The sequence below is a fragment of the Nannocystis sp. genome, from assembly GCF_016714285.1.
Taxonomy (GTDB): domain Bacteria; phylum Myxococcota_A; class Polyangia; order Nannocystales; family Nannocystaceae; genus Nannocystis.
This window is the reverse complement of sequence record NZ_JADJNN010000002.1, coordinates 773516-829674: the sequence shown is the minus strand read 5'-3', so window position 1 is coordinate 829674 and position 56159 is coordinate 773516. Positions and strand designations below refer to the sequence as shown.

52 protein-coding genes and 7 pseudogenes (2 of these 59 running past the window's edge) are annotated in these 56159 nt (G+C 68.5%); 15 read left to right on the top strand and 44 right to left on the bottom strand.

Features of this window, described 5'->3' with window-relative positions; all coding sequences use genetic code 11:
- Positions 1-115 carry the end of a hypothetical protein gene (locus IPJ59_RS07660; protein ID WP_293270565.1) on the top strand. The gene continues 158 nt to the left of window position 1, outside the view, so the window shows 115 of its 273 coding nt (coding positions 159-273); its start codon lies beyond the left edge, outside the window; it ends in the stop codon at positions 113-115.
- Here the strand turns inward: IPJ59_RS07660 and IPJ59_RS07655 are convergent.
- The 3 genes and pseudogenes from IPJ59_RS07655 to IPJ59_RS07650 all read right to left on the bottom strand — a co-directional run bounded on the left by IPJ59_RS07655 (position 90) and on the right by IPJ59_RS07650 (position 1298).
- Positions 90-602, bottom strand: coding sequence for an RsmE family RNA methyltransferase (locus tag IPJ59_RS07655; protein WP_366524563.1), 513 nt, complete (start codon positions 600-602; stop codon positions 90-92). The genes IPJ59_RS07660 and IPJ59_RS07655 overlap by 26 nt on opposite strands.
- Positions 603-618: 16 nt before the next feature.
- Positions 619-825, bottom strand: a pseudogene (locus tag IPJ59_RS37630) (RNA methyltransferase PUA domain-containing protein); the annotation flags it as partial.
- Entirely contained in the window at positions 786-1298 is a 513-nt protein-coding gene (locus IPJ59_RS07650) for a 50S ribosomal protein L11 methyltransferase (RefSeq protein ID WP_293270562.1), read from the bottom strand. The pseudogene IPJ59_RS37630 and the gene IPJ59_RS07650, both read right to left, overlap by 40 nt.
- Positions 1299-1949: 651 nt before the next feature.
- Between IPJ59_RS07650 and IPJ59_RS07645 the strand changes: the two genes are divergently transcribed.
- On the top strand, positions 1950-2171 hold the full coding sequence (locus IPJ59_RS07645) for a hypothetical protein (RefSeq protein WP_366524553.1): 222 nt from the start codon (positions 1950-1952) through the stop codon (positions 2169-2171).
- Between the two features lie 49 nt (positions 2172-2220).
- Here IPJ59_RS07645 and IPJ59_RS07640 read toward each other — a convergent pair whose 3' ends face one another.
- Complete coding sequence (locus IPJ59_RS07640) at positions 2221-2745, bottom strand: hypothetical protein (RefSeq protein WP_293270558.1); 525 nt, start codon at positions 2743-2745, stop codon at positions 2221-2223.
- A gap of 134 nt (positions 2746-2879) precedes the next feature.
- Here IPJ59_RS07640 and IPJ59_RS07635 point away from each other — a divergent pair, with 134 nt between their 5' ends.
- From IPJ59_RS07635 to IPJ59_RS07620, 4 genes are all read left to right on the top strand, one after another.
- A complete protein-coding gene (locus IPJ59_RS07635; RefSeq protein WP_293270556.1) occupies positions 2880-3563 on the top strand; it encodes an FHA domain-containing protein in 684 nt (227 codons plus the stop codon).
- A 111-nt stretch (positions 3564-3674) separates the two neighbouring features.
- Positions 3675-4067, top strand: a complete 393-nt coding sequence (locus IPJ59_RS07630) for an ATP-binding cassette domain-containing protein (RefSeq protein WP_366524552.1) — start codon at positions 3675-3677, stop codon at positions 4065-4067.
- A 72-nt stretch (positions 4068-4139) separates the two neighbouring features.
- Positions 4140-5030, top strand: a complete 891-nt coding sequence (locus IPJ59_RS07625; RefSeq protein WP_293270554.1) for a hypothetical protein — start codon at positions 4140-4142, stop codon at positions 5028-5030.
- Positions 5031-5263: 233 nt separating this feature from the next.
- Positions 5264-5437, top strand: coding sequence for a hypothetical protein (locus IPJ59_RS07620; protein WP_293270552.1), 174 nt, complete (start codon positions 5264-5266; stop codon positions 5435-5437).
- Between the two features lie 288 nt (positions 5438-5725).
- Here the strand turns inward: IPJ59_RS07620 and IPJ59_RS37625 are convergent.
- The 5 genes and pseudogenes from IPJ59_RS37625 to IPJ59_RS07605 all read right to left on the bottom strand — a co-directional run.
- Positions 5726-5821 (bottom strand): annotated as a pseudogene (locus IPJ59_RS37625) (hypothetical protein); the annotation flags it as partial.
- A 109-nt stretch (positions 5822-5930) separates the two neighbouring features.
- Positions 5931-6734, bottom strand: a pseudogene (locus IPJ59_RS37620) (tetratricopeptide repeat protein); the annotation flags it as partial.
- Positions 6735-7161: 427 nt separating this feature from the next.
- On the bottom strand, positions 7162-8304 hold the full coding sequence (locus IPJ59_RS37615; RefSeq protein ID WP_366524551.1) for a serine/threonine-protein kinase: 1143 nt from the start codon (positions 8302-8304) through the stop codon (positions 7162-7164).
- Positions 8305-8598: 294 nt separating this feature from the next.
- Entirely contained in the window at positions 8599-9828 is a 1230-nt protein-coding gene (locus tag IPJ59_RS07610) for a sensor histidine kinase (RefSeq protein WP_293270548.1), read from the bottom strand.
- Between the two features lie 291 nt (positions 9829-10119).
- A complete protein-coding gene (locus IPJ59_RS07605) occupies positions 10120-11226 on the bottom strand; it encodes an FIST signal transduction protein (RefSeq protein ID WP_293270547.1) in 1107 nt (368 codons plus the stop codon).
- A gap of 688 nt (positions 11227-11914) precedes the next feature.
- Between IPJ59_RS07605 and IPJ59_RS07600 the strand changes: the two genes are divergently transcribed.
- From IPJ59_RS07600 to IPJ59_RS07580, 6 genes are all read left to right on the top strand, one after another.
- Complete coding sequence (locus tag IPJ59_RS07600; RefSeq protein WP_293270545.1) at positions 11915-12097, top strand: hypothetical protein; 183 nt, start codon at positions 11915-11917, stop codon at positions 12095-12097.
- Positions 12061-12258: a protein kinase family protein gene (locus tag IPJ59_RS07595; protein WP_293270543.1), complete on the top strand. Its 198-nt coding sequence runs from the start codon at positions 12061-12063 to the stop codon at positions 12256-12258. The genes IPJ59_RS07600 and IPJ59_RS07595 overlap by 37 nt, the downstream gene beginning before the upstream one ends.
- The gene (locus tag IPJ59_RS37610) at positions 12249-13118 is read left to right on the top strand and encodes a protein kinase domain-containing protein (protein ID WP_366524550.1); all 870 of its coding nucleotides are present in this window, start codon (positions 12249-12251) and stop codon (positions 13116-13118) included. The genes IPJ59_RS07595 and IPJ59_RS37610 overlap by 10 nt, the downstream gene beginning before the upstream one ends.
- Positions 13119-13395: 277 nt before the next feature.
- A complete protein-coding gene (locus tag IPJ59_RS07590; protein WP_293270541.1) occupies positions 13396-13797 on the top strand; it encodes a tetratricopeptide repeat protein in 402 nt (133 codons plus the stop codon).
- 83 nt (positions 13798-13880) lie between these two features.
- Positions 13881-14183 carry a hypothetical protein gene (locus tag IPJ59_RS07585; RefSeq protein ID WP_293270539.1) on the top strand — a complete coding sequence of 101 codons (303 nt, stop codon included), beginning with the start codon at positions 13881-13883 and terminating at the stop codon, positions 14181-14183.
- Positions 14144-14344 carry a hypothetical protein gene (locus IPJ59_RS07580; RefSeq protein ID WP_293270537.1) on the top strand — a complete coding sequence of 67 codons (201 nt, stop codon included), beginning with the start codon at positions 14144-14146 and terminating at the stop codon, positions 14342-14344. Before IPJ59_RS07585 ends, IPJ59_RS07580 begins: the two co-directional genes overlap by 40 nt.
- Positions 14345-14510: 166 nt before the next feature.
- Here the strand turns inward: IPJ59_RS07580 and IPJ59_RS07575 are convergent, their stop codons facing one another.
- The 12 genes and pseudogenes from IPJ59_RS07575 to IPJ59_RS37600 form a co-directional block, all read right to left on the bottom strand.
- On the bottom strand, positions 14511-14663 hold the full coding sequence (locus IPJ59_RS07575) for a hypothetical protein (protein ID WP_293270535.1): 153 nt from the start codon (positions 14661-14663) through the stop codon (positions 14511-14513).
- A 790-nt stretch (positions 14664-15453) separates the two neighbouring features.
- On the bottom strand, positions 15454-15834 hold the full coding sequence (locus tag IPJ59_RS07570; protein ID WP_293270532.1) for a hypothetical protein: 381 nt from the start codon (positions 15832-15834) through the stop codon (positions 15454-15456).
- Entirely contained in the window at positions 15824-16921 is a 1098-nt protein-coding gene (locus IPJ59_RS07565; protein ID WP_293270530.1) for a helix-turn-helix domain-containing protein, read from the bottom strand. Before IPJ59_RS07565 ends, IPJ59_RS07570 begins: the two co-directional genes overlap by 11 nt.
- Positions 16914-17246, bottom strand: coding sequence for a type II toxin-antitoxin system RelE/ParE family toxin (locus IPJ59_RS07560; RefSeq protein WP_293270529.1), 333 nt, complete (start codon positions 17244-17246; stop codon positions 16914-16916). The genes IPJ59_RS07565 and IPJ59_RS07560 overlap by 8 nt, the downstream gene beginning before the upstream one ends.
- Before the next feature lie 1010 nt (positions 17247-18256).
- Complete coding sequence (locus IPJ59_RS07555) at positions 18257-19801, bottom strand: hypothetical protein (protein WP_293270527.1); 1545 nt, start codon at positions 19799-19801, stop codon at positions 18257-18259.
- A complete protein-coding gene (locus IPJ59_RS07550; RefSeq protein ID WP_293270525.1) occupies positions 19798-20031 on the bottom strand; it encodes a hypothetical protein in 234 nt (77 codons plus the stop codon). The genes IPJ59_RS07555 and IPJ59_RS07550 overlap by 4 nt, the downstream gene beginning before the upstream one ends.
- Positions 20032-20330: 299 nt before the next feature.
- Positions 20331-20732, bottom strand: a pseudogene (locus IPJ59_RS37605) (AAA family ATPase); the annotation flags it as partial.
- Positions 20733-20740: 8 nt separating this feature from the next.
- A complete protein-coding gene (locus IPJ59_RS07545; protein ID WP_293270523.1) occupies positions 20741-22444 on the bottom strand; it encodes a coiled-coil domain-containing protein in 1704 nt (567 codons plus the stop codon).
- 20 nt (positions 22445-22464) lie between these two features.
- On the bottom strand, positions 22465-22857 hold the full coding sequence (locus IPJ59_RS07540; RefSeq protein ID WP_293270521.1) for a hypothetical protein: 393 nt from the start codon (positions 22855-22857) through the stop codon (positions 22465-22467).
- A gap of 180 nt (positions 22858-23037) precedes the next feature.
- Complete coding sequence (locus IPJ59_RS07535) at positions 23038-23907, bottom strand: hypothetical protein (RefSeq protein ID WP_293270519.1); 870 nt, start codon at positions 23905-23907, stop codon at positions 23038-23040.
- Positions 23891-24274, bottom strand: coding sequence for a C-terminal helicase domain-containing protein (locus tag IPJ59_RS07530; protein WP_293270518.1), 384 nt, complete (start codon positions 24272-24274; stop codon positions 23891-23893). Before IPJ59_RS07530 ends, IPJ59_RS07535 begins: the two co-directional genes overlap by 17 nt.
- A 127-nt stretch (positions 24275-24401) precedes the next feature.
- A pseudogene (locus IPJ59_RS37600) lies at positions 24402-25958 on the bottom strand (AAA domain-containing protein); the annotation flags it as partial.
- A gap of 177 nt (positions 25959-26135) precedes the next feature.
- Between IPJ59_RS37600 and IPJ59_RS07515 the strand changes: the two are divergent.
- Positions 26136-26558, top strand: a complete 423-nt coding sequence (locus IPJ59_RS07515) for a hypothetical protein (protein WP_293270512.1) — start codon at positions 26136-26138, stop codon at positions 26556-26558.
- Positions 26559-26684: 126 nt separating this feature from the next.
- Positions 26685-27080, top strand: a complete 396-nt coding sequence (locus IPJ59_RS07510) for a hypothetical protein (protein ID WP_293270511.1) — start codon at positions 26685-26687, stop codon at positions 27078-27080.
- A 107-nt stretch (positions 27081-27187) separates the two neighbouring features.
- Here IPJ59_RS07510 and IPJ59_RS07505 read toward each other — a convergent pair whose 3' ends face one another.
- The 9 genes and pseudogenes from IPJ59_RS07505 to IPJ59_RS07470 all read right to left on the bottom strand — a co-directional run bounded on the left by IPJ59_RS07505 (position 27188) and on the right by IPJ59_RS07470 (position 37491).
- On the bottom strand, positions 27188-27412 hold the full coding sequence (locus IPJ59_RS07505; RefSeq protein ID WP_293270509.1) for a hypothetical protein: 225 nt from the start codon (positions 27410-27412) through the stop codon (positions 27188-27190).
- A gap of 209 nt (positions 27413-27621) precedes the next feature.
- Positions 27622-28515, bottom strand: coding sequence for a protein kinase domain-containing protein (locus IPJ59_RS07500; protein WP_293270507.1), 894 nt, complete (start codon positions 28513-28515; stop codon positions 27622-27624).
- Positions 28488-29156, bottom strand: a pseudogene (locus IPJ59_RS37595) (protein phosphatase 2C domain-containing protein); the annotation flags it as partial. The pseudogene IPJ59_RS37595 and the gene IPJ59_RS07500, both read right to left, overlap by 28 nt.
- A gap of 38 nt (positions 29157-29194) precedes the next feature.
- Positions 29195-29840: pseudogene (locus tag IPJ59_RS37590) on the bottom strand (vWA domain-containing protein).
- A 92-nt stretch (positions 29841-29932) separates the two neighbouring features.
- Positions 29933-30226, bottom strand: a complete 294-nt coding sequence (locus IPJ59_RS07490) for a DUF4258 domain-containing protein (protein WP_293270503.1) — start codon at positions 30224-30226, stop codon at positions 29933-29935.
- A gap of 154 nt (positions 30227-30380) precedes the next feature.
- Positions 30381-31847, bottom strand: coding sequence for a sigma-54-dependent transcriptional regulator (locus IPJ59_RS07485; protein WP_293270501.1), 1467 nt, complete (start codon positions 31845-31847; stop codon positions 30381-30383).
- Between the two features lie 207 nt (positions 31848-32054).
- Positions 32055-34817: a DEAD/DEAH box helicase gene (locus tag IPJ59_RS07480; protein ID WP_293270500.1), complete on the bottom strand. Its 2763-nt coding sequence runs from the start codon at positions 34815-34817 to the stop codon at positions 32055-32057.
- Positions 34814-36127, bottom strand: coding sequence for an McrC family protein (locus tag IPJ59_RS07475; protein ID WP_293270498.1), 1314 nt, complete (start codon positions 36125-36127; stop codon positions 34814-34816). Before IPJ59_RS07475 ends, IPJ59_RS07480 begins: the two co-directional genes overlap by 4 nt.
- Positions 36124-37491 (bottom strand): AAA family ATPase, encoded by a 1368-nt coding sequence (locus tag IPJ59_RS07470; RefSeq protein ID WP_293270496.1) that lies wholly within the window; start codon positions 37489-37491, stop codon positions 36124-36126. Before IPJ59_RS07470 ends, IPJ59_RS07475 begins: the two co-directional genes overlap by 4 nt.
- A gap of 140 nt (positions 37492-37631) precedes the next feature.
- Between IPJ59_RS07470 and IPJ59_RS07465 the strand changes: the two genes are divergently transcribed.
- Positions 37632-37928, top strand: a complete 297-nt coding sequence (locus IPJ59_RS07465; RefSeq protein WP_293270494.1) for a hypothetical protein — start codon at positions 37632-37634, stop codon at positions 37926-37928.
- 14 nt (positions 37929-37942) lie between these two features.
- Here IPJ59_RS07465 and IPJ59_RS07460 read toward each other — a convergent pair whose 3' ends face one another.
- The 14 genes from IPJ59_RS07460 to IPJ59_RS07395 form a co-directional block, all read right to left on the bottom strand.
- Positions 37943-38128, bottom strand: coding sequence for a hypothetical protein (locus IPJ59_RS07460; protein WP_293270492.1), 186 nt, complete (start codon positions 38126-38128; stop codon positions 37943-37945).
- A complete protein-coding gene (locus IPJ59_RS07455) occupies positions 38125-39066 on the bottom strand; it encodes a phospholipase D family protein (protein ID WP_293270490.1) in 942 nt (313 codons plus the stop codon). Before IPJ59_RS07455 ends, IPJ59_RS07460 begins: the two co-directional genes overlap by 4 nt.
- Positions 39063-40388: a BREX system ATP-binding protein BrxD gene (gene brxD, locus IPJ59_RS07450; protein WP_293270488.1), complete on the bottom strand. Its 1326-nt coding sequence runs from the start codon at positions 40386-40388 to the stop codon at positions 39063-39065. The genes IPJ59_RS07455 and brxD overlap by 4 nt, the downstream gene beginning before the upstream one ends.
- Positions 40385-43348, bottom strand: a complete 2964-nt coding sequence (pglZ, locus tag IPJ59_RS07445; RefSeq protein ID WP_293270486.1) for a BREX-6 system phosphatase PglZ — start codon at positions 43346-43348, stop codon at positions 40385-40387. The genes brxD and pglZ overlap by 4 nt, the downstream gene beginning before the upstream one ends.
- On the bottom strand, positions 43345-45582 hold the full coding sequence (gene pglX, locus IPJ59_RS07440) for a BREX-6 system adenine-specific DNA-methyltransferase PglX (protein WP_293270484.1): 2238 nt from the start codon (positions 45580-45582) through the stop codon (positions 43345-43347). Before pglX ends, pglZ begins: the two co-directional genes overlap by 4 nt.
- 2 nt (positions 45583-45584) lie before the next feature.
- A complete protein-coding gene (locus IPJ59_RS07435) occupies positions 45585-46412 on the bottom strand; it encodes an Eco57I restriction-modification methylase domain-containing protein (RefSeq protein ID WP_293270482.1) in 828 nt (275 codons plus the stop codon).
- Positions 46328-47620: a DNA methyltransferase gene (locus IPJ59_RS07430; RefSeq protein WP_293270480.1), complete on the bottom strand. Its 1293-nt coding sequence runs from the start codon at positions 47618-47620 to the stop codon at positions 46328-46330. Before IPJ59_RS07430 ends, IPJ59_RS07435 begins: the two co-directional genes overlap by 85 nt.
- A 1755-nt stretch (positions 47621-49375) precedes the next feature.
- Complete coding sequence (gene brxC, locus IPJ59_RS07425) at positions 49376-51289, bottom strand: BREX system P-loop protein BrxC (protein ID WP_293270479.1); 1914 nt, start codon at positions 51287-51289, stop codon at positions 49376-49378.
- Positions 51286-51918, bottom strand: coding sequence for a BREX protein BrxB domain-containing protein (locus IPJ59_RS07420; RefSeq protein ID WP_293270477.1), 633 nt, complete (start codon positions 51916-51918; stop codon positions 51286-51288). The genes brxC and IPJ59_RS07420 overlap by 4 nt, the downstream gene beginning before the upstream one ends.
- 14 nt (positions 51919-51932) lie before the next feature.
- Entirely contained in the window at positions 51933-52727 is a 795-nt protein-coding gene (locus IPJ59_RS07415) for a hypothetical protein (RefSeq protein WP_293270475.1), read from the bottom strand.
- Entirely contained in the window at positions 52724-53335 is a 612-nt protein-coding gene (gene brxE, locus IPJ59_RS07410) for a BREX-6 system BrxE protein (protein ID WP_293270473.1), read from the bottom strand. The genes IPJ59_RS07415 and brxE overlap by 4 nt, the downstream gene beginning before the upstream one ends.
- A 230-nt stretch (positions 53336-53565) precedes the next feature.
- Positions 53566-54549 carry a hypothetical protein gene (locus tag IPJ59_RS07405; RefSeq protein WP_293270471.1) on the bottom strand — a complete coding sequence of 328 codons (984 nt, stop codon included), beginning with the start codon at positions 54547-54549 and terminating at the stop codon, positions 53566-53568.
- Positions 54550-54705: 156 nt separating this feature from the next.
- Positions 54706-55578, bottom strand: coding sequence for a DUF4215 domain-containing protein (locus IPJ59_RS07400; protein WP_293270469.1), 873 nt, complete (start codon positions 55576-55578; stop codon positions 54706-54708).
- A gap of 29 nt (positions 55579-55607) precedes the next feature.
- Positions 55608-56159, bottom strand: partial view of a hypothetical protein gene (locus tag IPJ59_RS07395; RefSeq protein WP_293270467.1) — the 3' portion only. It continues 327 nt past the right edge of the window; only the last 552 of its 879 coding nucleotides appear in the window; its start codon lies beyond the right edge, outside the window; its stop codon occupies positions 55608-55610.

Sequence of the window (56159 nt, the reverse complement as noted above, 5' to 3'; positions counted from 1 at the left end):
GGAGCCGAAGATCATGGGGCTCGCACAATATCACGGCGATCCCCGGCGGACGCTCGCCGCGATCGATGCAGATGCGACGGAACGCGGCGTCAGCGAGGTGATGGCGCGAACATGAGGCGCGCGAGGCCGACCAGGGCCGCAGTGCCGGTGCGCAAGGTGTAGGGGCCGAGGCCGAGCGGCTGCAGTCCTGTGGCGGCGAGGAGCTCCGCCTCGGCGGGGGTGAGGCCGCCCTCCGGGCCGACCAAAAGGCGGGCGCCGCCGGTCAGCGCGAGACTGTCCGCGAGGCCGCGGCGCTGCTCCCAGGCAAAGAATCCGGCGAGATCGGTGCGTACACTCGCGGCCGTCTCGAGCTCGTGGGGGCCGACGAAGTGCGGGGCGTTGGGGCGGCCGCACTGGCGCTGGGCGGCCCGGACGACGCGGTCCAGGCGGGCTTGGCCGGGCGGCGGGGATTGGCTGCGGGCGCAGCGGGTCCACACGATGGTGGTGACGCCGATCTCGATGAGGCCGGGGAGGATCTCGAGCACGGCGCTGGGTTCCGGGGAGGCCGAGTAAGAGCACGAGCTCGCGCGAGGGCGCGGGCACGACGAGCGGCGTGAGTAGATCGACCTCGCTGCGGCGGGCGTCGCCGCCGCGGACGCGGGCGGACCAGAGCGCGCCGCGATCGTCGATGAGCTCGAGGGCGGCGCCGTCGGGGGCGCGACGGACCCGGCGCAGGTAGTGGCTCTCGTCGGGATCGAGGACCGCGGGCTCGTCGGCGGGCGGCCGCGCGGCGAACACGCGGAGGCTCACGCGGGATCTCCCGCGCGCAGGTGCAGGGCGCACCATTCATTCAAGTCGGCGCGGGCGTGCAGATGCAGGCCCATCGCGCGGTACGCTGCCAGGACCTCGTCGGCCTCGTCGCCGAGGATGCCGCTGAGGACGACGAGGCCGCCGGGGGCCAGGTGGGCGGCGATCTGGCCGGCGATCGGGATCAGCACGGAGGGGCGGATGTTGGCGAGGATGAGGTCGTGCTGGCCGGTGAGTTCGGCGGCGGTGCCGGTGTGGATCTCGAGGCGATCGCCGAGGTGGTTGTGGTCGGCGTTCTCGCGGGTGGTGTCGGTGGCCTCGGGGTCGTTGTCGGCGGCGCTGATACGGGCGGCGGGGAACAGCCGGGCGGCGGCGAGGGCGAGGATGCCGGAGCCGCAGCCGAGATCGAGGACGCTGCTCGGGGGTGTCTTTTGGGACAGGTCGACGAGGGCGTCCATGCACAGGCGGGTGGTCTCGTGCTGGCCGGTGCCGAAGGCACGGCCGGGGATCAAGGATCAGCTCGAGCGGTGGGTCGCCGGGGCGGCGCTCGATCCAGCTGGGGCGCAGGAGCAGGGCGCCGTCGCCGTACACGATCGGGCTGTAGAACTGCTTCCAGGTGTCGCGCCAGTCGTCGTCGGTGCGCACGGTGGGGACCTGGACCAGGGCGAGGCGCAGCTGCTCGGCGAGGCGGGTGGCGAGCTCGCCCAGGCCCTCGAGCGCGTCGGGGCGGGTGTAGACGACGAGCTCCGGGGTGCAGGGTCTGCTGGCCGAGGGTGCTCATGTCGCGGGTCTCGACGCCGAGGGCCCGCTCGTCATCGGCGAGCAGGGCAGCGAGGGCCTCGAGGCGTTCACCGGCGGCGTTCAGTCGCCGTCGCCGGCGTCGTGCAAGCGGATCTCAGGGTTGCCCAGGGTTCGGCGTCGGCGGTCATGCGGCGCGCAGTGTAGCGGCACGCCATGCTCGTGGGGCCTCCAGGCGGAGTGGGTGATGGGCCGTTCAGTGCACAATGGGCGACGTGTTTGTGATGCGAATTACATAAAGTGCAGATGGTGTTGATCGCGGCCAAGGACCCGCCGTGGAATTTGGCCTTTTGTAAATTCGCGCAGCGGTGTATCTGATGCGGGACGCAGGCGCATCACCCCCTGCCTGCGACGGGGAGAGGATCATGGTGGCGTTTACCGGAGTCAAAGTGTTCTCGGCGACCAAGGCTTGGGAGCGAGAGCAGATCAGCGAGCGTATCAACGAGTGGCTGGAGGCCAACCCAGGCGTCGACATCGTCGACAAAGTGGTGACTCAGAGCTCGGACAGCGAGTTCCACTGCCTGACGATCACGCTGTTTTATACGCGGCCGTCCGCCAATTCGCATCAGCACGCCCACGCGGTGTGAACCGGGCTGCGGACGTGGCGCCCTCGTGGCGCCGCTGTTGTCAGCGCCGTCAGGTCGGCGGGATTGGCAGAGCAGGAGCGGGCGTCGGCGAGACAGTTGGCGTCGGTGCTGGTGTGGGCGGGCGATCGATCGTCAACCGTGACTTGGTGCCGTCGGCGAACTCGCGGGACACGGAGCCGTCGGCGCCGATCACGGTGCGGCTGCCATCGTCGGCCGTGACGACCGTGGCACCATCGGAGCGGAATTCGGTGCGCTCGATCGAGAGGGTCGACTTGCTGCCGTCCGGGAAGACACGCACGCGGTCGCCGTTGGGCATCACGATCGTGCCGTCGCGCTTGACCTGCATCTTGCTGCCGTCTGGCTTGATGATGGTGCCGTCGCGCTGGATCGTGACCTTGGAGCCGTCCGATGCGGTGAGCACCCGGGTGCCGCGCGAGGCTGACTCGGTCTGATAAGTGGCGCCCTTGTCGTTCTTGACCTCGACCTCGTCGAGGTCGCAGCCGAGAGCCAGGACCGAGGCGCAACCGAGCAGCGCCCCGGGCAACACCCGCGTCCATCTCGCATGTGCCGTCATCGGGGGGCCAGCCTAACACAGATCGTGGAGCGGCCCGAAGCGCGATCAGGCCCGCGCGAGCCCGCGCGAACCGTGCAGACCTGCGGATGCGCTGGATTTCTCGCGGCTGTGCAAACTGGCTACCATGGCCGGGAATGGCGGGCGGCCTCAGCGAGGACACGATCCTGATCCGGTCCTCGACGACGTACCTGTCGGTCGAGGACCGTGGGCGCAAGCTCAGCGACGTGCGCCTTGGGCAGCGCCCGCTGCGGATCGGCCGCCGTCCGGACAACGATGTTGTGGTGGTGGCGCCCGGGGTGGCGCCCTATCACGCGCGCATCGAGCCGATGGGCAGCGGGCACCGGATCGTCGACCTGGAGAACACGACGGGGCTGATGTTCCGCGGGACCCGGGTGCCGAGTCACGTGTTTGCCGACGGCGACGTGATCCGCATCGGTGAGCGGGCGACCGGAAACTTTGTCAGTCTGGTCTACCAGGACGTGGGCAAGCGCTCGCAGGCGCAGCAGTCGGCGCCGGTGCAGCGGGTCCACCTCGACCGCGACGTGACGACGATCGGGCGCGAGGGCTGCGACCTCACCCTGCCGAGCCTGCAGGTGTCGCGCATGCACGCGGAGGTGCGCCGGGCAGGCAAAGGCCACGAGGTGCTCGACCTCGGGAGCACCAACGGGACCTTCGTCGGCGGGACGCGGGTGCAGCAGCAGCATCGCCTGCGCGTGGGCGACGTGGTCCAGGTGGGGCCGTTCAAGCTGACCTACACCGGGCGATCGCTCGATCAGCTCGACCAGGTCGGAGCGTGCGGATCGACGCGCGCGGCCTGACCCGCAAGAACGAGGCGGGCCGGGTGATCCTCGATCAGGTGTCGCTGGTGATCGAACCGCGGGAGTTCGTGGCGATCGTGGGGCCCTCGGGGTCGGGGGAAGTCGACGCTCATGGGCGCGCTGGCCGGCTATCGCCGGGCGGACCGCGGGGCGCTGCAAGTCAACGGCGACGACTTCTACAAGAACTATGACTGCTACCGCGGGGTGCTCGGCTACGTGCCGCAGGACGACATCCTGCACGCGAACCTGCGGGTCGAGGATGCGCTGGCCTTCACCGCGAAGCTGCGCCTGCCTGCGGATACGACGGCGGCGGAGATCTCGGCGCGCATCGTCCGGGTGCTGGAGGAGGTGGAGATGAGCGCGCACCGCCAGCAGCGCATCGTCGACCTGTCGGGCGGCGAGCGCAAGCGGGTGTCGATCGCGTCGGAGCTGCTGGCCGACCCGAGCCTGTTTTTCCTCGATGAGCCGACCTCGGGCCTGGACCCCGGGCTCGGAAGCGGATGATGTACACGCTGCGCTATCTGGCCGATTCGGGGCGCACGGTGGTGCTGGTGACCCACGCGGACGGCCAACATCATGCAGTGTGACCTGGTCGGCTTCATGGCGGCGGGGCGGCTGGTCTACTACGGGCCGCCGGCCGAGGCGCTGCTGATGTTCGGGGCGAACGGAGATTTCGCGGATATCTACACCCGCTGCACGGGCGTGCGAGCGAGGAGTACGGGGACGGGCGGGGAGCTGGCGGCGGAATATGCGGTGTGGTGTAAGCACCACCCGGGCGCGACGGCGGCGCCGATGATGGCGGAGCTGTGGGAGATCCGCTATCGCAAGTCCAAGCATTATCAGACTTATGTGTACGAGCGGCAGCAGGCGCGTGGGCGCCCGGCGGACTCGGAGACCTCGGGGATCGGGGTGGCGGCGTTCGCCCCGGGGCAGTACCGATTCAGCGTGGAAGAGACGCCGCCGGCGATCGAGGCGCCGCCGCCGGTGCCACCCAGCGCGTCGCTGATCCGTCAGCTGGGGATCTTGACGGCGCGTTATGTGCGACTGTTGCTGGCAGATCGGCGAAATCTGCTGATCTTGTTGATGCAGGCGCCGATCATCGGGGTCGTGATCCTGCTGGCGTCGCGGGCCAACGCGCTGCAGTCGCCGGTCTCGAGCAACGGCCGCCTGGTGCTGTTTTTGCTCAGCGTCATCGGGGTGTGGTTCGGGGTGCTCAATTCGGTCCGCGAGGTGACGAAGGAGGCGAAGATCTATCGCCGCGAGCGACTGGCCAATCTGCGCATCGGGGCGTATCTGGGGTCGAAGCTGGTGGTGCTCGCGGGGCTTTGTCTGATCCAGTCGCTCGTGCTGCTGGCGGTGATCGCCGTCCGCGTGGACTTTACGGCGGAGTTTGCGATGCTGACGCCCGACGGGTTTGTCGACGTCGTGCGGGCGCCGCCGCTGGGGCTTTGGGGGCGTCGCTGGTGACGGTGTTCCTGACCACGCTGTCGGGCGTGGGGCTCGGCTCTTGATCTCGACGACGGTGTCGTCGTCGGACAAGGCGATGAGCGTGGTGCCGCTGGCCTTGATCCCGCAGCTGGTGTTCGCCATGGCGTTGATGCCGCTACCGGCCATGCTGGCGCCGTTATCGTATGTGACGGGGGGCGCGCTGGGGATGGAAGGGCTTCGGGTCGATCGCGCATCTGTTAGAGCCGCGGGATATGACGACCTGCGAGGTGCCAGGGGACGTGTTTAGCTGCGCTGCGTACGCGACGGTGAACTACGATCCAGGGACCGGACATATCCTGACGGTGTGGGGGGTGCTCGTGGCTTATCTGCTGATCTGCCTGGCGCTTACTTCGTGGTCGCTGCGGCGGATCGATCGCGGGCGCTAGCCTGCTGTCGCGGGCCAGCGCAGTGCTAGCGTCGGCCTCGCCGCTGTGACGCCAGCCACGCCTCGATGCGCGCGTGTGTCCCGTGTCGTCCGCGCCGAGCCCTTCAAAGCCCGTCCGCGCCCGCTCGGCCTCGGCCAGCGCCAGCGCCCGATCACCGCCGGTCGCCACCAGCGCCCGCGCGAGCACGAAGCGCGCCGCAAACTCGATCGCGGTCCCCGGCGGCTTGGCGGTGAACACAGTCATCGCCCGGCTCACCAAGCCCAGCGCCTCGCGGGATCGCCCGAGCTCGAGCAGCACGCCGGCCAGGGTCGTCTGCGTGGTCGCCACATCCAGATCGCCTGGCGCCAGCAGCTTCTCGCGGATCGCCAGCGCCTGCTCGAACAACGCCCGAGCCTGCGCGAGCCCCCTGCGCGAGCTCCGTGCTGGCGAGGTTATGCATCGTCGTAGCGACGTTGAGGTGATCGTGCCCGAGCGCCGCGATGTAGATCGCCAGGCTGCGCTCGAACAGGGCCCGCGCCTCCTTCAGCTCGCCGGTGCGATCGTAGGAGAGCGCGAGGTTGTTGAGCGTCGCGCTCAGCTCGAGGTTGTCGCGGCCATACACCCGCTCCTGGATCGCCAGCGCCCGCGTGAACAGCTCCCGCGCCCGCGCGTGCTCCCCCTTCTCGGCGAGCATCGTCGCCAGGTTGTTGAGGTTGCGGGCCACGTCGGGGTGGTCGTGCCCCAGCGCCCGCTCGCGGATCGCTAGCGCCTGCTCATACAGCCGCTGAGCCGCGTCGTGCTCGCCCAGATCCGCGAGCACCGGCGCCAGGTTGCCCAGGCTGGTCGCGACCTCGGGGTGCTCCGGCCCGAAGCAGCCGCTGCGAGAGCTCGGGCTGCGCTCCTGCAACCCACGCGCGCGTGTCAGGTCGCCGCTCAGGTAATGCATCACCGCCACATTGTTGAGCGCGTTCGCCACCAGCGGTGCTCGATCCCCAGGGCCGCCTCCGTCAGGCGCAGCGCCGACTCGAACCCGGCCAGCGCCGAGGGGATGTCGCCCGCCGCGTACTCCACCTCCGCCAGCGCCGACAGTCGCATGCTCTCGGTCAACCGCTGCGGGTCGACGGCGTGGACCGCCACGGCCTCGGCGTGCCGCGCCCACGCGCGCGCCTCGGCGTGTCTTCCCGACTTGCCGCCGATCACGTTGATCAGCTGGATCGCCGCCTGCTCGGCCGGCTCCCACGCGCCGAGCCTCACCGCGGCGTAGTAGGTGTCCGTCAGCAGCCTCGGCCTGCGAGTAGTCTGCGGTGCGGATCAACATCTCGGCCTCGCGCGCGCGGGCCACCACCGCCAGCGGCGGCCACTCGCTCTCCGCCTCGGCCCGCGCCCGGGCCTGCGAGGCGACCGTCAGCGCCTCCTCGTAGCGCCCGGCGAGCTCGAGCGTGTGGACCCGCGCGAGCTCGCCGCGGATCTCCTGAATCACCACACTGTCGTCCGGTGGCTTCGGCTGACGCCGCAGCGTGTCGACATCGACGCACGGCCACGGAGCGTGCAGAGCCGCCGCCGCCGAGACCGCCTGCTGCACCGCTGCCGCGTCGGCCCGTCCGAGCATCGCCACCAGCGACTCGAGCTCGATCCGCCGATCCTCGAGGCACCACAGCGATCTGCGCAGCGTGTCCGCGTCCCAGGCGGCGCGCAGCTCCGCCTGCGCGCACGCCTCGCTGCGCGCCGCCTGCCAGGCCTCGGCCTCACGGTCGATCCACGGCATCACCCGCTCCGCCGTCGTCACGGCGTGGCTGACCCCGGTCGTCACGAACGCGGCCCGTACCCGCGCCCGCGCCGCATCGTCCCATACCGTCGCAATCTCGGCCCCGGCCGCCGCGCATCGGGCCTCGCGCTGTGCGAGGTCCCATCGCCCCAGGAGCACCCCGGTCACGGTGATCGCCACCACCCCGCCGAGCGCCGCCAGCGGCCCGCGTAGCCGCGCCCGTCGCCGACCGCGGGCCAGCGCCGCCAGCAACTCGGTCATGGTCGGCCAGCGCCGCGCAGGTGCCAGCGAGAGCCCGCGCTCGAGCACCTCGCGCAGCCACGTCGGCACCTTGCGACCCCGCCGCGCCGGCCTGCGTTGCCCGGCCAGCACCGCGGCCGCCAGCGTCACCAGGGTGTCCCCGGCGAAGGGCCGCTCGCCGTACAGCAGCTCCCACGCCATCACGCACCAGCCGAATTGGTCCGCCGTTGCCTCCGCCTCGTGGCCCTGCCACTGCTCCGGGATCCATATACGCCGGCGTACCCTGCACCGCGCCGAGCTGCGTCAGCTGGGCCGCCAGCGCGTCGAGCTCGGGCCGGGCGCGGCCGTCGGCAGCCGCCGTCGACGCGAGCTCGAGGCTGGCGTCGGTGAGCGCGCGCCCATGCGCGAGCCCAAAGTCCATCACGCGCACACGTCCGTCGCCACCGATCATCACGTTCTCGGGCTTGAGGTCGCGGTGCACCAGCCCGACCGCGTGCGCCGCGGCCACGCCCTGCGCCGCGTCGACGAGCACCCGCAGCACCTCTGGCCACCCGCGTGGGCGCTCACGGGCCCACGCGTCGAGCGTCTGCCCGGCCACGAACTCCATGGCGATCCACACGTCCCCCTCGAAGGTGCCCACATCGTGCACCGCGACCACGTTCGGATGCGACAGCCGGGCCAGCGCCTGCGCCTCGCGCAGCAGCCGGGCCCGCCCCGCCGCGTTCGGTCCGCCGTCGCGGACCGGCAGCAGCACCTTGAGCGCCACCTTGCGGTCGAGCTCCGGGTCGTGCGCCGCGTACACGACCCCCATCCCGCCCGACCCGAGCTTGCCAAGCAGCGTGAAGCGACCGATGTCCGCCCCGCGGGTCAGCAGGCTCTGCACCGCGCCCGTCGAGCGTGCGCCGGTCTCCCAGCCGCTGTTCCCCGCGAGCGGTTTCTCGAGCGCCCCGCCGCTCCAAGATACCGGAGCGGGCCATCGCCCGCGCCAGCGATCGACCGCGGATCTTCACCGTCGCGGGCAGGTCCGTCATGCTCGAAGGCGCGGATGGGGGCGTTGCGGGCGACGAAGGCCTGCAGGTCGTGGGTGGATCGTAGCGAGAGGAGTCGGCGCGCGGCTGCGCCTCAGGCGAGGGCGTCCGCGAGCGACGTGAAGAAACGATCACCTGCGCGTGCCGCTTCAACGCGCACCCGGAGGCCCGCCGCGCGGCAGCCGCTCCACGACGAACCGAGAGCCCACGCCAGGCGCGCTGGTCGCCGGAGATCGTGCCATCGGATCGCCGCGAGGCGACGGCAGAAACGTCAGGCCCAGTCCGGTCCCGCCGTAGCGCGACGTGATCTCGGCGCCCGCCTGCGTGAAGGGCTGGAAGATCCGTCCGAGCTGCTCCTCGGTCATACCGATCCCGTTGTCCTCGACGGTGAGTCGCAGGAGCCTCGTCTCGACGGACACATCCACGCGAACCGTCACCTGGCCGTCGCGGGTGAACTTCGTCGCGTTTCCGATGAGATTGAAGAGGATCTGGCGCACCTTGGTGCCGTCGGTCTCGATCCGTGGCAACGACCGGTCCGCGGGCGTCGAGATCTGCGTCTTGCTGGCCTCTGCGATCGGCGCGAGCGTGGTGACGACGTCGTCGATCAGCTCGGCCAGGTCGATGGTCTCGATCGCCACGTCCATCTTGCCGGCCTCGATCTTGGAGAGGTCGAGGATGTTGTTGATCAGGCCCGAGAGATGCCGCCCGGCGCGGCCCATCTTCACGGCGAGCCCGGCCTGCTCGGCCAGACCTTCCTCGGTCAGATCATCGGCCAGGAGCTCGGCGTAGCCGAGGATCGCGTTGAGCGGCGTCCGCAGCTCGTGGCTCATGCTCGACACGAAGTCACTCTTGGCCCGATTCGCGTCCTCGGCGGCCTCGCGCGCGCGGACGTTGGCGGCGGCCGCGTGCTCGCGCGCGATCACCCGGCTCGACTGGACGGCCAGCGCGTCGTAAGCGGCGGCGACGAACTGCTCCTCCGCGGCGCGGTCGCGCGGCTCCGCCTCAGCGCTGAAGACGATGCACCCGCCGAGGCGCACGCCGTCGACAAGCACCGGGATGTGGAGGGCGCGGCGCAGGCCGGCGGCCAGCGCTTGGCCATGCCACTCGCCGGCCCAGAGCGGATCGTCGAGTCTGAACGCGCCGGGCGCCCTCTCGCGGCTTATCGCCGCGATCCACGGCGAGCCCTCAAGCGACGCCAGGGCATCGCCGAGCGCCGGCGCGTCGAGCGGCGAGGCGACGAAGTGCTCGCCGAGCTCGCGGCCGATCAGCGCGAGCCCGCAGGCCATCTGCAGCCCCGTGCACAGCGGCCGTAGGCACAGATGGAGGATCTCGAGCAGCGAGTGGGAGGCGTTCGCGGTGCTGGCGATCGACGAGAGCATCGCCAGCATCCGGCTCTTGGTCTCGAGCTCGCGGTTGCTGACCTGATGCACGAGCCTCCTGAGGCGGCTCAGGCGATCCTCACTGCGTAGCATCGTGCGCCTCAGGTCGGCCAGCTCCCGCTCGCGCTTGCCGGCGAGGTTGCGGCCTGCCGGGCCTGCTGCGCCGACGCGCGCAGCCGTTCAACAGCGCGCTCGCCTGGAGAGCCGAGCCGTGGGCACTCGCTGCAGCGCTCGACAGCTGCGATCAAGTCGTCGTCGGCGAGCTCGGCGAGGCGATCGAAGGCGCAGGTCTCACATCCCTTGCGCGTCATTCTTGGTCCTCAATAGCACGGCCGTGAACGTCTCGTCGTGATGGATCGTCCGGCCGGCATGCGGCGCCAGTTCGCCGTAGGTGAAGAAGCCGATCTTCGGCAGCGCCGCGGGTAGGACCGCGAAGGCCGCCCGCAGTTCGTCCTGGTAGCGCGAGCCGAGGACCACCTTGCGTCCGGCGCAGTCGAAGATCAGCGCGGCCTCCGGCGGGTGAAATGCTCGACGGCCGAGCTCACCTCCCGCCGCTGCGCTGGCGATCAGGGCGTCCCGGCTCGCGTGCATGATCCGCACCCGCGAGCCCTCGACGATGTCGCCGCTGACCCGGACTCCGCGGCCGTCCGCGGTCGCGCCCTGGACCGCACGGATGAACCTCTCGCCCTGCGCCGCGTCGCCCTCAGACGGCGCCATCACGCCGATCGGGAACTCGAGCCCGGCGTTGTCGAGGTCGCGGCCGAGCTCGCCGAGGTAGTGCTGGTACACCGACAGCGCCGGCGTGCCGTCGAGCTCGGCGATCGTCTTCGAGTCGGACGCCCGGGTGATCACGCGGTCGCTGCCGAGCGGCTGCCAGCCACCGGCGACGATGGTCCGGATCTCGAGCGGGCCGGAGAGCGCAAGCGCCACGGCAGCGCCGCTGAGCACCTCGCGGTCCATATACTCCTCGGTCCGGGTGAAGGTGAGGGCGTCGGCAGCGACGCCGCCGACGATCGGTGCGCTCGCGCCGAGCACCGACTGGATCCCCGCGAGCAGCGGGGTGCTGTTGAGCACGATACCGTCGACGAACAGAATGACCAGCGACGCACCGACAGGCGCCAGGGCTGCGCCGAGCCGCCGCCCGATCGCGGCCGAGTCGTGGTGTTCGTCGCTCGCGTGGACGACCGTCGCGACCAGGTCGCCGAGCAACAGGCCCATCGCGGTCACCGAGCCCGAGGTCGCCTCCTCGCTGTTGATCTCGGCGCAGCTCGAGCACCCGACCACCCGGACTTGCGGTGCGAGGCGCTCGTAGAGGCCGGCCAGCACCTCACGCGCGTCATACTCGGCCGCGCAGAAGAGCAGGACCAGGTCGGGGTCGGTCCCCAGCGCCTCCCTCATCTCGGCCGCAACATCCTTGCCGACCTGCCGGGAACTACTGCCGTAACATGACACTGAGACCGCCTGAATCACGCCGCCAGGATACCAAGCGGTTGAGGCCAAGAACCCCCTGTATTCGCAGACGGGTGGCCCTGGTGCTGCTCAGGTTCGCACGCGAGGCCGCAGCAGATCGGCGGCGACCCTGCACGCGCCGCGCGCGGCGGCGCCATGTCGCCACACGGTCACCGTACTGCGCGGCCGGGCCCACGTGCTGCATACCGGCGGGGGGGCCTCGCTGCGGCGCGGGGGGCGCCGCAGCTCACAGCGATGAATGCGACGGGGTGTTTCGCCGCAGGACAACTGCCATGATTCACCCGGTCGGCCCGGATCGGCTCCGCAGATTGCGGCGCGACCGGAGATTGGCCGCACACCTGCCGACCGTCGCCACAGCGCTGGCGCACGTCGAGAGCGACGACGGCCACCCCGGTCGTCACCGAGGTCAGGCTCGCAAAGCGGGAGCCTCGACGCGAAACAGGCGGCTCACAGGCGCCTGCGGGGCGCTTGAAGGTGAGGTCCTTTGAGGCCCTTGAATTGTGGAGATCCGCGGCGCTTCACGTTTCTTGGGGATGGCCCAGGGGCGTGCGCGCAGGGGGCGACGTTCCCAGAGCGCCGCAACCGTGCCAGGCTCCTGCTCTCGTTTGGCCTCCGCATGTCTAACTCCCTCGATCGGACCCTGATCTCGTCCCACGCGGCCCTCGGGCACGAAGCCGTCCACGCGGCGCTGCTCGAGCCGGGCGTGAAGGTTGCACAGCGCTACGAGATCGAGGCGCTGCTCGGCGAGGCGGCATGGGAGCGGTGTACCGCGCCCGCGACCTCGAGCTCGACGAGGTGATCGCCCTGAAGACGTTGCGGGCCGAGATCTCTAGCGATCCCGCGGCGATCGAGCGCTTCCGCCGGGAGGTCAAGCTGGCGCGCAAAGTGACCCACCCGAACGTCGCCCGGACCTTCGACCTCGGCTCCTGCGGGGCTTTCGCTTCATCACGATGGAGCTGATCGAGGGCGGCTCGCTGGCGCGGCGGGTGGAGGCCGGGGCGATGTCCCTGTCCGATGCGCTGCGTGTGTGCGGCGACATCGCTCGCGGGCTGCTCGCCGCCCACTCGGCAGGCGTGATCCACCGCGACCTGAAGCCCGACAACGTGATGCTGGCCGGGGCCAGCGCCGATGGCCCGCTGACGGGTCAAGAGCGGGTGGTGATCACGGACTTTGGCATCGCCCGCGCGGCCGAGGAGCAAGCGGGCTCCGACGAGCGCGCGACGGCCCACCGCGGGGCGGCCCTGACGGTCGGCGGATTGATCGGGACGCCGGCTTACATGGCGCCCGAGCAGCTCATGGGCGAGACGCCCGACGGGCGCACCGATGTGTACGCCCTCGGTGGTGCTGTTCGAGCTGCTGACCGCGCGGCCGCCCTTCGACGGCGACAGCCCGGTCGCGATCGCCATGGCCAGGCTCAAGCAGCCGCCGCCCGACGTGCGCGAGCTCTTGCCGGACTTGCCGGAGGCGGCGGCCGACCTCCTGCGCTCGATGCTGGCGATCGACCGCCGCGAGCGACCGGACGCCGCGCAGGTGTTGGACACGATCGAGAAGCTGCGCGGGGGTCGCGAGCAGCGGCGAGGCGCCCAATATGCTCTCGGGTCTCGGGCTGGCGCGGGCGCCAGGGACGACGACGATGCTGCTCGACGCGACGAGCGCGCCGAAGCTGCGCGCCGTCGCGGTGCTGTCGCTCGGCAGCGCCGACCCGGCGCTCGGGTCGCTGGCGTATCAGCTCGCGGCGACCCTCGCGGACGCGCTGGCGCGGGTCCGGGCGATCAAAGTGGTTCCGCCAGCGCTCGCCGGCGAGGACCTGGCCGCGCTGACCCGGCAGGGGGCGCGTCGACCTCGCGCTGACCGGGACCGTGCGCGCGGAGGGAGAGCGCCTGCGCGTCAACCTGCGTTACCTCGACCTGTCCCTTGGGACACAACGCTGGTCGGAGCGCTTCGAGGGCACGCTCGCGGCCCCGTTCGCGCTCGAGGACACCTTGACCCGCGCGGCCGAGGCGGCCCCTGCGCGGGCTGGCGGGTCGGGGCGACGCGGCGACGGCGAACGGCCCGAGCGACCCCGCCGCACGGGCGCTGTACGACCGGGCGCTCGAGATGTCGCACCGGATCAACGACCAGGAGGCGCTCGGCAGCGGCGTCGAGATGGCGCGCCGGGCCCATGCGCTCGCGCCGACGGACGCGTGGGTGATGAGCCTGCTCGGCCTCTTGTTGGTCCGACTGGCGCTCGCACGCCGCGGCACGGACCCCCGGTCGCAGGTCGCCGAGGCCGAGGACTGGGCGCTGCGGGCCCTCAACGCCGACGCGGGCTCGGCGGCGACCTTTGACACACTCGGCCTGGTCCGGATCCACCAGGGCGACCTGCGCGGCGGCGTGCGGGCGTTCAAGGAGGCGCTCACCCGCGACCCGCGGGACGCCGAGGCCTCGGCCTACCTCGGCCGCTTTCTGGTTGAGTCTGGCCACCTCGACGAGGGGATCAAGCGCCCGAGTTCGCCCTGAGGATCGAGCCGAACGTCCAGCATGCGTGGTGGAACCTGGCCCGCTCGTACGCGCTGTCCCAACAATGGGACCGGAGCCAGCAGGTGCTCGAGCAGGCGATCGCAGCGACCGGCAGCGAGGCGACCGCCAACCTCATCCGCGCGCGCGTGGCCGTGTGGAAGGGCGATCGTGTGTTCGCGGGGTTCACCGCGGATCGCATCGACATCGTCACCCCTCCGGACCACTTCACGCGGGCGATGATCGAGCCGCTGCGGGCGTTCGCCCGCGGGGAGCGGGTCAAGCAGACGCTCGACGAGCTGCTGGTGACCGCCGGATCCATGTCCGCCGCGTCGCTGAAGGTGTTCTGGTGCAGGTCGGGATCGAGCTGTACGCGGCGTCTGGGCTGATCGAGGCCGCGCTCGACGTCCTCGAGAGATTGCCGGGGCAACCGTTTGTCGACGTCGGGTGGATGGATCACTGCCCGGCGCTGGCGAAGATCCGCGGCGCCGGGCGCTTCGGTCAGGTCCGTGCGGTCATCGCGGCCCGCGCGGCGAACCTGTGGAAATAGCTGGCCCTGTCAGCAGGCGGTGACGCGCGAGGGCATCAGCGCGCGGACATTCTACCGGATGCGGGCCAAGGCCGATCCGCACGCTCGGCGGCAGCGTCGCACCCCGCGAGCGCCTCGACAAGGCGCACGAGTTTCGCCGCGTCGAATCCGGCGCCGACGCGGAGCTTCATCCCGGAGGACCGATCGCGTTCATATCCTGCAAAAGGAACGGTACGGCGAGCTTCATTTGCACGCGCGCATTCGTTTGGTCGCTGCCATCGCCGTCGATGCGATACGTCCCGCTCGTGATCACGGTCCCGGCAGTTGCAGGGATGGTCATGTCCCCATGCTGCCTGCCGGAGACTTCCCACGTTCGCTCGTAGGGAGATACGACGGGGGAAAGGGACACCGCCATCTTGACAATGTGGTAGGGCAGCTCCTCCGAGTGCCATGCGTTCCATACAAGGCACGTATTGTTGGTCACGAGCTCCGTGACCTTGTATTCGGTGAAGAGCTTGACGCGGCCTTCAAGAGTTACGCCGATGTTCTTGACCGCGAGGTATACGCGCTCTTGCGGCCGTCTTTTGTACAGACGTCCGCATCACCACCCTGATCCACGCCAGGGCTCCTGAAGTAATATCGAACGTCACATTCTGCAGGGCCTCGGGCATGACCTTCGTTCTCCTGTTGGTGTTGGCTCATCGCGGGTCATCCGGGAAGCGTGACCCGCACCGGCGATGCGGTAGTCCTGGGCACTGACCGTTGGAATCGTCGTTGCGTCACCGACCTTGTCTTTGGCGAGATCGATCTGTTACGCCGGGCAAGCATGGCGCTCACGTGGAAGGCTCGCGTAGAGGTCCTGGAGCGGCGTGGTCTTGACCGCCCGGCCGGCTTTGAAACATCCTGGGAACCGAAGCGCTGTCCGGTTCCCAAGTTATTTCAATGCCTTATGGCTCGCCTCGCTACTGTTGGAAACACGATGACGCGGATTTTCACAACCCCTTGTAAGCGCTCGCCTTTCGCCACAAGTCCGCGTCGTCATTTGTGAATTCGCCCAGGGGCTGAATCATGACCCTCTCGTCGTCCACGATCGTTCACACGGCACTGGGCCCAGTCAAGGCGATGCGACGTCATCTGCCGCACGAACGGCCACGGATCTCGAGCGCGGCGCGGTCGTTGGCCGTTACCTGGTGCTCTCGAAGCTCGGGAGGAGCTTGAGCGCCACCTGCGTCGAGCTCGGGGTGGCGCGGTTCGCCGCCGACTCCGACCCAAGTCGCGGCGGCCGAGGCCCGGACCCGCCTCGTGCGGGCTGGAGTCTCGGCGACCGTCGCCAGGAGCGACTGGTCGTACCGGAGGCGCACGGCCATCGAGCCCACGAACAACAGCACCCACTGTCGATAGCCGAATGCAGGCAGCACATGGTCGACCAGCAGCGCTGCGCCCTCTGCCATTCGCCGCCCCAGCGCGCCATGGGCGGAAACTGGCTCGAGCGCCTGAATCTTAAAGCTCATTGGCCCAAACGTACCGGGTCTTGAGCGCGTTCAGGTGTGACCATGGGATCCATGTTTCCTTCTGCATCCGCCCAACGACGACTCCGGGCGCGATACCAATCTCCTCCGCGAACTGGATGATCTTGGCCTTGGCGACATTAGGTTTTGCGATTTCCTTCAGGCGCCGAGCGTCGTCCACGGAGATGAGGGTCTCGCCAGCGAAGACGTCGGCTTCGCGCTCCAACGCGGGGTCCAGTCCGTTGATGCCTTCGATGAAGAGCATCCGCTTGCCGTGCAGCAGCAAATGAGCAATCTCGTGAAACACGGTGAACCAAAGATGATCGTTCGATTTATGACGCATGCTCAGCAAGAGCATGGCCTTGTTTGGCGTTAGCCATCGGGTTGCTCCGCTTACGGGGCAACCCGTGGGCGCAGGCACGAAAGCTAGCGACACGCCGCTCGACGCGCAAATCTGCACCAGTCGAGGCATGAACACGCCTGGGTCCGGTTCGGTCGTGAGGGCGCGAATCTCGGCGAGGCTGGCGCGCAGGCCGCTTTTGTCGAATGTCTCACATTCGACTTTGCTGGTCTCGATCTCGCCTTTTCGCAGCCAAGCAGCGATGGCGCCGATTCGCTTCTCGTATTTATCGGACGCCCGAAATGCGGTGAGCGGGGCGGCATACTGTTCTCGCCAGGCAGGGACTGACGCAACACCGAAGTAGCTCAAGCACTCGAGGACCTGTTCGCCTTTGTCACGCCGACCCAGGACCCACCCCTGCTTTCGCATCCATGCGAGCGGCAACTCGCACAACCAGCCTGCATCCTCGACCGCAGACTTGATCGCCCGTTGTCGCTCGCGCGCAGCTTGATACTGTGCGTCGCGAACGAGCCAGAAATCCGATGTCGATCCCAGCACCCGCGAAAGGCGCTCGGCGGCGTCGGCCGTGATTGGAACACGGCCCTTGACCAATTCGTTGACGTGCTTGGCAGTGAAGCCCGTGCGCTCGGCAAACTCGGCCTTCGACCAGCCCCTTTCTGCGAGCAGATCTTCGATGGTATCGCCAGGTGGTGAGATCCAGTCGGGCGCGAACGTACTTGAGTCAGTCATCGTGATAGTCTCCAATGAAGACGATACGCAGCGCGGACACTTGCTGCCAGTCGATGGCTCCGTCTGTCGTGACGGGGGTGGCCGCGTGCGCGGACTCGAAGACCAAGCGCATGCCGCCATGGAGATCCAGGGCGAACTGACTACTTCGATCGCCTTTGAGTGGGTGGGGCCGTCCCGCGATCAAATTGCTCACCCGTGCAGCGGCACGGAGATCGGCGAGGCGTGTTCTCAACTTCTTGGCCGAGTTCGCTCCGAGTTGCTTCTTCGCTTCGCGCTCGCTTGAGCACAACGTCCGCAGAGCCTCTGTTCTGAAGAGAATATCCATGGCGAGCTAGTGAGTCAAGAAGTCTTCTACCAAGATGGTGAAGGCTTTTATCACAGCTCCGTATCGCCCGTCCACAGCTAGAGAAGGGTTGAGCGCCGCCTCGGCGCGGCGGCAGGGCCGGTGGGGCGCGAGCCGTTTGGGATCCGGTGGCGTCGCAACCGGCGCCCTCCTGGATGTATCTCGGCGGGCGCGCGGTCGGCGCGGCGTCGCCGGTGCCGCGATCGTTGCCACACGCCTGCGGTTGCGCAGTGGTAGGTCCACGGCGGTGGCTTGCCTGGCTTTTTGTCGTCGACGACCTCGAGGACGCGCATCCGGCCGCCGCACTTGCGTCGACGGCGAAAACGCGGGCGAGGAGCACCGGGTTGCCCGCCCGTTGGGTGGCGGTCAGCCACAGGGGCGTTCCGGAGCAATCTCACCGGCTTCCTGAGCGCCTCGCCCTCGATTGGTGGGGCCAACTCCCGCGGCTTGTGTTGGTTGAGCGGGTGCGCGTCTTCGCCGACCGCCACGACGAACCACGGTGGTTATTGGCACCGCCCGCATTCCCCCTGGGCGCATCTCCCACAACCTGGACAACGAAACTGTCGAGGTGCTTGTCGGCAAGGCTGCGCCCATACATCGCGCCCGAGCACTCTGTCGGGCCATTCTGCTTCGGCAACGCTGCCGGCCGTCTGTTGGAGGTCAAGCCCGATGCCTGGCGTCAGTGCCCGGTAGCGGACGCCACAGCCCCGGCACAGCCGCAGCCCCCACTCACGCTCGCACGCGGTGCAGTGGGCCCACCATGTTGCGTCGGAGCCGTCGGCTCCTTGCCGGGTCGAGCCTCGACGTGGCCGCCTTCGCCGCAGACCGGGCAGGTCCCCAGGTCGCCGACGCTGGCGGCCTGGTCGACCCACGGGCTGAACTTCTTGATCGCGGCGATCGGCGCGACATCGATGGGTTGCCTCGCGGCCTTCGCCACGCGCGCCTGGACCTCGCAGGCGGCCTCCTTGGCGGCTGCCCATGTAGCCGCGGCGTCATGCTCGTTCTGAGTGGGAGCCTGCAGCGCCACGAGGTGGATGCCGTCGTAGCGGAGCCATCGCCAAGTCGCCGGGGGGGTCGGCAAGGTCGCGTACTTTCTCGTGCGCGGGGTAGCGGGGGACAGTGGTCCGATGGATCCAGCCGTTGAGCATCCGCGTCATGCGCTCCTCGCTGTCGATGGCCCAGGGGGAGCACCCGAGAAGCGCAGCTCGTTCGGCGAGGATCCAGCCGCTCGCCCGATCGGGATCCAACCTCTCGAGCGGGATCTGGACCGCCTCTGCTCCAACGTCCACGCCCACCCGCTCGACTGGGGAATGCACGTAAACCGCGACGAGGGCGCCGAGCCGGTCCCAGCTCCGGAGCTGTGCGAGAAGACCAGGGCCGTCCTCTTCCGCGAACGAGGCGCAGAGCGGCAGCAGGCGGAGCGCGGCCCCCTCGGCGGCGGGCAGGACGATCACGCCTTGATCGTCGCGTGTCAGGTCGACGGTCGAGTGGCCATCGCGCGAGAGCGTCCAGCCCGCTCGCGTGCAGGTGGCGCTCCACGAGAGGCTGGAGAAGGCGCGGATGACGAGGTGCAGCACGAAGCGGTCCCATGCACGCGCCTCGAGCTGTCGCCGGGCCGCGCGCTGCTCGTGCGTCTCCTGCCGCCTGTGGCCGAGCTTGACCCACGCCCGCCAGAGCGCCGCGACTTTGCGGTAGTGAGCGTCGTTGACGAGGATGTTCGTCGGTTGCAGCGAGAGGGCGACGCTCACTCGCCGGGGCACTTGCTGGTACAGTGGCGCGTCGAGCAGGGCTTGCAGTTCGCGCCTCGCGTGCTCGATCTGCTGCCGGGTCGCGCGCAGGTCGTCCTCGATCTTCGAGTCGAGCGCCCCTGCCCAGAGGGTCATGATCCGGCGCGCGCGCCAAAACGAGGTCGTGCCCTCGTCGACGTTCTCCTTGTGGGCGCGGAGCGAACGTTCGACCTTGTGCAGTTCCGTCAGGCGTCGGGCGACGTAGGCGAGGAGATGATCGACGAGCCGGGCGGCGACGCGGTTCTCGTAGAGGTTCCACTCGTCCTCGATGAGGCGGGCGAGTACCGAGAGGGCTGGATGCTGCGGAGCGTCCGGTGCTCCCAGTCGCCGGGGTGCGACACGAGGTCGGCGACCGCACGGACGGGGGTCCGGCGCGCACGTGAGACCGGGAACGCGCTCCTCGTCGACGCGGAGGTGGAGACGGGGTCGGTGACAGACGTGCTGGAGGTGCGGGAGATGGCGGAGGATCTCGCGGTCGAGCGGCTGGAGGCGGGCGCGCTCGGCGATCCCCTGGACGACGGCTGGTACGCCGGCAAGGTCGTCCCACGCTGCGTCGTCGCCGAATGTGATCGCCAGGCTGGTCGCCGCCTCGGTCTCGAGTTCGTCGGGCCAGCGCCCCAGCACGGCGTCGCCGGCGAGAGCAGGCCATTCGTCGCCGAAGCGCCGGTCGTCGGCCGTCCATGCGTCACAGACGGCTGGCCGGGGGAGCGTCGACGAAGCGCCGCCGAGGCGGTCGAAAAAGCGTGTCACTCGTTGGTTTCGACTTTCTTGGCGGCGATTTCCCGCCCGAGGAGGTCGATGCAGCGCTCGGGCTGCGTGCCGTCGAGCCCTTTCCAGTCCTCCGTGAGCTGCGCCTGGAGCTGCTCCAGGGCGTCGACGCGGATGTCGTGGCGGTCCTTGAGCTTGCGCAGGATCTTGGTGACGAGCAGGTGATCGATCGCCTCGCCGATGGTGCCGCCGGCGTCGACGATGACCGGCAAGTAAGCGGCGAGCTGTTGCTCGAGCCGGTTGCCCCAGCCGATCCGGAACTTCTGCTCGATCGTGCGGGCGAACGAGGCGTGCTGCAGCCAGGTCCACGCCTGCTCCGCCGCGTCGGCTTGCCGACCGCGCGCCCCTGGAACACCTCCATCAGCGCCTTGTAGGAGATCGGGGCGCGGTGCCCTGTCGTTGATCCGAAGCGGGCCGCCCCGGTGTTACGCGGCATCTCCATCACGTGAGCACGGTCGTAGGTCTTGTCCGCGAACTCGGCCGTGCTCTCGTCGTGGTTGGCGGTGCCGATGAACCAGACGTTCGGCGGGATCGGCAGATGGCGCCCGTCGACCAAGAGGCGCGGCGCGTCCGCGACGGGATCGCTGACGAGGGTGAGCCGCCGGTCCTCCATGGGCTGCTCGAGCGCGGACAGGAAATCGGCGAAGAACTGCTCCGGGCGCGAGAGGTTGATCTCGTCGAGGACGATCAAGAACAGCCGATCACGGAAGGCAGGTGTGCCGGCACGGTAGAGCGCCTGCAGGAAGTTGGTCGCGTAATAGTGGCGGTGGAAGGCGTTGTAGTAGCCGACGAGATCCTGGCGGTCGCGCCAGCCGGCCTGCACTTCCACGACCTCGCGGCCGCCGTCGACGGCGCTGGCGAAGGCGAGCGGGAGGCTGGTCTTGCCGGTGCCCGAGATCCCCTGCAGGAGCATCAGGCGGGTCATGGCGAGGCCACCGAGGAACGCGCGGACGTCTCGCGCGGCGTAGTAGAGCGTCCGCCCGTCGATGCCGGTGGCGATCCGGTGCCGAAGGTCGTCGGCGATCCGCGGAGTGTCGGCGTGGCCTGGCGGAGCGGGGTGATGGTCCGTTTTTCGCTCTGGAGCGCCTCGACGATGTCGAGGCTGGTGAGGGCCGTCATCGGGTTTCGGTGGTCCTCCTGCCGGGTCAGCTCCTGGACGCGGGCGCGGAGCTCGTCGAGGGCGCCGTCCAGAAGCTGCTTGTGGACCTCGAGGGCCTCCTTCTCCTTCCGCAGCGATTCGAGCTCGATCGCGGCGAGCCGGCGGGTGGCGAGCTCTCCCGCGGCCTTCGCCAGATCGCCGCGAAGGATCGCCTGCTCCTCCAGCCAGGCCGAGCGCTCGCGCAGGAGCGCGGCGAGGCGCTCGCCGTCACGGGCGTCCGGACGATCGCGGAGCTGGCGGACGAGTTCCTCGCGCTCGCGCTCGAGGTGGTTCATGTCGGCGAGGATGTGTTCGGGGGCCTTCTCGCCGAAGCGCCGGTCTAGCTCGCGACGGGCGTCGATCTCGGCCGCGTAGGCATCGCGCTGGGCGCGGGCGTCGGCGAGCTGTCGCTGGATCGATGCGGCCTCGTGACGCAGGGTTTCGGTGCGTTCGGCCACCAGGCGCTCGACCTTCTTCGCCAGTGCGGCTCGGTCCTCGGCGAGGATGTCCTGCTCGGATTTCAGGTCGAGCTCGGTGCCCCGGAGGGCCCGCTCCTGCTCGGCGAGCGCCCTCGCCTGTGCTTCGAGGGCCGCAGCTTCGTCATCGAAGGCAGCGCGGCGGGCGCTCAGGTGCTTTTGCAGCTCTGCCTCGGCCCGGGCGCGCCGGTCTTGCAACTCGGCGCCCAGACTGGCCAGCCTGGTCTCCCGCGTGCCAGCGAGTTCGGCGCCGAGGGCGAGGCGGGCGTCGGCAGCCGCCTGGATCCGTCGGGCGTCGTCCTGCGCCCACCTCGCGGCGCGCTCGTCGGCGGCCCTTCGTGCGGCCTCCTCGGCGATGGCACGCCTGGACGCGAGCTCTTGCGTGAGGCTGTCACGTTCGTCGCGGAGACGGGCAGCGTCGGCCTCGACCGTGGCAAGAATCCGAAGCTTCTCTGCGAGGAAGCCGTGCTCGGCGTTGAGCTCGCGCTCGGTCAGGACGGCCGACGTCTTGAGGAGGAGGGCCTCGCGTGCGTCGAGCTCGGAGGATCGCCGATCGGCCGCATGTTCGCGGGCGTCGCAGGCCTCGATGCGGTGCAGGATCTCGGCGTCGGCGCTGTCGAGCTCGGTCTTGCGGGCAGCGAGCTGCTCGTCGGCAGTGCGCCTGGCCTGCCGGAGCGCTTCGTCCTGCGCCCGCTTCTCGCTGACGACGCGGTCCTCCTCGGCCCTGGCGGCTGCCTCGCGTTGCTTGGCCCTCTCGAAATGGGTCCGTGCGTCCCGGAGCAGGGGTTCGACGCGACGCAGACACTCCGCGAGGGTCGGGCCAGGCGGCTCAGGAGGGCATTCAACGACGGGCCCGGGCTCGGCGGTCAGCGCTGCGACCTGGGTCTCGACCTGATCGAGGCGCGCGAGCTGCTCGGTCGTCGGTTCGATCGCCGGGGTCGCCGCGGCCGTCGGGGTGGATGGGGGCCGCGGGGTGGGGTTCGGTCGGTTCTTGCCGTTCTTCTTGCTCATGCAGGTATATCTCGGTCGATTCAGCGGGTGAGGAGGAGGGTCTCGACGAGGAGGAATACGGTCTCGCGGTGGCGCTCGACCGTCCTGGACGGGGGATCGTCGTTATCGTGGGCGACGCGGTCGCGGGCCTGTGCGAGCCGATCTAGGCGCTCGAGCAGGCCTGGGTGCCTGCCTGCGGCGCGGTACAGGGGGTGTGCCCGGTCCCGGCCGGCGCCGAGCAGCGCCACGATCACGAGCGGGCGCAGGCTGCCGTGGCCGCTGTCCTCGGCGTGCTGGACCTTGCCGCGGCGGACCGACGCGAGGGTCGGCGGCAGGGGCGTGGTGAACCCGAGCTCGCCGGCGATCGTGTCGAGGAGCTGCTGGTTGAGCGCCTTGTCGGACTCGGCCAGCTCGGTGAATAGCGGCGGAGCCATGTCGCGCCAGGGATCGTGGGCGATGCGCAAGGTTCGTTCGGCGGCTCGCTGAGCCTTCACCAGCACGTCGTCCAACTTGTCGCCCGGAGCACCGTCCAGCGATGCCCGAGCCACGCGCGCTGCATGGCGACCAGGCGCTCGTGGACGGGTTCGTGCTGGCGAATCGCCATGGTCAGTCGCTCATCGATGTCGAACGTCGCCTGCGCCTGGAGCTGGGTCAGCGACGGTGAGCCAGAATCGTCGCCGATGATCCGAGAGATCCGTCGGCGCAGCCCTGGTGCCGATCGAGGATGGCGTCGATCTGCGCCCGCATTTCGATTGACTCGCCGTGTCCGAGGGGTCGTCGACCATCCAGTCGCCGGACTCGTGCCGGCGCACGCATACGGCGAGCCAGTACGGCTGAGGGATCTCATCCACGAACGAGACGCGTTGCAGCCGCGGGATGTCCCGCCCGTCGTCGTCGTCGAGCGCGTGTTGCCGACGGGTCCGCCGAGCGATGCGAAGTACGTCGCGGGCGTCCGGCTGGACGATCCTCTGGGTGCCGGGGGTGACGCTGTACGTCCAATCTTTCCACGGGTCGCCTGCGCTGCCGCCGAGGAGCACGGGCCAGCCTTCCTCGTCGGGCTCGACATCGGCGATCGGGAGGTCGCCGGTGCAGAAGCGGGGCCAAAGCTTGCCCGTGGTAGGGTCGGAGATGACGTGACCGAAGGTCGCGTCCTCCGGAGGATCGAACTCGATATCATCGAGCGTCTGCAACCCGCGGTGAGTGGGGCGATCGGAGTGATCGAGCAGCCCCATGCCGCGCAGCTCTTGGACGACGAGACCGGTGAGGTCCGGGCCGATCATCAGACGCTCGGCGACGTCGACAACGCGGACCACACCGGCGCGCGCGAGCGCCAAGACGGCGCGCTGGAAGAAGTTGAGGACCTGCTCGCGCGGCACCGGCGCGACTACCCGCCAGACCAATACGGGCCAGAGGAGCCACACGGCGCCCGGCACCTTGCCACGCCGGAAGCGAAGGACCGGGGTGGCCTTATCGAACGACGCCATGGTGTCCTCCGCAAAGTTCGGTGAAGGCCCGCAGGGCCCGCAGGGGTTCGGCGGCCTTGACGAAGCCGAGGTCCCCGACAGCGATCAACAGGCGCTGCTGGCGGCTCATGGCGACGCAGAGGCGATTCTCGAGCATGAGGTGGCCGTACTTGCGGCGCTGCTCCTCGTCGGTCGCCGCCGGGAGCTCGTTCGACCGGGTGACCGAGAGGAAGACGACGTCGAACTCCTTGCCCTGAAAGGCGTCGACCGTGCCGATCCGCAGGCGCTCGACCGGTTTTCCGCTGGCGTCGAGGGTCCGTGCCCAACGATCGGCGACCCGCCATCCTCGCTCGTTGTTTGCGCGTTCGGTCAGACCGACCTTGAGCATCGCCTCCCCGATCGCGTCGACCTGAGCGGCGTAGAAGGCGATGACGCCGAAGGTGAGCGTCGTCGTGGTCGATCAGGCGGAAGACCTCGCGCGCGATCACCTCGGCCTCGACAGGGCGCGACTTGCTGCGACCGCTGCGCTCACGCGTCCGAAGGCCGCCGGGGACGTCGATCCACGCAGCCATGCACGGCCCGCCTGCCTTGACGTAGCCGGGCAGACTGTGCGTGAACTCGCCGGCGCGGCGCGGGCTCTCGATCTCACCGTCGTCGTGGATCTCGTAGAACTCGCGGCTGACGAATCGGCCGAGCTCGGGGTGCATCCGGTACTGGGCATTGAGGGTCACAGTGCGGCGGATGCCGTCGCGCTGCTCGAGCTTTCGCAGGACGACCCACAGGCGCTCGAAGAGGCTCGCCTGTACCGCCTGGAGCGTCTGCGAAGCAACGGTACCCTGCTCTACGCCTTCGGCGAGCTGCCGCTCAACGTCCGGCTCGAGGAGGTGCGGGAGCTGGCGGTGATCGCCGACGAGTACGACGCGACGCTTGGCCATGCTGAGCGGGATGAAGAGGTCGAGCGGGTTAGCCCGTGCTGCCTCGTCGACGATCACGGACTCGAAGGACGTCTGGCCATCTTCAATGCCGCGGACGCGACGCATCTCCTTCCCCGCGGACTGCTGGAGGGTGGCCGCGAGGACGACGGTGTAATACTGGAGGGCCTCGCGCACACCGTCGGGATCGGTCTCGAGATCGTGGATATACGCGGCGATCGCCGCGTCGTCCCCAACACGGGTAGCCGCGAGTCGACGGTCAACGGAGTCGAGGATGTCGAGCAGGAGGCATCGCGTGTCCTCGTCGAGGCGCGGCTCGGAAACTGCTGCGGGCCGGGCCAGCCGATCGATCAGCGCGTCGCGGTGGGCCCGTCCCTCGGCGAGCCATGGGGGTACCGGCTCGGGTTCGACAGCGGCGCACCGCTCGAGAAAGGCGCGTTCGGTCGGGGTGAGCACAGAGTCGAGCCGCCGTAGCGCCTTGCGAGCCTGGATGGGTCCGTCGTCGGAGAATGGGCCATCATCGACGCGGATCGCTCGCGCAGCCTGGAGCATCAGCTCGAGCGCCTCGGGATCGCCAGCGCCAGCGGGTCGCTCGAGTGCAGCGACGCGCTCGAGCGCCCGATCTCGGAGGTTGTTCGGGACGAGATCGCCGAGGTGGCGGACCAGTTCGGTGATCCGGCTGGCTTGTTCGGCAGGGTGCGAGCGGGCGCGCATGCAGGCGACAGCGAGCCGGCGGGCTGCACCGAGACGCTCGGCCTCGGGCTGAGCGCCACCACGAGCACGGAGGGCGTTGAGGCGCTCGTCGGCGAACACCTGCGCAGGATCGACGGCGGCGTCGGTGCCGCGCCGTCGCCGACCGACTTTCATCGCCGGGAGGCCGAAGACCTCGCTACGCTGGACGACGTTCTCGACAGCGTCGTGCTGGGCCGCGGTGACGAGGATGCGGTGCGAGGGTTCGACGCCCTCGTCGGCGAGCTCGGCGAGACGACGCTCGATCGCCGTGATCACCTTGGTCTTCCCTGTGCCCGGCGGCCCCTGGATCAGACAAATATCGGGGGTGTTGAGCGCACGCTCGATCGCCTCGATCTGACGCTGGGTCGGGCGGGCGTCGCCGAAGCTCTCGCGTACGCCCTGGCTCATCGCGTCGCGGCGTGGCATCCGCGCGGCCGGTGCCGGCTGGCCCTCCATCAGCAGGCCGAGCTGCGGGAGCGGGCAGTTGCCGGTGCGTAACGCTTCCTCGGCTCGACGACGACGGTCGAGGCGCGCCTTGTCTCCACCGATCGCCAGATAGAGATAGCCGGACCTGGGCGGGGTCGGTTGCTCGTCATCGTCGTCAGGTGCGGCGAGATCGACGATCCGCCTCGCTTCGTCGACCCGAAGCACTCTCGCGGTGAAATTCGAGAGCTTCGGGGCCGACTTGCGCGGGGCCCCGACCGAGCTTCGCTCGCCATCGAGAATGGGGGGAGCATTCCCGGCCTCGAGTTCGAAGCGTTCGGCCTCACCGAGCAGAGCGAGGCGACCGGCAAGGTCGTCGATCGGCGCCAGGGTGAACCGCCACCCCCCGTCCTCGCGCCGACGCTCACGCGTGGTGTACTCGAGGGCGCCGAAGGTACGCGCGCGCCGCAAGACGGTCTCTTCCTCGATCTTTTGGTACGTCTGCCAGGTCTGAAGGTACCGGTCCCCGCCGGTGACCGCCTGGGACAGCGTCGTGCGCACGCTGCCATGGAGCTCGGCCGCTAGCGTGGCGTCGACAACCGACGCAGGCGCGTATAGCAGCGTGAGACGCTGGTGGCCGGTGCGTCCCCCGCGAACGACTTTATCGATCCGTAGCTTGTCGTCCGCGCGGCGAACATCGGCGGCGATCCGATGGCCGTAAATTCGGAATGCGTCGAGCCTGTCCTGGGCGTCGCCGGAGATAATTATCCGTCGGAGGTGGGCTGGTTCGCCGGGGACGGACGGCACCAGGAGGCGATCCTCGAGCCACGCACTGACGTCAGCGACGGTGCCGCTGACTCGATGTACGAGGCGGATCTCGTCGAGCACCTTCTCGTCGACCCCGAACTGCAGCGGCTCGACCACCCGGAGCTCCTGCGTGAAGCGGCGAGTCTCGAGGACGAGGCTCCCGGCGGAAGCCTGCACGACGAAGGCGACCATCGGCAGTCCGCTGCCGACGACCGCGACCAACGCGGTGTCATCAACCGGCGTGACGCCTATGACCGGCCAGACGGATCCGCCGAACGAGAGCAGCGTCTGGTCGGCTGAGCGCGTGACCCGGACCTCCTCCTCGCGCGACGGGAGCAGCTGAAACGAATCACTGGTGGGGCGGACCCGCAGCGTGGCGGCCTGGCCGCCGGTGACTTCGGAGATCTTCATGTGCTCCTCCCGAGCAGGGCCACGCGCTGCGGCTTTGTGGGATCCTCAAAGAAGATCATCCAACCACTCGGCGGGACGATCCGGGGGCGCTCGGCGAGCGAGAATCTCTCGGTATTCGCCTTGGCCATCGGCGCGATCCATGCGTCGAACCCGGGTCGAGCGCGTACAGAGATCCCGCGTTCGACGAGCGCGAGCTCGACATGCGTCTCGCGGGCGAGCACGCCGGTTTGCCCGAAAGTGTCGCGTCGGGTGAGCGCGAGGGCCCGGTGGTCAGCGGAAATGGCCGAGCTTAACCGCGCCCGCGACGACGCCCCGGTCCGGCTGCCACCGGCAGAGCCGCACGGGGACCACTGCGGGCCGCGGCGCGTCGCACCACGGGCAGTACGTCTCGGGACGAAGTAGGTGCCTGCGCATCCGGGGCACAAGACGGTCAGGTCGGCCGCGGCGTGCAGGCGTTCGACCCACTTCGGCGACACCCGGGCGCTGCTTGCGGTCGGCGAGGCCCTGCTCGAAGGTGCGGGCAGCGAGGTCGACCAGGCGGCTGCCCAGGACCTGCTCGGGGGAGGCCCCGGGTACACGCGTTTCGCGGGTCGGAGGCGTGCCCGACCCAGGGGAGTTTGCCGGCAAAGGCACGCTCCTCGAGCTCGGGCTCGCCGTCGTGGACGAGGTCTCCGAGGAAGGGGTGCGTGAGCGTGAGCGTCTGCCAGGCCAGCACCGCGAAGGCCCAGGCGTCCGATAGCGAGGTGCAGCCCGCTGTGCCGGCGACGACCTCCGGCGCGCCGTATCCGGGGGTATAGATTGCGCGTCGCGGGTCGGACTCGTGGGAGAGGTTGTCGAGGTCGATCAGCCAGGCCTCGTGGGCGGCCACGGGCTCGGAGACGAAGACGTTGTGGTGCGAGACATCTCCGTAGATGACGCCGCGCCCGTGTAGGCCGAGGATGGCTCTCCCCGCGTGCGCGAGGAGCCTCAAACGCCGGCGCAGACCGCCGGTCTCGATGTGCCAGCGCAGCAGGTCGGTCGCGGGGGGCCTGAGTAGGGCGCCGAGGGGGGTCATGTCACCGAGGAACTCGGCGACATAGCCGACGAGCGGCGGCTTCAGGACGGCGAGCGGCCTCGCTACGTGAAGCCCCGAGAGGTCGAGCCGGCGCACGAACAGGAACTGTCTGCGGAGGGCCTCGGGGTCGCCGCGCCGGAGCAGCTTGACGACCCGCCGGCCGCCCTTGACCAGCCAGACGACGCCCTGACCACCGACCCCGATCTTATGCTCGAGCCGGTGGACGGCGTTGTTCTCGTCGGTTACTTCGTTGAGGTGGGGGTTTTCCATAGAACGAGGAGGGTCTTGTCGTCGCGGTGATGGGGAACGGGCCAGTTGTGCAGCTCGGCGCGGAGCAGACGGCCGGCATGAGGATGGGGACCGAGTTCGTCGATCACCCATGTGATCAGCGCTCCGAGGCGCGTGGCGTCGAGATCATCGGACACGCCGTCTGTGGCGAGGGCGATCGCTTCGCCCACATCGAGAGGGGCTGTCAGCCCTAGCGACCAGTCGGCAAGCGTGTGTGGGGTGCCGAGCGCCTGCGTGCGGCCGAGGCCCTCGGCGCGCGAGGGGTGGATCGTTACGGTGCCGGTCGCGGTTCGCCGGACGATCAGTCCGTCGCCGAGCTGCGCGAGCGCAGCGCGTCCGTGGCCGTCCTCGGCGTAGAGCAGACAGGTGGTCGCGGCCTGCTCGGGGGGGACGCGTAGGCGGAGTCGCCAGCAGACCTCAAGCAAGCGGATCATATCCTCGATGGTGCCGGTCGGAGATCGGCTCCACATGCGCCAGGCGTCGCGGGCCGCCTGCGTGGCTGCACGGGAGCCCTCCCGCGCGCGTGGGCGGCTGCCCATGCCGTCGCACACAACGGCGAGCGCGGCCCGCGGTCCTGGTACCGCCAGCCAGGCGTCCTGGCACGGTTGCCCTTCGCGTGTGTGCGCGGGGCCGCGGACAGAGCTTGCGACCACCCGCATCATCAGAGGTCCCAGCCGTCGGCGATGGGTGGGGCGCTGTTGGGGTTCGCGCTCCGCGACCGGCTCGATACGCTCATCGTCACCAACTGGAAGAACGTCCGGATCTGCTTCGCCTCGTCGGCCCGGTATACCGCGCCGCGGGTCGGCCAGGAAAGTCTTGAGTACGGCGTTGTCGGCGTCGGCGCCGATGGCCAGGGCCATGCGGAAGCCTTTGCCGCCGCGCTCGCTAGCGAGAAACGCCTCGAGCGGCTGTTGCCAGGCGTCGGTGGGTTGTCCGTCGGAGACGAGCACGATCGTCGGGCGGTACGACCGACTCGAGACGACGTTGCGGTCCTCGATCATCTGACGGGCGAGGTCGAAAGCGGCGCCCATGGGAGTGCCTCCGGCGGCACCGAGGTCATTCCACTTGGCATTCTGAGCCGGGCCCAGCGGCAGGTGTGTCCGTGCCTGGCCGCCGAATGTGATCACAGAGACGTGGATCTCGGCTCGTAGATCGGCCTCGTCCTGGAACGCCTCGAGCATTTCGCGTACGGCGTGGTTGAGGGCCTGGATCTTGCCGTCGACCCCCATGCTGCCGGAGACATCGGCCAGCAAGATGACAGGGAGCGGGCGGGCATTCTGGACGGTGAATTCTTTGAGGCGGCTCATTGGGCGGATTTCCTTGTTTCGGGGGCGTTGGTCGCCGCCAAGGCGGCTGATGATATCTTCGCTATACGAGGCGAAACCCATGTGGCCCTCCATCAAGCGGCGTGGCGAGCCGGGCGGTCGCGGAGCGCCCGCGAGTTCTTGTTGCGGTAGACGGTGAGGATCCGGCCATCGTGCGCACAGACGACCTCGATCCCTTCCCAACGAGAGAGGTCGATGCCATACCGTGCCTCCAACCGCACTTCGCGCCAGCCGACCGTGTACACGTCGGCCCCGCGGATCGCGCGGTGCTTGCCGTACACGAGCGCGGCATGGATGGCCTTCGTGGGGATCCCTCGGGCGCGGGAGCGCTCGACGGCGTGATGTGTGAGCCTGGGCTGTTCGTGCATGTGGACCTCATGGCCTCGCCACCCCGGCGAGCCATGCCCACCAAGTCCACGTGCTGTGCCGAACGGCTCATGCAGAAGTCAAATCATTGAAAAACAAAGATTATCCCGGATCAGCCATGTTGCGTGGCCGCGCGACGCGGCTTTTTCGGCAGGATTATTCCGGGCCCGCGGAACCCTCTTTCCGCCGCCAGTTGCGAAGGGTCCGGTCGTTCATCGTGGTCAGTTCGGACTCGGACCGACCTGTTCGTTCCGCGAGCACTGCGACCTGTTGCGCGAACCATCGCTTGAATTCTGCGATCAGTCGCTCGGGATCGAGCGGGCCGTCATCAAGGAGGATAGGCTCGAGAGCAACGCGATCGGCAAAAGCGCGAGCGAGGCCATGCGCGCCCATGTTGGCTACGTCCGGCGAGTCGCCGTTGAGCGCCTGGAGGGCGTAGTCGACGGCGTCCGCCACCGTGAGGGGCGCCTCCTGGTCGGCGCGGGCGGCGAGGAAACGCCATGCGACGCGGAACAGATCGCGGAGATTACCTGGCAGGGGATGGGCACGGAGCGCCGCGAGCACGCGTCGACGGTGGGGCTCGGCCATCTTCGCGTACCGCAGGTCGACTTCGGCCCGACGAGCGGCCGCTACGAGGACCTCGTCCCACTGCCAACCGATGTCCTCGGGGATCTCGCGCAACGCCGGCACACGCAGCACGAATGGGCTGATCCGATCCATGAAGTCGGCGTCGAGCCGGGCCCGCAGCGCCGTGAGGGACAGGTTCGTCGCGCTGAGCAGACGAAAGTCGGACTCTTCGACCGTTGTGGACCCGAGCGGCTGGAACTGGCGCTCCTCGAGCGCCTTGATGAGCAGGCGCTGGAGCTCGCGGGAGATGTCTCCGATCTCGTCGAGGAATAGCGTGTCCTTGTGTGCGTGCTTGAGGAGGCCGGGGCGAGCCTCCTTCGCGTCCGTGAACGCGCCCTTGCTGTGGCCGAACAGCTCGGCGCGCATCGTCTCCGGTGTGTATTGGCCGCAGGCGATCGCCGGCCAGTTCCGGTCGCGCTCGGGCTTTCGCCATCGGCTCCACTGGCGGATCCATCCGGCGAGCTGCGTCTTTCCGGTGCCGCGCTCGCCAAGGATCAGTATGGGGACCTTGAGTCCCGCGAGACGCTGCGCCTCGCGATAGACGGCAGCGCTTCTCGGCGATTCGAACCGCGGCTTCCAGCCGACTGACCGCTCCGCGGTATCCGCTCCGCCTGGGCGCGACTCCTGGTAGCGCTTGTAAAAGGTGTCAATGCCGAGTCTGACCGGCATGACAGTCGGGCGCTCGCGGCGATCGACCGCGCGGTACGACTGGACGACCGTGAAAGGCTGCTTGATGAACCCCGTCTCGGCCATCAAGACCCACACTGTCTGCATCGCGGGGGTCCCAGGCGATAGGTGGACTACCAGCTCGCGATCACCGAACTTGCGGCGGATCCGCGGTAACGCCTCTCGCAGGAATTCGAAAATGGCCGCGTGGTCGGTGGGGTCCTCCTGGTCGAAGACCTCCTCGTGCAGCTCAAGGTTCGGCACCGTCTCCGCCAGCACCTCCACGAGGTCCTCGAACGTCCGCTTGTGCGACCGCTGGTAGAAGAACACCGCGGCGGTGATGCGACCGCGATACGAGGAGGACTCGTCCGCGAGCAGCGTAAGCGATGGACCCGCCACGGGCTCGCCGTTACGCCGTACATACTCCCGCGACCCGCGCTCGCGCTCATACGGGTCATTGTTTGTAGCGACCCACGATAGGAGAACGGCAGATGTGGCTGTGGCAGAGCTCATGGCACGTCCTGATCGGTCGCAGAGTCATGAACCAGGCAGGCGAGTCTGCGGGTTCAACGTTTCCGGCGTCGGGCCGCCGAAGTGGGCATGGAGGTGGAGCAGGATCTCGGCGTCGAGGGCAGCGTACGCGCGCTGGGATGGGCTCAGGGGGCGCTGGGTCCAGTCGCTGGTCTGGTCGGCCTTGTCCATCTCGAGGCCGAGCTCGCGGGCGCAGACCGCCTTGAGGCTGTGGCTGCCGACGTTCTTGCCGCGGAGCCGGCGGGAGACGACCAGGGTGTCGACGACGCCGTCAATCACGAGGTCGTAGCGCTTGAGGGTGGTGCGCTCGAAGGTGGCGTTGTGGATGACCTTGATGATCGCCGGGTCGCTCAGGATCGGGGCGATCGGGGCGAGGTCGGTGACCGACAGTGCGTCGACGAGGTAGACCGCGTCTGCGCAGGCGATCTGCATCAGGCACAGGATGTGCGTGTACATCGTCGTCTCGACGTCGAAGCCCAGCACGGTCTCTCGCTTGAGCTTGTCGCACATGGCCAGGAAGTCGGCACTGGTGGCGATCCAGCGGACGCGGCCTTGGCCTGGAGCCTCGCGCTCCGGCTGCGGGGGTTCAGTCGCCGGTGTGGGCTCGAGGATCGGCGCCTCGGTCGGCGCGGGGCCGGCGAGGTCAGGCAGGCGAGTCGGCGCGCGGCCAGTGAGCCAGCGAGCCGCGCCGCCCACGTCGAGGAGGTAGCTGGCGAGGCTCTCGCGCTCGACCCACGCGGGCATGAGCGGCTGGAACTTGCTCAGGCGGTACGCCGGCAGGGTGTCCGCGATGTCCTGCCAGAGGCGCTCATTGGCCCAGAACTCGGGCTCGGCGATGGCGTCGATCGCCTCGAGAAGATCGCGTCGGGTGATGCCCTCGCCGCGGATCTTGATGAGGAAGTTGTCGGGGATGATCTTCCACCCGCTGTGCAGCGCGCCGAGGGCGTAACGCAGGGTGTGGTTGATCCGACCGCCGGCGAAGGTCCACCAGTGGAGCTCGCCCTCGGCGTCCTCGATGCTGCCGCGACCGGGCTCGGCGAAGGCGCCCATCGCCGCGCGCTGGAGCGCGAGGGCGTCCGCGGCCTCGGCGGTGAGGTACTGCGGGACGTCGGCGGCGGCGATGATGTCGCGGATCTTCGCGCACAGTCGTTCGCCCAGGAACTGCGGCAGCATGCCGCCCCAGGTCGGTTGACGGCCGCGCGGCGCGGGCTCGACGATGATGCGGCGATCGTCGTGGCGGATCGCCAGCACCGCCCACGGACGCCCGCTGAGCAAGAAGCAGCTCACGCCCTCGACCAGTCGATCGACGAAGCCTTGATTGAGGGTGCCGAGCGGTTGGTTACTTGTGGTCTCGACGGTGTAGGTCTGCGGGCTCGAGAAGACCGCGTAGAGCTCCATGAAGTTGCGACGGCCGTAGCGGCGCTCGGCTTTGGGGCCGATCAGCAGGCGGCCGTCGAGGAGGATCAGCGACCTGTCGCGCAGCATCCAGGCGACGAGGCGCTCGGCCTCCGCCCGGTGGATCCCGCGGAAGTCGGGCACGCACTGGAGCTGCTGCCAGGCGTCCTCGAAGGTCACGCCGTCGCTGGCGAGCGACATGGCGAGGAGCTGATGAATGAAGACTGGCCAGCACCGAGCCTGCGGCGTAACGTCCTCGACCCAACCCTCGCGCGCGAGCTCGACAAGCGCGATCGCCTGCAGCACCCCCTCCGCGGTCTCGCAGAAGAAAGAGGTGTTGGCGGCCTGGCCGGCACGGCGGCCTGTACGGCCCATTCGCTGCAGGAACGAGCTGACGGTATCGGGCGCCTCGGCTTGGAGGACGCGATCGAGGTCGCCAACATCGATGCCGAGCTCGAGCGTGGAAGTACACACAATGCAGGCATCGCTGCCCGTAGTAAACTTCTCCTCGGCGAGCTGCCGCTCTTCGCGCGAGATGGCGCTATGATGAACGAACACGGTCGTGCCAGCGCTGCGCATGTGCTCGGCGACGGCCTCGGTCATGCTGCGGGTCTGGCAGAAGAACAGGCTCTTGGCGCCCCTGGCGACGCGGGCGGCGTCGCGGGCGAGCTCGGGCAGGCTCGGGCGGTGGCTGACGAGGAGCTGGCGCTTGGCGGGTTGTTTGGGCGGGTCGACGATCGTCGCCTCCCGCTGCGAGGTGCCCTGCAGCCAGACAAGGATCTCCGCGGGGTTGCCGACGGTGGCGCTGAGGCCGACCCGCTGGACGTCGTGTTGGGAGAGCCGTGCGATGCGTTCGACGACACTGAGCAGGTGGGCGCCGCGGTCGCTGCCGGCGAGCGCGTGGACTTCATCGATGATGACGATCCGCAGGTCGCGAAATAGCCTGGTCGCGTCGACCCGCTGTGAGACGAGCATGACCTCGAGCGACTCGGGCGTCGTCATGAGCAGCTCGGCCGGCTCGCGGACGAAGCGCGTGCGGTCGGCGCTCGGGGTGTCGCCGTGCCAGACGAAGCGGCGCAGGCCGACCATCTCGGTGTAGGTGCCGAGGCGCTCGGCCTGGTTGTTTAATAAGGCCTTGATCGGGGCGATGTAGAGCGCGCCGACGCCGTCGGCGGGGTGCTCCATCAGGAGCGAGAGCGTCGGGAAGATCGCGGCCTCAGTCTTACCGCCGGCGGTCGGTGCGAGCACGACCGCGTTCTTGCCGGCGAGCAGTGCCTCGCCGGCGAGCTCCTGCACGGGGCGCAGGCTGGTCCAGCCGAGGCGCGCGACGATCGCCTCCTGCAGGCGGGGGGAGAGGCGGGCGAAGATGCTCATAGAGTGCCTTCTGACGAGATAGACGATACGGGGTGCGCCGTCGACGCGCGCTCGACGATGGTTTGCATCTGCTCCACCAGCGCCTTCAAGTTCGCCGTTCCTGCCGGGTCCAGCTCGAGCGCAGCGGTGCTAAGCCGGTGGTCATGGCTGTGAAATTTACCGGATAGGATCGTCTGTACGGGGCGGGACTTGGGGTACAGCAAGATCGAGTGGGTGGCTCCAATGTACTGATTGTACGCGTATATCTGACGGATATCATCGACCGAAGGGCCCACGATGGGCAGGGCTTTCCACTTCGCGTCGATCACGAGCGGATGATATCCCTTGCGCTCGACGATGATATCCGGCCGGATATCGCGTATCGTGCCCCCGTCTGGACCCCAGAACGGAACGGAGCGCTGCAGCGAGACGCGCAACCCGGGGAGATTGGTGCGCCGGCAGAGCTGGCCGACGAAGTTTTCAAAGAGGCGGCTCATCTGGACCAGGATCGCCAGCACGTCGAGGCCCCCCGAGTCCATGCTGGGCGCATGGTGGAGCAGAAGGAGACGCGCGAGCTCCAGAGCTTCCTGGTACTGTCGGGTCGCGCGGTCGAGCGGGAGTTTGGCTAGCTCACTCGTGGATAGCCGTCGCCGCTCAATCGGCGGGAACGCCAGCAAGCAGCGGCGACACCGACCGTGGAGCCCGGCAGAGATAGGAAGGTCGCGAACCACGTACAGGGCCGCCAACAAGACCTCGTTCAGCCGATGTTGATGGTCATACGTCGTGTGCTCCACGAAGAAACGAGCCTCGTTGGCGCAGTTGTGACGGACGTGCTCAACAACACGAAGGCGGCCGCGGAAGTTCGGCAGGTTGTCCTCGACCTGCCGGTATCGGCGCACGAGGCCGTGATGGAGGAGCTTCTCGACGCAGCCGACGAAGCGTTCGATGTAGATCTCCATCAGGGAGGCGTTCTCTTCGTCGAGAGGGGCGAGTTCGGCGTGCTTGAGCGTCGTGTTGCGAGCGGTGCGCAGCATCATGGACAGGGCTCGCCGCCAGTGCGGCGGGTCATCGGCCTCCCAGGCGTGCCGATCCGCTTTGGGAAGGACCTCGATCAGGAGCCGCCCGACGCGCAGGGCGCCGACCCAGCCCCCGAAGCAGACGCTGCGATGAGCGAGCGTGTACGGCTTCCAGCGGGACCGGGAGACGAAGCGAGCCAGGGCCTCGAAGTGTTTGAGCTCGAAGCGGAGCTTCCCGCCGTCGGCGCAGTCGTACTCCTGGCCGACGACGAGCTTGCCGTGCTCAAATACGACTATTCGAGGCGGCGTAGTCATGGTTCATAGATGGCGCGGAAATCTTCGATTTGGGCATCTCGGGGATCGATGATGTCGAATATCGAACGATCCTCGTAGTCGGAGTCGTCGTGGTGAAAGTTGGCGAACTGGACCTGTTGAGCCCCTCGTTGCTTGACCCAGCGCTCGCCGAGGACGAGCCCGATCTTGGACCAGGCGCCGAAGAAATACTCCTGGAGCAGCGGCAGGATGTGGAGTCGGAAGACCCGCCTGAGCGAGTCGAGGCTCGGCTGCGTCTTGCACTCGATGAAGTAAGCGTGGCCGATCTGGTGGTCGCGATCGTAGAGCCGATCGATGCGGTCATTGATCGTTCGCAAGAGCCTGGATGCGCTGATGCCGCCATGAAAGTCGAAATCGAGCAGGTCGGGATTCGGACGAACCTCCTCGAAGGCAAATCGACGGCGCAGGGCCGTGTCCAAGGCCTCGACGCTGCGATCCGCGCTGTTCATCGTGGCGATGATGTCGAGGTTAGAAGGTACGCCGAAGCGCTGCCCGGAGACCGGCAAGGTGACGATCAGCTCGTTGTTCGCGCCCAGCCGCTTGTCCCCCTCGATCAGGGTGATCAGCTCACCGAACACGCGTGAAACGTTGCCGCGGTTGATCTCGTCGATGAACAGCGCGAACCGAGGGGCGCCGTCCAGGTATTTGCGACGTGCTTCGGAGGTCAGCTCACAGAACTTGGAGAGCGGCTGCTCGAAGCCCGTCAGGGCGAGGGATCGCCGCACGGCCTGCATAAAGACCCCGTCGACGAGGGAGTACGAGAGTCCCTCCGCGTCGTCATTCTCCCGAAGACGAGGTCGGATGCCTTCTATAAAATCATCGTAGGAATAGGACTGATGGAGGGTCACGAAGAGGGAGTTATCCCGCGGCGCGGCGGGCCCGGCGCTTTGGGGCAACCCGTCCGAGACCAGCCCTTCCAGGTCCTCCGGCAGTCCTTTGGACAGATACCACCGGCTCTCTGAGTCTTTGTCGAAGATGAAAGGACCTCTTCGCGACGTGGTCCCAACGGTCTTCGACTCCAGGACCGTACGTTCCTGAAGGACGCGCCAGAGCCGACGATTGAGCAAGTGCGAGGTAAGTGCACCGAAGCGTTCGACAATGAACGGGTGCTTCTGCAGTTCGGGCACCGTCGTGCTGCGGCCGATGGTATGCAAGGTCAACGCGACCAATTGATAGTCTTTGAGATCGCTCAAATCAGGCGTTACCGTGCTCGCTGGCGGCTGTAAAGGGCCTCCTGCGTCTCGATAGGCCGCCATGAGTTCACGGGCTCGAAAGGTCTTGCCCGTGCCTGGGGGCCCGAAGAAGATGGTGTTTGTGTGCGGGATAGGTGAGGGTTTGGGCAGCATGGGTTGGACGATCGAGGGATTGGGACCCGCAGAGTTGAGGCCAGGAAGATCGCGCCAATGACTTCGGCTTGCTCGCAGAGGACAAGGCTGTCGAACCACCTCGGACCAGCGGGCGCCTTACCGCGGAAGAGTGGGATGTCGTGGCGTCGCTCGAGATCGAGGCGCGCTTCGTCCTCGTCCTTGCCGACCACCTGACCGACGTAATACACGACGAGGTCATTCTGGCCGCCGTAGCCCTTGATAGCGAACCAGTCACCTACCTCGATCTGGCGGAATTTTTCCCACGTGCTCCTGGACGCGTAGTCATCGAAGTCGGGGTCGTAGTTGTGCTGCCAGAAGTTGCCAGCGATGAACTCGTCCTTCTTTCGGACCTTGCCCCATTGGTGGCCACCTGCCCAAAACCTTCTGCCCTGGCTGCGGTTGACTGGGCTCACTAGACGCCTTTCCTTGGTCAGCAACTCCGCTCAAGAGTGCCAAGATCGGCCCCGCGCGCAGAAGCCCAGCCTTCGCGGGCTTGCGTCCACGAACTCAACAGCGCCTCACCGTCGAGCTTCTGCACCGGGCACAGGTTTGTCCAGCCGAGGCGCCCGACGATCGCCTCCTGAAGACGGGGGGAGAGGGGGGCGAAGATGCTCATGCCCGATCCTCCAGCTTCCACAGGGCGAAAATAGATTTAACCGCTGCTGTGCTCTTGACGGTTTGGCCGTACTCGAGTTCGTAATTGGCGTTGGCAAGAACGCGGCCTTTTACATGGTTCCAAGCGAGCGGCCTCTTATTGGCAGCCCGGTACCACGTGACGATCTGGGCGGAACGACCGCCTGCGGGGAGACGGCAGAGCACTTGCATCGGAGGAAGCACCTCAGGCGACTTTCCGCCGACGTAGACCCATAACACCCAGTCGTTGTCCCGGAGCCACCGTCGATTATCATCCCACGAGAAGTCGGCAGACCATTTTGAAGAAGGCCCAGCCTTGGCTTGCCAGTCGTCAACGTTGGCGCGGTAGTGCTTCTCGACGAGCGTCGGAGGGTCTGAGCCGACGAAGTCTTCGACATGGAGGCGGACGCTCGGCTTCTCCGCCCTTGCCGGCTTGCCCGAGTTGGCACCGCCACGAGGCCGACGGTAGGCCTTTCTCGCCTCCCTGAGGTAGGCAGAGTCGATCTGCATGGAGTTGCGACAAGTGGAGCGGATGAACCGCCGCGCGTCCGTGACGAGACGTGCGTCGGTCGTACGTGTCACGACCTCAATAAGGCGGTTTGCCGCGTTGCTGGAGACGTTTGCAGAGCCCACGATAGCGACAGCCCCAAGGACATAGACTTTTGCATGCAGACTGGGGTGCGAGTAGACATGTACACCTCGACGGATTAGCGTGGCGATCGCGTCTGGGTGGGTCGCCCCAGCCTGCAGGGCGCCAGGTCCCATGTTACATACGAGGACGTCGCCCTCGGCGAAGTCGCTCAACAGTTCCGCGCCGTCTTCACCGATGTAGGCGACAGCGGCCAGTTTCCGACCGCGCGCCATCTCTGCCGCTGCATGGATCGCCGGCCAGACTTTGCCTGTGATGAGCTCCGTGGTCACCAGACGTCTTCCTTGAGCACGGGCTCGTCGGTGGCGTCGTCGGCGATCAGGAGGGGTTGGCCGGTGAGCTTGTGCTGCTCTTGCGCGGTGAGGTCGCCGACCTTGATCTTGAACTCGTACTCTTTCATGGGGTCGTAGTCGGGCTGTTCGTCGACGAGGTCCATCTGGGTGACGAACTCGCGGAGGAACTGGCGGGGGACTACGCCGACATCGCCCTTGAAGCCGGCGGTGACATCGGCGACGAGGCGCTCGATAAAGGCGCGGGAGACCCGGGTCTGGAGGCGCTCACGGTCGCGGGCGGGGTAGCGCTCGTGGAGGCAGGTGGCGACGGCGAGCAGGCGGGGCTGGTCGAAGGGAGTGAGCTCGAGCTGGGCCTGGCGGAGGCTGGCGAAGCGGCCGGTCTTCTTGAAGCAGATGCGGTCGTGGAGCGGGGCGAGGCCGGCGACGCCCTGGCGGCTGTCGAAGAAGTCGGGGGTGCCGGTGAAGATCCACAACAGACCCGGGTAGGAGCCGGAGGCGTCGAAGATCTGGCGGATCCCGTTGAGCGACTTGTGGCGCGAGTCCTTGCGCATGCGCAGGATCGTCTCGGCCTCGTCGATGACGATGACGAGGCCGTTGTAGTCGGCGGCCTTGATGATCTCGAGCACCCCGCGGAGGTACGAGAGGGCGTCGGTGCCGCTGATCTCGCCCTTGATGCCGGCCAGCTTCTTGGTCGCGGCGGCGACGTTGGTGCTGCCGCACAGCCAGGAGATCAGGGCGCCGGCCTCGTGGACCTCGCCCTTCTGCTTGAGGTCGAAGATCGCCTGGACGACGCGGGTGAAGTCGGGGGGGGCCTTGCCGCCGGTGGCGTTGGCGAGGCTGGTCTTGAGGCGCTCGCGGACCTTGGCGTCGAAGTCGTCAGCGTCGGGGTCGTTGCCGAGCTCGATCAGCGCGGCCTCCTGTTTGGCGATCCAGCGGTCGAGGATGTCGCCGAGGGCGCCGCGTTGGCACGAGGAGGTGCCGAGCTCGGTCATGACCTTGCGGTAAACGTCGTCGAAGCGGTGAAAGTGGAGGTCGTTGTCGGAGACGACGACGAAGGAGGTGGCGAAGCCCTGGGCCTGGGCGTCGAGGAGCGCGAGGCGGGCCATGAAGGTCTTGCCGCAGCCGTAGCCGCCGCGGAGGAACTTGACGGCGCCCTCGCCGTGGCGCAGCAGCTCGAGCTGGCGCTTGATCTCGTCGCGTTGTGGTTCGATGCCGACGGCGAAGGTCTCGACCGCGCGCTCGGGCACGGCGCCGCCGCGGAGCTTCTCGAAGATGTGGATGATGTCGCGTTGGCTGGTCATGGTGCTGTCCCTTCGCGCACGTAGATCCGGAGGTTGTCGACCGTGTCCACGCGGACGTCGAACGGGGCCTTGGCGGCGTATTCTTTGAACTTGAGCGCGAAGGTGCGGAGGTGACGCGGTGCGCCGAGCAGCGCCGCGACGTCGGTCTCGCTGAGCGTGCCGTGCTCGGCGAGGTGGGCGAAGACGCGGCGGATGCCGCCCTCAGGGAGCGCCCGGAGCCACTCGGGTGCGGGCGTTGGCTTGGGCGCAACAGCGACATCTGGAGCCGGTTCCGCCGATTTCACCGCAGAGGCGGATTTACGAAGATGGCCGTCCGGAGGGGCCATGGATTCGGGTGTGGGGCCATTCGGGTGTGGCGTGGGCTCCCGGGGGTTCACGGCGTGTACGGCGTAGCGATCGGGGGCGACGCAGGGGAGCACGTCAGCGACGGCGGTCGGATGATAGACCTCGACCAGGACACGGGCGTCGGTCGGGCCGCTGAGGTGGAAGAACAGCTCGAAGTCACTGTTGAGCGGCGCGACGATTGCCCCGCCGGCCAGGCGGGCGCCGCCGCGGACGGAGCGCAGCTCGACGGCGACTTCCGGAGCCTCGGGGACCCGCAGCGAGAGCTCGAGCTCGGTGGGGCCGATGTAGATCAGCGTGGCCTGGTCGTCGGGCTCGAGGCGGATCTTCAGGCAGTGCATATCGGTGACGCCCCCGCGCGGCTCGACGGTGACGCGATAGCGGGCCTGGCTGCCGCCGGCGCCCGAGCGGTGCTCGAGCGTGATCACCGGGATCACGCGCTCCTGCAGGCTGTTGCCGCCGTGGACGAAGCTCGGGCGCTGGGCGTTGTCGAACACACCTGTCGTTTCGGGCATGTACAGCGATAGCGTCGTATCGTCGTACTTGAGGTCGGTGAGGGCCACCCGGACCGCGTTTGAGCGGTCGGCGCCGACAGGGTCGAGCACGCAGCGCTGGCGTGGATCGATCTTGCGGCCGTGCGGGATACGGGTCGGGTCGCTCAGGAGGAGGAAGCCGTGATCCGAGGTGATCACGAACCTTCGCACCCCGGCCTCGCGCAGGAGCGCCCAGGCGGCGCGCAGGCGGTGGAGCACCACGTCGAAGGAGGCGAGGCTGACGAACGCGGTGTCGGCCTCGCCGAGGTCGTCGATCTCGCGGCTGTGGACGACGACGAGGTTCGCACCGCGGATCGCCTGGCGCAGGGAGTCGGCGGTACGGGCGACGATCTCGTCGAGGGGGATCCACGGGCAGCGCGTGCCCTCGACGCGGGCGAACATCGCCCGCTGGCGGGTCTCGGGGTCGTGGACAGTGTACTCGCCGGTGTGGAAGCCCTTGATCTTGCGGCCGTCGAAGGTCGGGCGCAGGCGGCCGCCGGGGCCGGCCATGGGGGCGAGGATGTTCATGCCGACCTCGGTGACGGTCGGCAGCTCGGCGAGGCGGGCGCGCAGGTGGGCCGTGGTGGCGGTGCCGGTGTCGAAGCTGGCGAACAGCTCCTCGGCCATCTCGAAGCGCAGCGCGTCGACCATGAACAGCGCGGTCGTGCCTGGCTCTCGGGACATGACCTTGACGACATCCTCGAACAGGGTCCGCTGCTGCAGCGAGGGCTGGGGGAGGAAGCCGTGGGCGCGGCAGAGGGCGTTGAAGTCACGGGCCCAGGCGTCGGCCCAGGTCGTCCAGCGCACGCGAGCGGCGTCGAGGCGCTCGCGCAGGTGCTCATAGTAGGGGGTGGTGGTCGAGACGGTGCCGCGGCGTCGCTCGAGGTGGCGGTGCGCGCGGTCGACGGCGGCGCCGTGGCTGGTGTAGCGGGCGACGGCCTCCTCGAGGCTGCCGAGGTCGCCGAGGCGGTCGCCGGCGGCGGCGATGGCCTGGCCCAGGCGGGCGACGTCGCGGACGAGCTCCCAGGCGAGCTGGCGCGGCGGCTCGATGCGCAGCCAGAACGATGGACCGCGCAGGCGCATCTCGGCCCAGGTGCTCGCGGCGTCCCAGCGGGCGGCGGTGAGGGCCTCGAGGGCGGCGGTGAGGACCTTGTCCTCCTCGAAGCGGAAGGTGTCGATGTCGCCGAGGTCCTCGGCTCTGGCGGCCTTGATCTCGGCCTCCAAGCGGCGCTCGGTCTCGTCGGCGGTGCGGCGGTAAAAGTCGTCAGGGCGGTCGCGGAGGTGGGCGGCGAGCTCGCGGCAGGCCTCGATCACGGGTCGCGGGAGGGCGTCCATCACCCGCAGGCGCTCGTCGTTCGGCTCGCGGTGCTTGAGGTCGTGGACGTACTCGACGCTCAGCGCCCAGCTGGCGACGGCGAACGCGAGGTCCTCGGCGCGCACGGGGTCGCGCGGGATGCAGGCGTCGCGCCAGGCGGCGTTCACACCTGACCTTGCGGACAGGTACTGCCACAGCGGGCCCTCGCGCTCGCTGGCAAGCTCGGTGAACACGCCGCGCGGACGCAGGAGGTCATCGACGACGTCGGGCAGGCGCAGCGCGTGGAGGCGGCCGAGCTCGCCCGCCTGCTGGCCGGCGAGGCGCAGCGCGAGCCAGGCGTCGGCCTCGTCGAGGGTGAGGTCGTCGCGGGCGCAGAGCTCGGCGATCGGCCCGGGCGGGACCTTCTCGACCGCGGCGTCGGCGACGACGTCGGCGAGTCGCTTGCGGAAGCAGTGACCGTCGCAGAGCAGCTCGAGCAGCGGGGTGTCGCGGGCGGCGGCCTCGTCGAAGCCTGGGAGGTGGATCAGCAGCGGGCGCTTGGCGAGGCCGCCGACGCGGGGCTCGAGCTCGAGCATCAGCTCGAGGAAGCTGCCGCGGTAGGCGACGAGGTCGAAGGGGAGCTCGCCGGTGTCGCGTCGGCGCAGCAGGCGGTCGACGAAGTCGGTGAAGGCGCCCGGGCGGTCGGGCCAGACCACGAAGCCGTGCTGGCGGGTGAGGTCCTGGAGGTCGGCCGCGAGGGCGGCGGAGACGGGGCCGAGGGTGTCTCTCATGCGTCCTCCTCGTCATCGTCGCTGGTCTCGTCGTCTGGCGCGGCGTCGTCGTCGGGCTCGTCGTCAGCGTCGAAGATGCTCTGTTGCAGCGCCAGGACCCGCAGCTGCTCGCCCCGACGAGTCACGGCGTCGGGATTGGCGCGGTTGAAGGCGGCGCGGGCGACGGACTCGTCGTCGGCGAAGAGGACGAAGGGCACCTTTTGCTTGAGCATGACGGCGTGCTCGAGGTTCCAGCAGGCCTCCGGGTGGGTGGACCAGAGGCCGGTGTGTTGGAGGGTGTAGGTGGCGAGCGGGCGCTTGTGCTTGCGGATACGGCGCAGCAGCTCGGTCTGGAGCAGGCCGATGGCCTCGGGGCCGCGGGTGGCGAGGAACTGGGCGCGATGGGCCGCATCGCCGCCGTCCTGGCGATAGGGGGATTCGGTGATGCGAAAATCCGGGGCGAGCTCGTCCTGGAGGCGCAGCTCCCAGGCCCAGGCGCGGTCCGGGTGGTACTTCCAGAAGCAGCCGTGGGCCACGGCGAGCGAGGGGTCTTTCTTGCATTTGGCGTCGACGCGGTCGGGCCAGTAGCGCATGGCGAGGTGCGCCCAGTCGTAGTCCTTGGCGTCGGCGCTGGCGAGCTCGCGCCACCACTTGCGCGGGTCCTTCCATTGCGGGGCGAGCAAGGGCCACAGGGCGGCGCTGTTGATCATCACGCCGTCGTCGAGGTCGGGGATGTAGCGGGCATCGACCGCACGCGGCGGGCACTTCGGGCCCTCGGGCGGGGGGCCCTTCTCGGCGCATTGCTCGACGGCGGCGATGAAGGCGGCCAGCTCCTCGCGCGGCTTCTTGACCTGGGCGAAGCGCTTGTCGGCGGCGCGGGCGGTCTTCTTGTCGCCGCCGTCGCGGGCGGCGCGGAGGTCGGCGAGCTCGCGGTCGAGGCTGTTCAGGCGCGGGACGAGGTGCTCGGCGAGCAGCGTGCGCAGCGTGGTCGCGGTCCAGCGGTGGATCGTGACCCAGGCGACGAAGGTGCGCTTCTCCGAGGACAGCGGCCAGTGGATCGGCCGGCTGTCGTACATCTTGCGGTGGAGGTCGAAGAAGCTGTCGGCGAGGTAACTGCGCAGGTCGTCGCCCTGGGCGATCGCGGGGCCGTGTTGCCGCCAGGCGGCGTGCAGGGGCGCCGCCGCCGGGTGGCCGAGGCCGTCGCTGTGGTCGTGCGGCGTGAGGGTGGTGTCCAGGAAGAGGATGCCAGCCGGGAGGGCGTGGCCCAGGTCGTCCTTGGTCGGGTCGAGGATGCCCTCACCGTTGGCGCCGAAGCGGCCGAGGGCGACACCGACGGCGTTTGAGAGGTGGTCGCTGGCGGGCTCGGGGTCGTACTCGGGAAGGTATTTGGGGAGCGGGGCGCCCTCAGGGCGGTCGACGGAGAGTTGGGCCCACGCCTGCGCGTGACGCCACGGCGAGGGGCCGGGGCGGCGGAATTCCACAGAGGGCTCGCGATGCGACTCGTGCTCGCCGAAGGCGCGCTCGACGGTGACGAAAATGTCGTCGGCGCTGGCGATCGGGAAGAGCGGGAGGCGGTTCACGTCGCCGACCGAGAAGTCAATCGTCGGATTGAGACTCTCAACGATGAACCGAGCGCGCCTGCTGTTCAGTAGACATGTAGTTTTCGGATGCGGAATACCATAGACGGTTCTCCCTTTGGCGTCACAGATACTCCGGAAACGATGGCTTCGGCCGCCGAACCGCTGCCCCATAGTAGTAAAGGCAGACCCGATCTCAAAATATCGGTCTTCACTTCTTACCGAGCGAGAATGACTCCCGTAGAGCGATTCATTGAGCACCTTAATGTTGAGGCCGCATCTTCTCCAGTCCACAACGTACGACACTGGCTCAATCCATTCCACCCCTTTGGCCCCTTTGATGTAGGGGGCCCAGCCGTCAGCGGCATCGGGGCGTGGCGCCGTCTCACGCACAAGACGCAGGCTGGCAAAATCAGTCTCCCAGGGAAGGCGAACAAACCAATCATTGTTACTCGTGGTCAAGCCCTGACGCACTGCACCGATTTCGGAAACCTTCGGTGTGGACGCATACAGATCCAGAAATGCTTGATCCCACCAGTACACAAGTGGCCCGCCGTCAATTGCTTGAAAGGCCGCAGCATTGAATTCAATCCGCCCACGCTGAATCAGTAAAGCGGATTGAGTCCGAAGCGGCTGGAGATCATCGCGGAAAACCTCCGCGGGGGAGTGAGGGCGCATCGCTATGGAGGGGAGCGATTCAGGTTATGCCTTGAAAAGATGCTGCAGCAGGTCGAAATAAGCGTGCCTCCAGTCGTGAAGGCAGCCTTTCCAAGATCTGCGAGCATCGATATTCTATTCTGCCGAACCCACGAGCGCAGATCTTCATAGCTTTGAAGAAACAGCCAGTTGGAAAGCGTTATAAATCCACATGCGCCACCTTCCTGAACCAGTTCCAACCCCCTCTGCAGAAACCCCGCATAGAGATCGGCGCGGGCGCTCGGATATGCAGCGAGATATAGACTTGGATCCGCAAGTTTTCCTGTTCCTAGATAGGGCGGGTTTCCTACTACCAAGTGATAGGTGCCCTCGCGCAGGATGCGAATACAACGGACGCCAGCAGCGAGTTGCTCGCCGCGCAGATGGAGCCCGAGGTCCTCGCCCCCGGTATGCATCTTGAGGAATTCTTCGAGGCGGTCCAAGACTGTCGTCTTGGCCTCTTGGCGGGTGAGCAGGACCCGCTGCTCCCGGGGAAAAGTCCCTGCGAGTAGGTCGCCCTGCGTGCCTTGGGTCCGTCCTGATGCGCGGCTGAGGCCCGCCTCGCAGCCGTCGATCGCCGCCTCGACCGCGCGGTCGACATGGAGCAGGCTGCCGAGGTGGTCGGCGCCGCGGAGGGCGTCGACGATCGTGTCGGTCAGCTTCTCGGGGATCGCCGTCTCGCGCTCGACCGCGCGGCGGAGCTCGACGAGGGCATCGTCGTCATTCTTCAGCCAGCGAGGCGGAGGTTGGTTGCGACGAGGTTCAGCCGGCGGGGCTGCGCTTCGGGACAGGTCTGGCGGGCCTTGAGCCACAGGGCGGCCGCGGCGATCTGGATCGCCCGCGGGTCGAGGTCAAGGCCGTGGAGGTTGTTCTCGAGGATCCGCTCGACGATCGCGCGGTCGCTCCATTGCGGCTGACCGGCCTCGCCGCGATGGCGGGCCTCCTCCTGATAGAGCGCGTGCAGTAGGTCGAAGGCGACCACCAGGAAGTGGCCGGAGCCGACGGCGGGGTCGAGGAGCTTGAGCTCGCGGATGCTCGCAGGCGCGTACCCGCTGGCGTCCGCGGGCAGCTCCTGGGGCACGTAGTAGGCCCAGCGGTGCTCGGCTGGCGTGTGTAGCGGCATCAGCTCGGTCAACGCGACCTCCCCGGCCTCCCGCTTCGCGCGCCAGGCGATGCGGCGGGCCTCGAGCTCGGCGAGCGTGCCATCGGCCTGGACCTCGGCGATCCAGTGATTCTTGGCGCAGATCGCCAGCCAGAGCGGGCCGAGGCTGTTTTGCAGCAGCCAGTCGACCATGTAGCGCTCGGTGAACATCTGCGTCTTGCTGGCGATCTCGTGCGGCTCGAGCTTGCCGCGCGCGTGCAGCTTGGCGTCGAGGGCCTCGCGCTCGGGGTCGTTCCAGTATTGATAGACCCAGCCGAGGGTCATATCGTCGGTCCAACACTCCGCCAGCGCGGGGTCGTCGAGGGTCTCGACGACGTGACGCCACATGTCCACCGGGACAGGGATGAGCTCCCCCACCCCAGCGTGCCCGTACAGGCCGGGCAGCTCGATGGCGAGGTCTTCGAAGACGAGCTGCAGCAAGTAGGCATAGCCCTCGCTGCGGTCGCCGCGGACGAGGCCCGGGGCGAGCTCGCGGAATTCCTTGAAGCCGCGCGACTCCCAGGCGCCGGTGACGAGCGCGGGCTTGTGAAGGCCGGCGGCCTCGAGCAGGCGCAGCATGACGACGCGACCGAGCAAGGTGTAGGCGGCCTGCTTCTCGGCGTCGCGGCGCAGGCGCTGCCTTGCCGCTTCGCGGTCGCTGTCCTTTCGGACCTGCTTCTCGGGCAATGCACGGAGTTGCTCGTCGATCCAGCCCTCGAGGCGGCCCCTGCGTTCGCGGGCGACCTCGTCGAGGCCGGCCTTCGCGGCGTCGATCGACAGGAGATAGGTCTGTTCGGTCTCGCTGTGGAGCCCATCGAGAAGATGCGTGCGCAAGCCGCGGATAGCGGCCGACAGCGCCTTCTTGGCCTCGGGGGACATCGTCATTGGATCCGGGCCCCTGTGCCGGCACGAAGGCGAGCGAGGAGCGTTTCGCGGATCTCGGCGAGGAGCGCCTCGACGTCGGCCTCGGTGGCGACGCGACGGTTCCTCAGGTTGAGCTCTACGGGGACGAAGATCGGGCCCTCGCGCTCACCGAGGATGCGCTCGAAGTGCTGTTGTGCCTCGGCGGAGGCGCGCTCGAGGGCAATTTTAAAAGTCTCGAAGAGCTCGCGCAGCGTCGGGGCGATCGCGTCGACGCCGGTGGTGGTGAGGGCGGCGGCGAAGGGGCGAAGGACGCGGTGAGATTGCTCGGAGGTCAGGGTGCTGAAGCCGGGCTGGGTCTTGATCTCCGCGCGGGCGCGCTCGGCCTCCTGCTCCTGCCATTGCAGCAGGCGGCGGCGCTCGGCGATGTAGGCGTCGCGGAGGAGGCGGAGGTCGCCGTCGAGGGCGCTGATCTCACGCCAGGGTCGTTCGGCGGCGAGGTGGGCCGCGATGCGCCGCAGCGCCGCGGTGCGCTCGTCGTCGAGGGCGCCGGTGGCCGCGAGCTGGGCCGCGTGGTGGTCGCGGACGCGGGCGGCCTCTCGCACGGCGTCAACCGCACTCTGGGACAGCTCGGACTCGTGGAGCCCGAGGAGCTGGATGCCCTCGCGGAGGACGTCGAGGTGCTTCTTGACCTGCTTGAGGGTCGGCTGGGTTTGACGGATCTCGCGCAGGCACTCCTCGAGCGCGTCCTGCAGGCGGGTGAGCGCCGCGGGCGGGGGCGGACTGCCGGGCAGCTGCGCGAGGCGGGTGAGCACCGCTCGCAGGCGCGGCCCTTGAAGCGGGAAGTGCTGGGCGACGGCGTCGGCGATGAGGCTGTCGTCGCGGTCCATCTCGTGCGCGAAGGACTTCTTGAAGAAGTCGCAGATCTTGGCGCGGACCGGGAGGCCGATCGGGTCCTCGTCGGCGGGGCTGAAGCTGGCGCGGCGGAAGTTGCGGTCTTTATCGAAGGTGTCGATGGCGCCGCCGCCACGAAGGTCGGTGATCGTGGAGCCGCCCTCGGTGCGGCCCTTGACCCGGCGGGCGCGCAGGAGGCCGAGGACGCAGGCACGCAGCACGTTGGCGGTATAGCCGTATGGGGGGCCGCCGAAGTGGGCGAGCAGAGCCTGTCCGGAGGCTGCGCCCTCGCTGGTGATGTACTCGAGGACGCGGGTCGGGACCGTCCCGTTGCAGACGAAGACGATGCGGCCGCCGTCGAGGGCGAGGATCCCGAGCTCGCCGGGCATGAACTTCTCGGGCGGCCCGGTGAGCTCGGGCTTCAGGAGCAGCTCGAGCTCGGCAGGGGCGACCTGGGTGGCGATGTGATGGGGGTAGATCTTGCGGAGATAACGGCCTGCGACGGTCTCGATGGCGCGTTCAAAGCTGTCACCGATGTCGGCGGGGCGGGTCGGTTCGCCGCGGAAGTAGATCTGTCCCGAGAGGAAGGTGCGGGCGACGATGGTCCGGATCTGGGGGAGGAGATCGTCGATGCGGTCCTTCTCCTGCTGCAGGAGGGCCTTGCGCTCGGACTGAAGCGACTCGCGTCGCGGCTCATACTTGCGGACCATCTCGCGGGCGCGGGCGAGGTCGACGGCGCGCTCCTCGAGCAGGTCGGTATCGCCGCAGAGCCAGACGAGGCGGTCGCGCAGGCGGGGGTCGTTGCTGCGGACCCAGCGCTCGGGTTGACGCTCGTCGAGCTCGAAGAGCAGGCGGAAGTCGACGGTGATCGGGGCGTCGTCACGGGGGTCGACGATCACCGCGTCGTCGATCTGGCGGCCGTCGGAGAAGCGGGCCTCCCAGCGGAACGGGCGATCGTCGAGGCGCGGGCGGGTCGGCTTCGCCATGAGGTACTTGAGGGCCTCCTGGGTGAGCTCGGTGACCATCTCGCGGCCGATATCGATCTCGAGGCGCTCGCGGTCCCACTCCTCGCCGGCGGTCGACTGGATCTTGTAGCCGGTCTTCTCGGCGTAGCTGAGGAGGCTGGCGCGATGGAGGGCCTCGAGCGCCTCGGTGACCTCGCTGACCTGATTGCCGCGGCCCAGGCTGTCGTGGAGGCACTGGGCGACGAGTCTCGCGTCGGTGCGGTACTTGTTGCTCTTCTCCTCGTCGGGCTGAGGACTTGTCGCTCTTCCCCTGGACGAGCTGGAGCAGGGCGACGACCTTGGCCACGCGCAGCTTGAGGCCGGAGCCGTCGCTGGCGCAGTGGTTCAAGATCCGGCTCATGCTGTTCTGGGTGTCGGAGCTGAGGGAGGTGCGCTGGACGTCGTAGACCTGGTCCAGGCTGATCAGGGCGCCGACGGAGGCGTCGGCGAGGCCCTGGCTGCGGAACAGTTCGCCGAGGATCTGGAGGAGACCGCGGATCGCGTGGGCGTCGCCCTGGGCGAGGGCCGAGGAGCGCATGGCGCTGGTGATCTCGCCGATCAGCTCGACGTGGTTGGGGAGCAGCGGGTAGACCTCGACGAACTCCTCCTCGGTGAGCTCGGCGCAGTCGTAGGCGTAGAGCTTGAGCTCGTCCTTGTGCTCCTGGTAGAGCCGGCGCAGGTCGGCCTCGAGCTCGGGCTTCTTGCGGAGCAGGCGCTGGTGGACGACGTCGCGAATGTTGCTCGGCTCGAGGTGGACGCGGAGCTTCGCGGGGAAGCGGTCCTTGGCCCACACGAGGAAGGAGTCGTCGGCCTGCTCCTCGAGCTTCTGCTGGCCGAGGGCCCACAGCCATGCCTTGCCGCGGAGCTCGGCGCCGAGGGCGGTGGTGAAGGCGCGCAAGGCGTCGATGCGGGGCTTGTTGCCGAGGACGAACTGCGAGACCTCGTCGACGACGAAGAACACGGTCGACGCGGGGCTGCGAAAGCGCATCATGTCGGCGATCGCCCGCACGGCGTCCTGGACGGACTCGGTGTGGCGGCGGGTGCCGGAGCGGCTCGAATACCACGACATCGGATCGCGGTATTTGTGGGGCTCCATCTTGTGCATGACGAGCGAGAAGTCCTCCTCGGCGAGCTCCATGTCCTTGACCTCGGACCAGGGCTTGCCGAGGGCCTGCTCGGCGACCTCGAGGAAGCGGGCGTACTTGCCGTCGCGCTCGAGGTCGAGCTCGAAGTCGGCGACGATCGCGTCCTTGCTGCAATATTTGAGGCGCGTCTGGAGCTGGCGGACGACGACGGAGTGGACGTGCTCGTTGCCCCGCGACAGGCCCCCGAGGTCGAAGACGACCGCCATGGGCTCGATCTTGGCGAGCAGGCGATCCCAGGCGTCCCGGAGCTCCTGGCGCCTGGGCGAGGTGTCGCGCTCGAGCAGGGCCTTGGCGAGCGAGCGGCCGCCGGGCAGCGCAGTGCGGTCGAGCGCGAGGCCGAGGAGCTTGGCGAAGCTCGACTTGCCGGAGCCGTAGAAGCCGGAGATCCAGGCGACCGGGAGGTCGACGCGGTCCTTGCGGTCGAGCTCCTGGGCGATCGCGGTCAGCAGCTTGACGGCCTGCTCGTGGATCCCGTTGGGCACGCGGCGGCGACGCTCGCCTTCGGGCCAGCCGCCGGTGATGATGTATTCGTCGACCTCGGCCTTGAGCTTCTCCGGGCTCGTCTCGTGGAACCACACGATAGGGGCGATGGGGCGGGTGACCTCGGAGGCGAAGATATCGCGGAGTTTCGCGGGCAGCGTCATGAGTAGATCCTCGGGCGATAGTCGGAGCTGGCGGGGAGGACGCCCATATAGGAGAGGCTGGTCGGGCCGGTCCGCTTGCCGGGGTAGAGCAGGACGACGGGGATATCGGCGGTCCGGCCGTCGAGGTAACGGAGCAGCGCGGAGGAGCTGAGGAACGGGAACAGGGCGCCGGCGCGGCCGATCAAAGCGACGGTCCGGGAGGCGCGCTCGGGGTCGTGCTCGGCGTGTTCGCGGAGGATCCGGCTGCAGTCGGCGGCGAGGCCGTCGGGGCCCTCGAGCATCGGGGCGAGCTTGCCCTGGAGATAGGTGATCGCGCGCTCGTGGCTCTGGCCGCTGGTCGCCCGCTCCATATCGGTGACGCGGCGGATCCAGGTGTCGCCGTGGCGACGGATTCGGTCGAGGAGGAGCTTGTAGAGGTCGATGGCGAGGACGACCCAGCCGTCGCGCATGAGCTCGCGCGAGAGGGTCTGGACGTGGCCGCGGACGTGGAACTCGTCCTCGGGTGGGTAGAGCGCGATGGCGAAGCGATAGTTGCGCATCGTGCTGATCTGCGGGCCGTCCTTGTGCACGAGGTCGTTGCGCAGCGAGGCGAAGGGCTCGGGCAACGGTGTGAATAGCGGGAGGGTCATGGCCAATACACCGATCAGGCCGACTGGGCCGAAACGTGGGTGTGCGCGAGGGACGGGGCGATGGTGGCGGCGGCCCAGCTGATGAGATCGGGGTAGCGCCAGCCGAAGTCGACGAGGTCGGCCTGGCGGCGGAACTCGAGGGCGGAGAGGGAGCGCAGGCGAGCGCCGAGCAGGTCGCCGTCGAGGCCGACGGAGGCGAGGTACGGGTTGTCGAGCAAGGTGCCCGCGAAGTCGATCTCGCGCAGGAGGTAGAGCAGATAGGTGAGCGCGTCGTCGTCGACGCGGGGCCAGGCGAGCGGTCGAGGATCGCGGTTGGTGGTCACGAGGCCGGTAGCGAAGGCGCCGGATAGCAGCTTGCTGGCGAACTGGATCCTGGTGGCCATGGTCCAGCGCTCGGGACCGTGCTCCTCGACCCAGGCGAGGACGAGCGCGCGGGTGAGCTCGGGGCGAGGGCCAGCGCGTCGGGCGGGGAGCGCGACGCCGGTGAAGGCGCGGTAGAGCGGGTCGCTGAGCTGGAGGTGCCAGTGGCAGATGAGGCGGCGGGTGCCGGGATCCATGTCGTGCCAGCCACACAGGACGCGGAGGGCGGCCGGGAAGGCGTCGAAGCGGGCGCGGAAGTTGCTGAGCAGGATCTCGATGCGCGCCATGCTGCGGGCGCCGAACCAGTAGGCGTCGAAGGCGGTGCGGGGCTCGACGGGGAGATGATCGGGGTCAATCCGCTGCCAGTAGGCCCGGGCGTCCTCGGTCTCGAGGGTCGCCTTGAGCAGGCGGGTGTGGACCCGCGTCTCCTCGGCCGGCCGTGCGGTCAAGGCCTCCTCCGATAATACGGGAGGGGGTACTCGCCGGAGAGCGGGACGAGGGCGGCGAGGAGCTGGCGGACGAGCTCAGGGAGCTCGGCAGGTGGAGTGCCGGTCAGGCGGCGGCCGACAGGCTCGATGACGTGCTTCGCGGTGTCGAGGCGGAGGAAGCGCTCGAAAGCCTCGCGGTCGAAGGGGTCGTCGTCGCTGTCGTCCTCGCCGGTCGGGAGGCGGATGAAGTCGCGGAGGGTCGGGAGGGCGGTGGTCGGGGACTTGCCGCCGCGTTTGTGGTGCTGGAGGCGCTCGTCGGCCTGCTCGTCCCGCTCGAAGCCGAGGTGGAAGAGGGTCAGCTTGGTGTCGGCGTCGCCGCTCTGGGCGCGCCGCTCGGCGTCGTGACGACGCGCGGTCTCCCGCGCGGCCTGGAGGAGGACCCACGGGGTCGTGTGCGGGGTGAGGCGGGAGAAGAGGTCGAAGCCGCCAAAGCGGCTGACGAGGTCGCACCGCCACCAGCCGAGCCGCGCGGTTTCCCCTGCCCAGGCGACGAGACACTGGGCGGCGAGGAGGGCGTCCAGGTCGCCATCGGGGACGCGAACTCTGGCACGGAGAGGCTCGGAAGCCATGTTGGGGCAGAGTACCGCGACTGCGGACGGGTCGGGGGGCGGGGGACGGGACGGGCGGGGGGCGCTAAGTGACGGTTCTCATGCGCAGAACACCCCGCGCTGCACTCGAGCCAGCCCCGAGAGGCGCGCGACGCGGCCACAGGATGGGTCCGTCAACCCCGCCAAGACAGTCTCGCGGCACGTCCAGGTCGCTGGGTTCTGGCTTGCAGGGCCCCACGTTCCCAAATTGCCTAAAGTTCGAGGCAGTAGAGGTGGAAGACGGCTTTGTCGCACTGCCGGCTCTTGACCCCGGTCCACCACTGCTCGGCTTGCCAAGCCATCGCGTCGGGTGAGTCGATGGGGAGCGCGCTGAAACCCACCCGCCCTGTGTAGTCGGGCTTCGCGCTGCTCCAGCCGAGGCAATTCTCCTCTGGGCTGAAGCTGATGCCGCCCGGGGCCGTGTTCGTCGCCACATATGTCTCGTAGAGCGTGCTGCCGTACTCCGTCACCGAGATCCCCTCACCAAGCGGGCCGGCCGCATTCTGTTCCGGGACCATCTCGGCGAATTTCTTGCCCGTGACCAACACGTAGGGTAACGATGCCACGACTTTATCGAAGCGGTCCTTTGCGTCAACGTCGGCGGTGCTGAGATACGCGTGGAAGCGTTCTGGTGACGCCAACCCTGCTGCCGTCGCTGCCGCCTTGCACTTGAGATCGGCGCCGAACAGCCCGTCCAGCGCCCCTGTGAAGCCATCATTTGTGATGAAGCCCCGGAGTTGCTGGGCCCTGCAGCTCGTGTCACACAGGATCCCCTGATTGTCACCCTTCTGCCCGCCATTCTCGAGCCCGAGGTCGCAGGTCTCGAACTCCTTCTGCAGCTTGTGGTCTCCGCAGCGGGCTCCAGGCTGGCAATCCTCCGCGCACAAGCTCCCGTACTCGTCGCTGTTCGCCGCCCCCTCGTCGCACAGCTCCCACCCGACGAACAGTTTGCCGTCACCACATACGTTGAGGGTGCAATCTGCCGTGCAGAACCGGTTATTATCATTCCCGGAAAGCCCGTCGTCGCACGCCTCATCGTCCTCTACGACGCCATTCCCACATTCGGTCGCCCCCGTCGTGGTACCCGCCGCGTCAGTGCCGGTGTCCGTCCCGCTGGTCGTGCTCGTTGTCCCCGGTCCCTCGTCGCCAGGCGCAGTCGTCGTGATGTCCAACGTCGTGGTGGGCGTGTCAGGCATTGTGGTGGAGGGGTCAGGCGCCGTCGTGGTTCCCGTGGTCCCGGTGTCATCCTCGAGCGAGCCCGCCGGTTCCTTGCAAGCGGGCACCGTCAAGCTGCAGAGAAGGAGGAGGTGACGCGGCGCGATCAAGGGCATGGCGGTCTCCGGCGGGTGAATTTACAGGCTCTGAAAGCAGTATAGGGCGTAGGGCGAGGCACAATCGCTGGGTTGGTCAAATCCGGCTGCCATGGTCCACTCGGCCGTTTTGCGATCGCTGTAGCCGTAGTAACCGGTCTTCAGGATCGAGCTGGTGGACCAGTCGTCACAATGCTCAGAGTCCGGCACCGCGGTGCCGTCCGGGCGGGTCCCGGTCCACACTCCCCCTTGGTAGATCTCGCTCTTTTCTGTCACCTCGAGCGGGTTGTCCAGTTGTCCCGCCAGCAGCGCCGACCACGAAGTGGCCAGTACCAGGCCGTTCACCATCACCAACCTGCCGCGCCCCTGCGTGAAACGGTCGCGTGCGTCGGTCGTGCTGTCGCTAAGCCATGCCCGGTACTTCAAGCCGTCTGGCCACCCCTGATCATCGGCAAGGTTCGCACACTGGGCGTCCGCTGACTTCAGGCTGCCCACGGCTGCCCCCTTGTACAGCGTGCTCGTCACGAACACCCGGCGGTCGAGCGCACAGGTCTCGCTGCAGCCGTCGTCCGGGTCCAGGTTGTTGTCGTCGCACTCCTCCGGCTCGAGGCCGAATGCCTCCAGAACCCCGTTGCCGCACTCGGCCATCGGCTCGCCTGTGCTGCTCGCCGTGGTTTCGCTGTCCCCGGTTGAATCGGTGGTGCCGTCGGTCCCTGAGCTCGTGCCCGTCGTATCTGAGCTCGCCTCCGTCGTCTCGCCACTGCCGTCGGATGAGGTGGTGTCGTCGCCCGAACTGGAGTTCCCCGTGGTCCCCGTCCCGCTCGTCCCGCTCGAGCTCATCGAGCAGTCCTCGAGCTCCTCGACGTAACCGGCCACCCGCTGCACGCCACACGCTGGGGTCAGCGCGAGCAGCACGAGGATGCAGTACGGCCGCATGAGCATGATCAAAACGCCCCCGCGATCGTGAGGCCGACTTGATTGTGCCGGAGATCGAATCCGAGTTGGGTCCGTCGGCGTTGCTTCGCACCGCGGACCAGCAAGGCCGTCCCGGCCGATACCAGGGCCGCACCGGTCAACCCGAGCGCGATCATGGCCCCTCGCTCACGGCGAACGTCCGCCAGCAGCTCGCTCATGCGGATGCGGTCGCTCGAGGTACAGGCTCGCTGCGCCAGGTCGGCATGCAGCGCATCGGCGGCGGCGATGTCTCGCCGGAAGCTCGACGCGACGCCACCAAGCGCACCGAGGGCCACAAGGCCGAGCGGCAGCACCACGCTGCCCGCGATGAGCTGCTTGCGTGCTAGCGTGTTACTCACGGGTTCTGGTGGCGGCGTAACGGCAGCAGGAGCGGGCACCGGCCTGGGCGGCTCCACAGCCGGTGCGACCACGGGTGCTGGCGCCGGTGCTATTGCCGGCACCGGGGCCGGTACGGGTGCCGCGCAAGCTTCGGGGCCGAAGGCGGCGAGCTGCTTCGTCACCTCCTCATGGCGTGCACGAGC

Coding starts and splice junctions, on each gene's coding strand:
- IPJ59_RS07645 (WP_366524553.1), top strand. CDS start 1,950: ATGGTGGCGTTTACCGGAGTCAAAGTGTTCTCGGCGACCAAGGCTTGG.
- IPJ59_RS07640 (WP_293270558.1), bottom strand. CDS start 2,745: ATGACGGCACATGCGAGATGGACGCGGGTGTTGCCCGGGGCGCTGCTC.
- IPJ59_RS07635 (WP_293270556.1), top strand. CDS start 2,880: ATGGCGGGCGGCCTCAGCGAGGACACGATCCTGATCCGGTCCTCGACG.
- IPJ59_RS07630 (WP_366524552.1), top strand. CDS start 3,675: ATGGGCGCGCTGGCCGGCTATCGCCGGGCGGACCGCGGGGCGCTGCAA.
- IPJ59_RS07625 (WP_293270554.1), top strand. CDS start 4,140: ATGCAGTGTGACCTGGTCGGCTTCATGGCGGCGGGGCGGCTGGTCTAC.
- IPJ59_RS07620 (WP_293270552.1), top strand. CDS start 5,264: ATGACGACCTGCGAGGTGCCAGGGGACGTGTTTAGCTGCGCTGCGTAC.
- IPJ59_RS07610 (WP_293270548.1), bottom strand. CDS start 9,828: ATGCTCTCGTCGATCGCCAGCACCGCGAACGCCTCCCACTCGCTGCTC.
- IPJ59_RS07605 (WP_293270547.1), bottom strand. CDS start 11,226: ATGAGGGAGGCGCTGGGGACCGACCCCGACCTGGTCCTGCTCTTCTGC.
- IPJ59_RS07600 (WP_293270545.1), top strand. CDS start 11,915: ATGTCTAACTCCCTCGATCGGACCCTGATCTCGTCCCACGCGGCCCTC.
- IPJ59_RS37610 (WP_366524550.1), top strand. CDS start 12,249: ATGGAGCTGATCGAGGGCGGCTCGCTGGCGCGGCGGGTGGAGGCCGGG.
- IPJ59_RS07590 (WP_293270541.1), top strand. CDS start 13,396: ATGTCGCACCGGATCAACGACCAGGAGGCGCTCGGCAGCGGCGTCGAG.
- IPJ59_RS07575 (WP_293270535.1), bottom strand. CDS start 14,663: ATGACCATCCCTGCAACTGCCGGGACCGTGATCACGAGCGGGACGTAT.
- IPJ59_RS07570 (WP_293270532.1), bottom strand. CDS start 15,834: ATGAGCTTTAAGATTCAGGCGCTCGAGCCAGTTTCCGCCCATGGCGCG.
- IPJ59_RS07565 (WP_293270530.1), bottom strand. CDS start 16,921: ATGACTGACTCAAGTACGTTCGCGCCCGACTGGATCTCACCACCTGGC.
- IPJ59_RS07560 (WP_293270529.1), bottom strand. CDS start 17,246: ATGGATATTCTCTTCAGAACAGAGGCTCTGCGGACGTTGTGCTCAAGC.
- IPJ59_RS07545 (WP_293270523.1), bottom strand. CDS start 22,444: ATGAGCAAGAAGAACGGCAAGAACCGACCGAACCCCACCCCGCGGCCC.
- IPJ59_RS07540 (WP_293270521.1), bottom strand. CDS start 22,857: ATGGCTCCGCCGCTATTCACCGAGCTGGCCGAGTCCGACAAGGCGCTC.
- IPJ59_RS07535 (WP_293270519.1), bottom strand. CDS start 23,907: ATGGCGTCGTTCGATAAGGCCACCCCGGTCCTTCGCTTCCGGCGTGGC.
- IPJ59_RS07530 (WP_293270518.1), bottom strand. CDS start 24,274: ATGCTCAAGGTCGGTCTGACCGAACGCGCAAACAACGAGCGAGGATGG.
- IPJ59_RS07510 (WP_293270511.1), top strand. CDS start 26,685: ATGGCCGTAAATTCGGAATGCGTCGAGCCTGTCCTGGGCGTCGCCGGA.
- IPJ59_RS07500 (WP_293270507.1), bottom strand. CDS start 28,515: ATGGAAAACCCCCACCTCAACGAAGTAACCGACGAGAACAACGCCGTC.
- IPJ59_RS07490 (WP_293270503.1), bottom strand. CDS start 30,226: ATGCACGAACAGCCCAGGCTCACACATCACGCCGTCGAGCGCTCCCGC.
- IPJ59_RS07480 (WP_293270500.1), bottom strand. CDS start 34,817: ATGAGCATCTTCGCCCGCCTCTCCCCCCGCCTGCAGGAGGCGATCGTC.
- IPJ59_RS07475 (WP_293270498.1), bottom strand. CDS start 36,127: ATGACTACGCCGCCTCGAATAGTCGTATTTGAGCACGGCAAGCTCGTC.
- IPJ59_RS07470 (WP_293270496.1), bottom strand. CDS start 37,491: ATGCTGCCCAAACCCTCACCTATCCCGCACACAAACACCATCTTCTTC.
- IPJ59_RS07460 (WP_293270492.1), bottom strand. CDS start 38,128: ATGAGCATCTTCGCCCCCCTCTCCCCCCGTCTTCAGGAGGCGATCGTC.
- brxD (WP_293270488.1), bottom strand. CDS start 40,388: ATGACCAGCCAACGCGACATCATCCACATCTTCGAGAAGCTCCGCGGC.
- pglZ (WP_293270486.1), bottom strand. CDS start 43,348: ATGAGAGACACCCTCGGCCCCGTCTCCGCCGCCCTCGCGGCCGACCTC.
- pglX (WP_293270484.1), bottom strand. CDS start 45,582: ATGCGCCCTCACTCCCCCGCGGAGGTTTTCCGCGATGATCTCCAGCCG.
- IPJ59_RS07430 (WP_293270480.1), bottom strand. CDS start 47,620: ATGTCCCCCGAGGCCAAGAAGGCGCTGTCGGCCGCTATCCGCGGCTTG.
- brxC (WP_293270479.1), bottom strand. CDS start 51,289: ATGACGCTGCCCGCGAAACTCCGCGATATCTTCGCCTCCGAGGTCACC.
- IPJ59_RS07420 (WP_293270477.1), bottom strand. CDS start 51,918: ATGACCCTCCCGCTATTCACACCGTTGCCCGAGCCCTTCGCCTCGCTG.
- brxE (WP_293270473.1), bottom strand. CDS start 53,335: ATGGCTTCCGAGCCTCTCCGTGCCAGAGTTCGCGTCCCCGATGGCGAC.
- IPJ59_RS07405 (WP_293270471.1), bottom strand. CDS start 54,549: ATGCCTGACACGCCCACCACGACGTTGGACATCACGACGACTGCGCCT.